Below are 56101 nucleotides of genomic sequence, written 5' to 3' on the forward strand. Positions count from 1 at the left end.
GCATCAGCTTCCGGGTGGAACCGGGACAGACCGTTGCCCTGGTGGGCTCCTCGGGCGCCGGCAAGTCGACCATCGCCCAGCTGCTCTCCCGGCTGTACGACGTCGATTCCGGCGCCGTCCGCTTCGGCGGTGCGGGGTCCGGCGCCGGCGTGGACGTCCGCGACCTCACCTTCGATTCGATGCGCGAAACCCTGGGCATGGTCACCCAGGACGGGCACCTGTTCCACGAGAGCATCGCTTCCAACCTGCGCCTGGCCCGCCCGGGCGCCAGCGAGGAGCTGATGTGGGACGTGCTGCGCCAGGCCCGGCTTGAGGACATGATCCGCTCGCTGCCGGACGGGCTGGACACCGTGGTAGGGGAGCGCGGCTACCGGCTCTCGGGCGGCGAACGGCAGCGGCTCACCATCGCCCGCCTGCTCATCGCCCAGCCGCGGGTGGTGATCCTGGACGAGGCCACGGCCGCGCTGGACTCGACCAACGAGGCCGCGGTACAGGAAGCGCTGGGCGCGGCGCTGGAGGGCCGCACCGCCGTCGTGATCGCGCACCGGCTCTCCACCATCCGTGCCGCCGATGCGATCCTGGTGGTCGAGGACGGCGTGATCGTGGAGCGCGGCACGCACAACGAGCTGCTCGCCGCCGAGGGCCGCTACGCGGAGCTGTACCGGACCCAGTTCGCCGAGGCCACCGCGGTGGCCGCCGAGGCGGTGCCCGAGCTTTAGCCCTGGCTTGGGGTGCGCCTGCCCGCGGTGCGCAGGCCCGCCTGCGCGGCGAGGACGGGCAGCACGTGCTCCGTGAGCAGCGGCGCCAGGTCGTCCGGCAGCGGCCCGGCCAGGTCCAGCCAGCGGATTTCGGCGATCTCGGCCGACGGGTGCGCGGCCCAGCTGCCTGTTGCATTGATCAAAGTGGGCGCGGTGAAAACCGTGGCCTCGATCTGCGTCGCGGCCTCGTTGGCGGCCTCGGCCAGCCAGCTTCCGAAGGGTTCGAGGTCCTCGGGCGCCACGATGATGCCGACTTCCTCCTCGAGTTCACGGGACGCCGCCTGTGCCGCGGTTTCGCCGGCTTCGGGTTTGCCGCCCGGATGCATGAACTTGTCAGTGCCGCGCTTGCGGACGGTGAGGAGGCGTCCGGCGTCGTCAAAGACGCAGACAGCGGAGACCACAATGCGGGGATTCACGCCCGTCCTGGTGAGCACGGAGTCGAGCTCCAGGTCCTTGGCCGGGCCGGTGACATCCCACCGGTAACGGAACTCATCCGGCCCGAGTCGGGTGTAGTCGACCCGGTAGGTGTCCGGATCGCACCAGTGCGTGTCCCGGCTGTCCTGGCCGCCGAAGCCGATGCGGTGAAAGGGGCGGCCGTCGGGGAAGAACATGTCCATCGCCTCCGGTGTTGCCGAGGGCTTCAGGAGGTACTCGCGGCTCGCCGGGCCGGTAAAGGGCGCGGCGCCTGCCGGGGTCCAGTGCACGGTGCCTTCTTCGCGGAAGCGGAGGCCGCCGCCGTCGGTGTCCGTAAAGCGGACGACGCCGGTGAAAGTGCCGCGGCTGCCGGTGGCCCGGTCCAACAGGGTGCGGGCCACGGTCCAGCTGCCCAGCAGGTAGGCGCGCAGTTCGAAGCGCCGTTCATCGCGCATTTCAAAGCGCCGTTCATCGACTTCGCCGGCGGCCGGCGTCTGGGAGTCCAAGTGCCCTCGATTGGAATCGAACCAACGACACCGGCTTTAGGAGAGCCGTGCTCTATCCACTGAGCTACGAGGGCGGGCGTGCAGGCGGGTGGCCGTCGGCCGGCCCGTCCGGACACGGATACCAGCATACAAGGTGAGCGCCCGTACTACGCTCTTGGCATGACAGCCTCAGCCCGGACGGTTTCCCGGGACCTTATTTATTTCCCCGATGTGGCCGCCACAAGGTTCTATTTCGGAGCGCTCGGGAAACTGAGCGTGCTGCAGTATTTCGTCGCCGAGGCGGCGGTGATCGGGGCGTGGGCGGGCCGGGAGCCGTACAGCCGGCGCACCGGCTACATCAGTGACCTCGGCGCCCTGGGCTGCGGCGAATTCTCCGGCCGCGACGTTTGTTCGCCGGCGCACCTGCTGATGAACGCCTCCTTTGTGGTGCAGGGGATCGGCATGATGGTCGGGGCGCTGCTGCTCAGCTCCGCCGTGATCGGCGTCGCGGCACGGGCGGGCGCGCGGCTCGCCGTGGCCCCCGGGCGGCGTTCGCCGTCGGCCGCCGCCTTTGCTGCCCGGTCGCTCAGTGTGGCCGCCGGCGGCGGGACCGTGATGGTGGGGCTGGTGCCCGAGGACGCCGGCTCCGGCTGGCACTTGGCCGGGGCGCTGATGTACTTCGCCGCCGGCGGCCTGGCCCTGTTGCTGGTGGGCTGGCTGTGGCGCCAACAGACGCCGCTGGGCTGGTTCATCCTGGCCTGCGGCGCGGTCTCGCTGGCCGCCCTCATCGCCGGCGGGGTCACCGGCATGCGGGTGCCCGAGCCCGGCACCCTGGAACGGCTGATGGGATACCCCATCACCATCGGTACGGCGGCGCTGGGGCTGGTGGTCGCGCAGCGCGTCCGGCAGGAACTCGTGACGCGCAAGCGGGCGCGGGTGCAGGGAAGTTCTGCCCGCTGACGCGGCGCAGGGGGGCACCGAGTGCGGTCCCTTCCACTTCGGCACTTTCGGCGAATCTGTGTCGCGGGGTGTCTTATGTCTCATCCCGTCGGTGGCTTGCACTATTATGAGGGCATTCGCCGGAACGCTCCGGTGCCTCGTGCAGGAGCTCGGCTCCAGCGCACGCCGAATTGCCGACTTGTAGTCTGTGGGGGCACATGTCTGATCAGCTGGTTGCGCCGCGCCTGGCAGCGACTGCCTTCGGCGACCGCCCCGCCCACTTGGTTCTTCTCCGTCGGGTGGCTGTCCTGTGACCGTCGAGGCCCCCGTTGCGCCGGACGGGCAAGTCCCCGAGGAAACCCCGGCCGTCACCGACGCGCCCGACGTGGATGCGCCGCCGTCGTCCCTCACAGAGCTCAGCCTTGCAGGACTGGGCCTGGCGGAGCCGGGGGTTCCGGAGCCGGAAGCCGCCGCGCAGCCGGAAGCCGCGGAGCCGGAAGCCGCCGCGGAGCCGATCATCGGCGTCCGGCTGCTTGAGGGCGGCATCATCGAAGTCGCGCTGCCGCCGAACCGGGAAATCAAAGGGCCGGAGGCACGCGCGGCCGGTGCCGCAGTGCGGACCCTCGCCGACGGCAAGCGGGTGCCGGTCCTCCTGGTCATTTCCGGCGTCGTCGGCGTCAGCGTGGAAGCGCGCCAGGTCTATGCAGGTTCCATTGCCGCCTCGGCATTCGCGCTGGTGGGGGAGAGCCCCGTGGACCGCGTTATTGCGCACTACCTGCTGCGCTCAAGGACGGAAACCATTCCGGCGGAGTTCTTCATTTCGCGCACAGACGCCCTCAAGTGGTTAAGGCCTTATACGAGTGAAAAGTGATGTACCAGATCCCCGGCTCCATAGCCTCGTGGAGGGAATCGTCAGGATCGCCAGCGGCGATTTAAGCACCCGGATTCCCCACTCCGGCGCGCGCGACGACGTCGCCGCCGTCATTGCGGGCATCAACCTGATGGCTGATGATCTGCAGACCATCTACCAGGAGCTTGAGGAGCGCGTCGAAAGCCGGACCGCGATGCTGCGCCAGGCCCAGGTTGAGCTGGAACGGATGGCGCTGACGGACCCCTTGACCCAGCTGGCCAACCGGACCGCGCTCAACTCGGTGCTCAGCCACGCGCTCGCCGAGACGTCCCGCGGCGAGATGCCGCCGGCCCTGCTGATTCTCGATCTTGACTCCTTCAAGGGCATCAATGACACACTGGGCCACAGTGCGGGCGACGATGTCCTGCGGGTGATCGCCCGGCGGCTGCAGGACGCGGTGCGCTTAACGGATACCGTGGCAAGGCTCGGCGGCGACGAATTCGCCGTCATGCTGCCAAAATCCAACCTCGTGCGCGCCCGGCGGGTGGCCAACAGGATCCTCAAGGCCCTCAGCGAGCCTCTGGAGATCGGCGACCTGCGGATTACCTGTGGCACCAGCATCGGGGTGCGGGTGGCGGAGCCGGGTCAGTCCGCCGATGACCTGGTGATGGAAGCCGACACGGCCATGTATGCGGCGAAGGCGCAGCCGCACAGCGGGATCAAGATCTTTGAACCGGCGCTGCTGTATGCCCGCAGGCTGCAGAGCCTGATGGTCACCGAGATGCGCGAGGCGATCCGCCAGGACCAGCTGACGCTGCACTTCCAGCCGGTGGTGGAGCTCGCTACCGGGCGGATCGAGGGCGTCGAGGCGCTGGTCCGCTGGAACCACCCCGAGCGCGGGCTCCTAATGCCGGACCAGTTCATTCCGCTGGCGGAGGAGACCGGGATGATCGTGGAGCTGGGGCACTGGGTCCTGCGCAACGCGGTCCGCCAGCTCCGGGACTGGCAGGAGCGGCTGCCGCTGGACGGCGAATTCTCCGTCCGGGTCAACATCTCCACCACCGAGCTGCAAAACCTCGAGCTAATCGAACACGTCCAGGACATCCTCCGCGAGACGGGCGTGGATGCCGCGAACCTCATCATCGAGCTGACGGAATCCATGGCCGTCACCGGCGGCGACGTGGACAAGTACTCGCTCAGCGGGCTGCGGCAGCTCGGCGTGCAACTCGAAATCGACGACTTCGGTACGGGATACTCCTCCATCAGCTACCTGCGCCGGCTCCCGGTCAACGTGGTCAAAATCGACAAGAGCCTGATCGACGGACTGGGAACGGACGAGGAGCAGGGCGGCTTTGTCGAGGCCGTGCTGCATTTGATCCACGCCTGCGGGCTCAAGGCCGTGGCGGAGGGCATTGAGACGGCCGAGCAGGCCGAGGAGCTGGTCCGGCTGGGATGCGGCAGCGGCCAGGGCTACTACTTCGGCCGGCCGGCGCCCGCCGAGGCCGTCGAAGCCCTCCTCAGCGAGGGCCGGGCGGTCTCGCAGTAGGGAGCTGTTGGGGGCCGTGTGCATGAGCGCCGCGGTTGCCGTGGGCGCCGTCGTGACGCAGTGGTCAACGACGGCGGCTGGGCTGTTATTGCTGGGCATGACAAAGGGCGGGAGCCGGAGGAAACTCCGATTCCCGCCCTTTGCGCTTGCTGACTCCGTTAGTTCTTCGGGGTGGAGTTCGGCCAGTAGTTGACGGCCACAACGGAGCCCTGACCGGCGCTGCCACCATTGGCGGAAACGGCGGAGGCTGCCGAAAGGCCTGCCGCGGCCAGTGCACCAGCGACGAGGAGTGTTGCAAGGGTTTTCTTCATTTAGTACTCCTGTTACGTGAGGGGCTAATGTGACTCCTGTATTACAAATTCAGTATAGGGGCAACGGACACGCCGCTAGGTAACGATTTGTCCCGAATCCCGGAAACTGTGCTATTAGTGCGCTGCGCTTGCGCTTTGCAGATGCGCAGTCTTGCGCGCCGTGTACAGATTCACCCACGGAGCCCCGATAATAAGTCCATGCACTCTGTTTCGCCGCTGTACGCAGTCGCTGAGCTCCAAGCACACGAGCACCGCAGCAACCATGCCTTCGCCGAGGCTGCGGGTAGTGCAGAGCAGGCAGCCGAAATTGCTCTACGGGACGGGGATTCCGCTTCTTGGTGGAACATGACGTTTCTCCAAGCCGAGAACCTTTTGGATGCGGAACGGTTTGAGGACTGCGCGGCGCTGGCGGCCACTCTAGTTGCCGACGGGACCAGAGCTCCCAACACCCGTGACCATGCCCGTACCTTTATCCTGCTGGCCAAAGCACAGCAGGGCGCCGGCATGCTGGAGCAAGCAGCCGAGTCCGCCCGGGTCGCCGCCGGCCTTACAGCGGACGAGCTGGATGTCGAAATCAATATCAAGGCACGGCAAGCGCTGATCGCCACACTGGCTGACGGCGGAAAACTTGCGGAAGCTTGGCAAGAGAGCCGAGCGCTCGCTGGAGTGATTTCGGACGATGTTGATGATCAGCTCGCCGGGAAGGCGTACTGGGTCGTCGGAAACGTAGCATTCCTCTGCGACAACGTTGAGGACGGTTTGCGGTATCACGAACTCGCGGCTTCGACGTTTTCTCCCACCAAAAATCTCGATGTCTGGGCTAAGTTCAACAAGGCCTCAGCAGCCATGCGCCTTGCGGCCAATGTGGCCGACGCCGACACCCTTCGGTGTATTGAGCGTGCCGAGCTAGCCACCGACGTTATCGGCGGAACTGAGAACGACCTGCTCCTTTTGCGTCGAAATCGCGCTCATTGGAGTTACCTGGCCGGCGATTCAAAGTCCGCTGTGGTGCTTCTTGAGGAAATCCGGGCCACGCCAGGCTACGTGTCCCCGCAGGTCATGGGGGACATCTGCGTGTTGCTGGGGAGGGCATACTTGGCATCTGGAGACAAGACCTCAGCGAGGGAGGCTCTACTTGAGGCCGTAGCCCTTTTCGAGGGCGCCGAGGCTCCGGACCGTGCGCAGCAGTCTCGGGACTTCCTCAAGGCCGAGTTGGGGCGGGAATCGTTCCGGTCCTGGTTGCTTCGTGTCACCGGCTTCGACCGCAGCTAATCCCGCGTCCTCAGCACTTCCACTAAGCCTTGGACCGGTGTTCACCGGCCCCGCGGCGCATGCCCCTCGCGCTCGCTAAACATTGGACATAGTGGGTATGTGCGCGCTGAACCTCACCAAGAATGGGCATGTCCCGTGGTGCCACGCTCCAAATACCGCAACTCTGATGGAGCATGCCCCTCGCGCCCGCTGAGCAGTGGACATAGTGGGTATGTGCGCACTCAACCCCGCCAGGAATGGGCATGTCCCTCGGTGAGCCGGGACGCTGTGGCCACCAAGCCCAGGGCCGACTCCGAACTGGGGCAGTAACCCTAAGCCTGCGCAGGGCCTGCGGCGTCAGCCCGGGCGGTCGAGGCCTTGCGGCCCAGGAAGACCGCGGCTCCGCCGACCACCAGGCTCAGCACGAGCAGGATCCAGCCGGCCACGGTGAGCCCCGACGCCAGGGCGACCTGGCCGCCGTCGAGCGTGTCGGCGGACAGCATGGCGTCGATAGCCGAGTTACCCCACAGTCGAACCCCAGCGAAGAGCAGCGGGACCGCCCACAGGGCCCAGCGGAGCGGCTTCCGGGCCACATTCGTGCCGATCAGCAGCAGCCAGGTGAAGCCGAAGATCAGCGGAAACAGTGTCCCGGCCGTCTTGTGCACGTAATTGAGCTGCCCGCGGGCGTCGCCGTCCATGGCGGAGCGCAGCTGCTCCACGAATCCCCGGTCGAAGCCGCCGACCAGCGAATCGGGCATCGGGATCCCGCCCGTCAGCTGCGTGAGCTGGTTCAGGGTCAGCAGGTGCACGTACCAGAACAGGAACAGGCTCGCCACGACACCCGCGATCAGGATCAGGTTGCTGTTGCTCTGCGCCTTCTGCGGGGTTCGGCTGGTGCTGGGGTTGATCACCGCGGGCAGATGGTGCTGGGGAACGGCAGCGTTCGTGCCGTGCTTCTTGATCCGCTGCGCGGGTGTCTTGGCCATGGCTCCATTATCGCCCCTGCCCCCGGCCGCGCCGGCCGGGCTTCGGCCAGGGCGGCGTTAATTCGGCGTGCCTGTTCAGTTCTTCTGGGCGCCCGATAGGCTGAACGCGTGAGCGAATCAGGCAGCAACGAACTTGGCAGGCACCGGCTCGGCCGGCACAGCACCGCGGAACTCAGCCCCGAACTGGATGACTACCAGCTCGCCGAGGCCCTGGTGCGGGAGGCCGGCACCCTCGCGCTGCTGATGCGGCAGGCAGGACTGGAGGGGCAGCGGAAGACGTCCGTCTCCGACGTGGTGACAGCGGCCGACCACGCTGCCGAGGCCTATGTGCTTGAACAGCTGCAGCGCTGCCGGCCCGACGACGGCATCCTCGGCGAGGAAGGTGCCTCCGAGCAGGGCAGCAGCGGCCGGACCTGGGTGATCGACCCCGTGGACGGCACCTACAACTTCCTGCACGGCTCCAGCTACTGGTGCTCCGCGCTCGCCCTCAAGGACTCCTCCGGGCCGCTGCTCGGTGCCATCTTCCAGCCGGAGGAGGACAAACTCTGGCTCGGCGGCACCACCCGCGCGGCCACGCTGAACGGTGAGGCGCTGACCAGTTTCCGGCCCGGCGCGGCAGGCGGCAGGGGGCGCGCGGAGACGCCGCTGGCCGAGCTCGGTGCTGCCACCTACATCCATCCCACCTGGCTCGCGGACCCGATGTGTGCCATGCCCTGGCACGCCGCGGCGACCTCGGCAGCGGCACTGCGGATGTTCGGCTCCGGCTCGTGCGACCTCGGCCGGGTGGCCGACGGCGGCCTGGACTGCTGGTTCCAGCACAGCTCCCCGGAGTGGGACTGGCTGCCGGGCCAGGCTATTGTGCTCGCGGCCGGCGGCGCCACCGACGTCGTCCGCGTCAACGGCCTGGACTGGTTCGTCGCCGGAGGTACGACGGCGGTCCGGCAGCTCCGCGCCGCGCTGGAATCCGGCTCCGTAGGCTAGCCCGCCCCCTGCCCCGCCATACGACCGCGGAGCATGCCCGTTCTTGACGCAGCCGCCCGGTGGACATGCTCGTTCTTGACGCAGCCGCCAGGGGGACATGCTCATTCTTGGGCTCGAAGCGTGGACATAGTGCCGATATGTGCATCCGCGGGCGCCGGGGGAGGGCATGTCCCGCGGGTGGGAGGGGCCGCGGATCGTGGCGTCAGTGGCACCGCCTAGACTTGTTAACACCATGGATATGTTGTTTGACCCCTATGCCGACGGACCCCTCCAAGCTGCCTCCACCCCGGCCGCGCCTGCCAAAGCGTCCGGATACCCGGGGGCCGGCAGCGGTATGCCGGAGCTGGGATCTGCCCCCGGTTTCGGGTCCCACGGCGGCAGCCACGTCGGAGGGCACCCTGGCGGAGGGCACAACGGCGGAAACCACGCCGGGACCCACGCCGGCCACGAGGACGGGGACCGCCCCAGGCTCCCCAATGCGGATGAGCTCCTGCAGGGCCTGAATCCGCAGCAGGAGGAAGCAGTCAAGCACGCCGGCAGCGCACTGCTGATCGTCGCAGGCGCCGGCTCCGGCAAGACCCGCGTGCTCAGTAACCGCATCGCCTACCTGATTGCCACCCGGCGGGCGCACCACGGCGAGATTCTGGCCATCACCTTCACCAACAAGGCCGCCGCTGAGATGCGGGAGCGGATCGAACTGCTGGTCGGCGGCCGGGCCAAGACCATGTGGATCTCCACCTTCCACTCCTCCTGCGTCCGGATCCTGCGGCGCGAGGCGGCCAACGTCGGCCTGAACTCCAACTTCTCCATCTACGACTCCGCCGACTCGCTCCGGCTGATCACGCTGGTGGCCAAGAACCTGGACCTGGACCCCAAGCGCTTCGCGCCCAAGGCCATCCAGCACAAGATCTCCGCGCTCAAGAACGAGCTGATCGACGCGGACAGCTACGCCTCCAGCGCCAACTACAGCGACCCCTTCGAACAGGCCGTCGCCGAAGTCTTCAAGGGCTACACGCAACGTCTGCGCCAAGCCAACGCGATGGACTTCGATGACCTGATCGCCGAGACCGTCTACATGTTCCGGGCCTTCCCGGCGCTCGCCGACTCCTACCGGCGCCGTTTCCGGCACGTGCTGGTGGACGAGTACCAGGACACCAACCACGCCCAGTACGCGCTGGTGCGCGAGATTGTCGGCGAAGGCCCCGGCGCGGCCGAACTCACGGTCGTCGGCGATTCCGACCAGTCCATCTACGCCTTCCGCGGCGCGGACATCCGCAACATCGTGGAGTTCGAGAAGGACTACCCGGATGCCCGGACCATCAAGCTCGAGCAGAACTACCGCTCCACCCAGACCATCCTCAGCGCCGCCAACTCGGTGATCTCCCGGAACCCCAACCGGCCGGAGAAACGGCTCTGGACCGCCGAGGGCGACGGCGAGAAGATCGTCGGCTACGTCGGCGAGAACGAACACGACGAGGCGCAGTTCATCGCCAAGGAAATCGACCGGCTGCAGGACGAGGGCAACCTCCGCCCCGGCGACGTCGCGATCTTCTACCGCACCAACGCCCAGTCCCGGTCCATCGAAGACGTCCTGGTCCGCGTCGGGCTGCCCTACAAGGTGGTCGGCGGCACCCGCTTCTACGAGCGCAAGGAAATCAAGGACGCGCTCGCGTACCTGCGCGTGCTGGTCAACCCGGACGACGACGTCAACCTGCGCCGCATCCTCAACGAGCCCAAGCGCGGCATCGGCGACCGGGCCGAGGGCGCCATCGCCTCGCTCGCGCAGCGCGACCGGACCTCCTTTATGGCCGCCGCCCGCCGCGCCGAGGAAGCGCCCGGCATGGCCACCCGCTCCGTGAACGCCGTCCTGGGCTTCGTGAAGCTCCTCGACGACCTGGCCGAGGTCGCCTCCGGCTCCGGCGCGGCCGCCGCCCTGGAAGCGGTCCTGGAACAGACCGGCTACCTCGCCACGCTGCGCTCCAGCACCGACCCGCAGGACGAATCCCGGGTGGAAAACCTCGCCGAACTCGTCGCCGTCGTGCGCGAATACGAGCGGGACAACCCCGAAGGCTCCCTCGGCGCCTTCCTGGAACAGGTCTCCCTGGTGGCCGACGCCGACCAGATCCCGGACGCGCCGGGCGCCGATATCGATGCCGCCGTCGCCGAAGCCAAGCGCCTCGGCGTCGTCACGCTGATGACCCTGCACACCGCCAAGGGCCTGGAGTTCCCGGTGGTGTTCCTTACCGGCATGGAGCACGGGCTGTTCCCGCACCAGCGTTCCGCCACCGACCCTAAGGAGTTGGCGGAAGAACGCCGGCTCGCCTACGTGGGCCTGACCCGGGCCCGGAAACGCCTGTACCTGACCCGGTCCGAGGTCCGCAGCATGTGGGGCCAGAGCCAGTACAACCCCGCCAGCCAGTTCATCGAGGAAATCCCGGCCGAGCTGGTCGAGTGGAAACGCGAAGGGTCCACCCGCCAGGCCGGCAGCTGGGGGAGCGGCGGCTCGATCGGGTCCAGCCGCTACGGCGGATCCTTCTGGGGGGCCGGCACCGCCCGCGGCACCGGGGCGGACTCCTCGGCCGGCTTCAACGCCGACGTCCCGGCCGCGATCGCCAAGAACAGGGTCCAGCCGCAGAAGGAGATCGTCGCCGTCAGCGTGGGGGACAAGGTCAACCACACCAGCTTCGGCAACGGCACCGTGCTGGCCGTCGAAGGCGCGGGGGACAAGACCGTCGCGAAGGTGAAGTTCGGCGTCGGCGAAAAGCGGCTGCTGCTGCGGTACGCCCCGCTCACCAAGATCGACGCGTGACCAGACCCCAAACCCGCCCCGCGGGTCCGCCGGCCAGCGCGCGCCGACAGGCATAATGGAGCGCATGCGTCGGACTTCTTGGGGGATCCTGGCCGCCTCTATCGTGGCGGTGTCCACGGCGTGCACCGTTACGCAGAAGGACCCGGACTATGTCCCGCCGGCCCCGCTGCCCGCTTTGGAGCAGCTCAAGCAGGCGCCCCTGACGGACCCGGCGGCGCTGAATGCCGGGCCGGATTCCTTGAGCTTCGTCACCGCGGACCGCAACATCGTCTGCTCCCTGACCTCGGCGCGGGGCGGCCACGTCAACCTGCCTTATGAGCAGAACGGCTTCGCCGGCAGCGGGAACGGCAAGTTCGCGACCGTGCCGGTGGCGCACTGTGAGCTCGCCGCCTACCCGGAGCCGAACGCCAAGGACATCCGTGACGACTGTGCCGGCACCGGCCTCGGCTACCTGGGCGGCACGGCCCTGCTGACCCCGGACCAGGCCGTCTACGGCGAATGCCGCTCCGGCGTCACGCAGCAGGAAACCGAGTACGGCCCCAAAGGCACCCGCAACGGTCCGATCTCGCAGCTTCCCGTCCTCGAAGACGGGCAGAACATCGAGCGCAACGGCCTGCGCTGCTCCGCCTACAACGGCGGTGTCGCCTGCGGAAACGTCTCCGCCGGCGTCGCGTTCTTCGTTGCGCGCGACCGTTACGAGCTGATCTTGCCGGCCGCCAAAAAGCCCACCGCGGCGCCGTCGGAGGCCCCAAAAACCCCGTAATCTAGCGGTTTTTCTACGCTCAATAGAATAGTGTCCTTACTCACATAAGCGGTACTCTGGGTCGGGCTGGTCCAAACGAAGGACTAGAGTTCGAAAGAGGAGCATTGCGCCGTGTGGCTCGTTTCCAAGCTTGTCGCAGGGTGCGTTTATTCCGCAGCCCGGTAACCGCGAGTACGTGGGGTCCGGCTGTACAGAAACTACTTCGACGTAGAAGGACACTAAACCGTGGACCTGTTTGAATATCAGGCGCGCGATATGTTCGAGGCGCACGGTGTACCCGTGCTTGCTGGCATCGTGGCGCACACCCCTGAAGAAGCAAAGGCAGCTGCCGAGAAGATCGGCGGCGTAACTGTCGTCAAGGCACAGGTTAAGGTCGGTGGCCGCGGAAAGGCCGGCGGCGTTAAGGTCGCCAAGACCGCCGACGAGGCGCTGGAGCACTCCACCAACATCCTCGGCATGGACATCAAGGGCCACACCGTCAACAAGGTGATGATTGCCCAGGGTGCCGACATCGCCGAGGAATACTACTTCTCCGTCCTGCTGGACCGCGCTAACCGCAACTACCTGGCCATGTGCTCGGTCGAGGGCGGCATGGAAATCGAGCAGCTCGCCGTCGAACGTCCCGAAGCCCTGGCCAAGATCGCGATCGACCCGGCCGTCGGCATCGACCAGGCCAAGGCCGACGAAATCGTCGCCGCTGCCGGCTTCGCCGAGGAACTGCGCGGCAAGGTCGCCGCCGTGATCCTCAAGCTCTGGGACGTCTTCAAGAAGGAAGACGCCACCCTCGTGGAGGTCAACCCGCTGGTCAAGACCGGCGCCGGCGACATCGTCGCCCTGGACGGCAAGGTCTCCCTCGACGAGAACGCCGACTTCCGCCACCCGAAGCACTCTGCCCTTGAAGACAAGGACGCCGCGGACCCGCTCGAGGCCAAGGCCAAGGCCCAGGACCTCAACTACGTCAAGCTCGACGGCGAAGTCGGCATCATCGGTAACGGTGCCGGCCTGGTCATGTCCACGCTCGACGTCGTCGCCTACGCCGGCGAAAACCACGGCAACGTCAAGCCCGCCAACTTCCTGGACATCGGCGGTGGAGCTTCCGCCGAGGTCATGGCAGCGGGCCTCGACGTCATCCTGGGTGACGAGCAGGTCAAGTCCGTCTTCGTCAACGTCTTCGGCGGCATCACCGCCTGTGACGCTGTCGCCAAGGGCATCGTCGGCGCACTCGCCGAGTTGGGCCACTCCGCGAATAAGCCGCTGGTCGTCCGCCTCGACGGCAACAACGTCGAGGAAGGCCGCCGCATCCTGGCCGAGGCCAACCACCCGCTGGTTACCCTGGCCGCCACCATGGACGAGGGCGCCGACAAGGCTGCCGAGCTCGCCAACGCAGCGAAGTAAAGGGACCCGACTATGTCTATTTATCTGAACAAGGACTCCAAGGTCATCGTCCAGGGCATCACCGGCGGCGAAGGCACCAAGCACACCGCCCTGATGCTCAAGGCCGGCACCAACATCGTGGGCGGCGTCAACGCCCGCAAGGCCGGCACCACGGTCCTGCACGGCGACAACGAAATCACCGTCTTCGGCACCGTCAAGGAAGCCATGGCCGAGACCGGCGCCGACGTCTCCATCGTCTTCGTGCCGCCGGCCTTCACTAGGGACGCCGTCGTCGAAGCCATCGAGGCCGGCATCGGCCTGGTCGTCGTCATCACCGAAGGCGTGCCGGTCCAGGACTCGGCCGAGTTCTGGGCACTGGCCCAGTCCAAGGTCGACGCCGACGGCAAGCAGGTCACCCGCATCATCGGACCGAACTGCCCCGGCATCATCACCCCGGGCGAGGCCCTCGTCGGCATCACCCCGGCCAACATCACGGGCAAGGGCCCCATCGGCCTGGTCTCCAAGTCGGGCACCCTGACCTACCAGATGATGTACGAACTGCGCGACCTGGGCTTCTCCACCGCCATCGGCATCGGCGGCGACCCGGTCATCGGCACCACCCACATCGACGCCCTCGAAGCCTTCGAAGCTGACCCCGAGACCAAGGCGATCGTGATGATCGGCGAAATCGGCGGCGACGCCGAAGAACGTGCGGCCGACTACATCAAGGCCCATGTCACCAAGCCGGTCGTCGGCTATGTGGCCGGCTTCACCGCCCCGGAAGGCAAGACCATGGGCCACGCCGGCGCCATCGTCTCCGGTTCCGCGGGGACCGCCCAGGCCAAGAAGGAAGCCCTCGAGGCTGCCGGCGTCAAGGTCGGCAAGACGCCGTCCGAGACCGCCAAGCTGCTGCGCGAAGTTTACGCGGCGCTCTAAGTTCCACAGCACCACAGCAACGCGGGGTCACCTCCGGCCCATTCCACTCACCGGGATGGGCGCGGAGTGACCCCGCGTTGTTTTTGTTGACGCACGACGGCGGCAGGGACCGCCGCCGGGCGTCGAGTAGTGTTGAGGAAAGGCAAACCGCGCGCTTCCGGACGCGCAGGCAGGGGAACACGATGGCAGAAGCGCGACGGACGCTGGTCGACGTCGTTGTGGACAAGGTCCTCGAGTACATCCTCAGCGGCCAGATCAAGGCCGACGACGCCCTGCCGCCGGAGGCGGACATCGCCAAGGAATCCGGTGTCAGCCGCCTGACCGCCCGCGAAGCCATGAAGGCACTCAAAGCGCAAAACGTCGTCTACGTGAAGCGCGGCCTCGGCACCTTCGTCAATCCGCCCGAGCGCTGGACCGGCCTGGATGCGATCATGCGGGCCGCGTCGAGGGGAGTCGCCTCCGACGAGGTGGCGCTGCGCCTGCTCGAGGTCCGTCGCATGGTCGAGACCGGCGCCGCCGAACTGGCCGCCGCCCGCCACAGCCAGGCCGACCTGGCCGCCATGACCGAAAGCGTCGAGCTGATGGAAGCCGCACACCACTCCGGTGACGTCGACGCGCTGACCCTGGCCGACATCACCTTCCACGACACCGTGCTGCGGGCCTCGGGCAACCCCTTTGTGCCCGCCCTGCTGGGCCAGCTCTCGACCCTGCTGTACGCCATGCGGCGGGAGACCTCGGCCTTCCCGGACGTGCAGCGGCACGCCATCCACCACCACAAACTGGTCCTGGCCGCCATCGCGGCCGGCGAGCCGGCGGCCGCGCGCTCCGCAATGGACGCCCACATCACCCAGACCTTCGAGGATTACGAACGCTACCTCGCGGTCTCCAGCCGCGGCGCCGCCGCCAGCTGAACCGCCCCGGCCAGCTGACCCGCGGGCAGCTGACCCCCGCGGCGGGCTGCCCTCCGCGACGGCCCGGCAAACCACCGCGGCTCTTTCCCGGCCCTGTTGACGCCGCCCTGCCGTGTGATTAGAATCTCATCTAGATATCAGACATCTGACATCTAAGTCAGTTCCAGAATGCCGCCAGCCAAAGGAGTCTTTATGCGCGCGCACGTCCCTTCCCAGGGCACCCTGATCACCGGTGGAGGCCTGCGATGACCTCCCTGACTGCAGCCCCCGCGTTGAGCGAACTGGGCCAGACCACCCTCCGCAAGGTCCGCCGGCGGCTTATGCCGCTGATCGTCCTGCTGTACTTCATCGCCTACCTGGACCGCAACAACGTCGGCTTCGCCAAGCTCGGCATGCAGGGCGACATCGGCCTCACCGAAGCTGCCTACGGCCTCGGCGCCGGCATCTTCTTCCTCGGCTATGCCCTGCTGGAAATTCCCAGCAACGGCGGCATGTACCGCTACGGCGCCCGCAAGTGGATCGCCCGCATCCTCATCACCTGGGGCATCTTCGCCACCGCCATGTTCCTGGTCAACGGCGAGACCACCTTCTACATCATCCGCTTCCTGCTGGGCGCGGCCGAGGCCGGCTTCTTCCCGGCCATCCTCTTCTACCTGACCCTCTGGTTCCCGGCCGCGCAGCGCGTGACCGTGCTGGGCATCTTCATTCTCGCCCAGCCGATCTCCAACGCCCTCGGCGCCCCGGTTTCCGGCATGCTCCTGGGCCTGGAAGGCGTCGCGGGCCTGCACGGCTGGCAGTGGCTGTACATCATTGAAGGCATCCCGGCGATCGTGCTGGGCATTATCACGCCGTTCGTTATGACCGACCGGCCCGAGCACGCCAAGTGGCTCAAGCCGGAGGAGCGCGACTGGCTCGCCACCACCATGAGCAAGGAACTGGCCGACAAGCAGAAGTCCGGCAACCACAACTTCCTCGCCGGCCTGAAGGACCCCCGCACCCTCGCGTACTCGGCCCTGTACTTCGGCCTGGTCTGCGGCATCTACGGCCTGGGCCTCTGGATGCCGACCATCGTCAAGGCGCTGGGCAAGTTCGACTCCGTCCAGGTGGGCTTCATCGTCTTCATCCCGTACGCCATCGCCGCCGTGTTCGTCTACTTCTGGAGCAAGCGTTCGGACCGCACCGGCAACCGGGTCTGGCACGCCAGCGCCAGCATGGTGCTTGCCGCCGTCGGACTGCTCGGCGCCGGCTTCCTGCTCCCGGTCAACGCCGTGCTCGCCATGGTCTTCCTGACCCTGGCTGCAATGGGCATCTACTCCGCGATCGCACCGTTCCTGGCCATGCCGTCCGCGGCGCTGACCGGAGCTGCGGCAGCCGCCGGCCTCGCCATGGTGAACTCGCTCGGCAACCTGGGCGGCTTCGTCGCCCCGTACATCGTCGGCCTGCTTAAGGACTCCACCGGCAACAGCCAGAGCGGCCTCGTCTTCCTGGCCGCCTGCCTTGCCATCACCGCCGTCGCCACCTACCTCTACGCCCGCCACCGCCCGGAAGGTGTCTCCGCACCCGGAGCAACCGTCCCCGCCGCAGACAGCCACTAGGAACCCGTCATGACCGAAAACAGCACCTTCCCCGCCGAACGCACCGTCGTCCTGACCGGAGCGGCGTCGGCCCGCGGCATCGGCAAGGCCACGGCCGACCGCCTGGCCCGCGACGGCTGGTCCATCGCGATCCTGGACATCAACGCCGAGGACGCCCAAGCCGCCGCGGCCGAGATCGGCTCCAACCGGGCCGTCAAGGCGATCGGCGTCGGCGCCGACGTCTCGGACGAGGCCTCGGTGGACCGGGCCATCACCCAGATCGAGGAATCGCTGCCGCCGATCGTCGGCCTGGCCAACCTGGCCGGGATCAGCTCGCCGACGCCGTTTATGGAGACGTCCGTCGCCGAGTGGGACAAGGTCTTCGCGATCAACATGCGCGGCACCTTCATCGTCTCGCAGCGGGTGCTCAAGGGCATGATCGAGCGCCGGCTCGGCCGGATCGTCAGCGTCTCCTCCATCTCCGCCCAGCGCGGCGGCGGAACCTTCTCCAAGGTCGCCTACAGCGCCTCCAAGGCCGGGATCCTGGGCTTCACCCGGGCGCTGGCCCGCGAAGTCGGCGAGTTCGGCATCACCGTCAACGCCGTGGCGCCCGGCCCGATCGACACCGACATCATGGGCGGCACGCTGAGCGACGAACGCAAGGCCGCCATGTCCGAGGGCATCATGATGGGCCGCGTCGGCACCCGCGACGAAGTTGCGGCGCTGATGGCGTTCCTCCTGAGCGAGGACGCCGGCTACATCACGGCCGCCACCTACGACATCAACGGCGGCCTGCAGGTCTCCTGACCCCAGGCGCCTCTGGACGTGCCGTGCGGCCCCGGCCGCACGGCACCCGGAAGGACCACAGCATGACCCACGAAACCCATCCCGCCGGACATGGCACGGCGAACCCCGGCGCGCCGTCCGCCCCTGAACCCGCCCCCGCGCCCGTTCCTGAACCGGTGCGCCTGACCGGCGCCCGGCAGAGGATCCGCGACTACCGCGCCGCCACCGGCCGGCGCATCGCCGTGCTCGACGACGACCCCACCGGCTCGCAGTCCGTGCACGGCGTCTCGGTTGTCACCGTGCTTGAGGCCGCCGAGTACGCAGCGGCCCTCGCCGAGCCGGAATCGACCTGCTTCATCCTGACCAACACCCGCAGCCTGGACGAGGCCGACGCCGTCGCGCTGAACCAGGCAGCCGGGCGGGCGCTGTTCGAACTCGAGCAGCGGCTCGGCGCGCCGCTGGACCTGGTCAGCCGCAGCGACTCGACGCTCCGCGGCCACGTGATGGCCGAAATCCGCACCCTCGACGCCGTCCGGCGCGAGGTCACCGGGCGCGGGTTCGACGGCGTTCTGCTGGCACCGTCGTATTTCGAAGCCGGACGCTTCACCGCCGGGGACGTGCACTGGGCCATGGTGGGCGGGGAACCCGTGCCCGCCGGAGAAACCGAGTTCGCCAGGGACGCAACCTTCGGCTACCGGTCCTCCGACCTCAAAGACTTCGTCGCGGAGAAGAGCGGCGGCACCGTTGCCCGGGAGCAGGTGCTCAGCATCAGCCTCGAGGACATCCGCAGCGGGGGAGAGGACCGGGTCGCGGAGATCCTGCGCTCGGCCAGCGAATTGCAGCTCATCGTCGTCAACGCCACCGAGTTCGCGGACCTGGAGATCGTTGTCCTGGGCCTGCAGCAGGCCCAGCGCGAAGGCAAAGTATTCCTGCACCGCACCGGGCCCTCCTTTGTGCGTGCGCTTGCCGGGCTCGACCCCAAGCCCACCCTGCAGGCGCAGGACATATGGCCCGACGGCCGCCCGGCCGGCCACGGCCTCGCCGTCGTCGGCTCCCATGTGGGCCAGACGGCGCGCCAGGTCGCGGCAGCGCAGGCGCGCGGCGGCGTGACCGAGATCGAACTGTCCGTCGCCGACCTGGTCACCCCGGCCGGCCGCGGCGCGCACATCGCGGCCACCGCGGCCCGGGTGGTCGGCGCCCTCGCCGACTCGGACGTCCTGCTCTATACCTCGCGGTCGCTGCTGAGGGGAGCGGACGCTGCTGCCAGTCTGGAAATTGCCCGCAGCGTGTCGGCTGCCCTGATCGAGGTGGTCCAGGCCGCGCTCGCCGCGAACCCCGCGTGGGTGATCGCCAAGGGCGGCATCACCTCGCACGACGTCGCCGTGCGCGGCCTCGGCATCCGGCGCGCCACCGTGCTGGGGCAGCTGTTCCCCGGCATGGTCTCAGTGCTCCGACCCGATGAGGCCGCACCCGGCGTGCAGGGCATGCCCTACGTCGTCTTCGCCGGCAACGTCGGCGACGAAAACGCACTCGCCGACACCATTGAACTCTTCCGCGGCGGCACCACGTCCGCGGCCCCAGGAAAGGAAGTCACCCCATGAGCAAGGTCGGATGGATCGGGCTGGGCGCGATGGGCGGACCGATGGCGGTCGTCCTCGCCGAAGCCGGGCACGACGTCGCCGCCTTTGACGTCGCCGAGGGCCGGGCGCAGTCGCTCGCTGTTCCCGGCCTAACGCCGGCGGCCACGGCCAAGGAAGCCGTGGCCGGGGCCGACGTCGTCGCCCTGATGGTCGCAACGCCGGCGCAGGCCGATGCCGTGCTGTTCGGTGCGGACCAACTCGCCGCGACGCTGCGCCCGGGCACCGTTGTCCTGCTGATGGCCACCGTGGGCCCGGCCGCCGTGATGTCGCTGGCGGAACGGCTGGCGGCGTTCGACGTCGAACTGGTCGACGCGCCGGTTTCCGGCGGCACCAAGCGTGCCGCCACGGGCGAGCTGCTGATGATGGTCAGCGGCTCCGAGCGGGCCCTGGCCGCGGTGCGGCCGCTGCTGGACGCGATGGCGAGTTCCGCCCCCGTGGTGGGACCGAACGTTGGTGACGGGCAGAAGGTCAAGCTGGTCAACCAGCTGCTGTGCGGCGTTCATATCGCCGTAGCGGGGGAGGCCCTGGCCTTTGCCGAGGCCCTGGGCCTGGACCCGAAGGAGACCTGGGAGGTGCTGCGCTCCGGTGCCGCGGCGTCGTTTATGTTCGATGACCGGGGCTCCCGGATGGTGGACCCGGACAACACCGAGGTCCGCAGCGCGCTGGACATCTTCGTCAAGGACATGGGCCTTGTGGTCGACGCGGCGCGGGACAGCACGTACCCGGCGCCACTCGCGGCCGCGGCCGAACAGCTCTACCTCAGCGGCCGGCGCGCGGGCCTGGGCCGCCGGGACGACTCGTCCGTGATCGAGGTGCTGCGCGGGCTCCAGCACTGAGCCCGGGCCGGCCAAGGGCCGGGGGAGTCTTTCAGCCCCCGGCCTGGCTGATGGTGAAGGCCGCCAGGAAGCCGACGGCTGCAACGAGGCCCGTCAGGACATGATGTTCCTCGAAAGCCTCCGGGATCATGGTGTCGGCAAGCATGGCCAAAATCGCCCCGGCGGCGATTGCGGTGATGAAGGCGACCATTTCTGCCGGAGCGTTCTGCAAGCTGGCGTAGCCGATGAGCGACGCCAGCCCGGAGATGAGGGCAATGCCTCCCCACACGCCAAAGACGTAGCCGGCGCTGCGGCCGGATTTCTTCATTCCCGCGGTGCTGGAGAGCCCCTCGGGAACGTTGGAGATGAACACTGCCGCGAGCACGGCCGTGCTGACCGATCCCCCCGAGACGAGACCGAGCCCCAGGACGACGGATTCGGGAACGCCGTCCAGCAGGGCTCCGACGGCAATGGCGGTGCCGCTGCCCGGCTTGTCTTTTTCCGAAGGTTGCTTTCCGCCCGAGCGTTTCCGGTGTTTGGCACCCTGCCGGGCCAGCAGGGCGTTCGCCCCGACATAGACCAGGGCCCCGGCCAGGAAACCCGCAACGGTCGGCCAGAGGCCACCGCCCCGTTCCGCTTCATCAACGAGGTCAAACGACAGGGCCGAGATGAGGACTCCGGCGCCGAAGGCCATGATGGAGGAGACGATTTTCGGTGCGATGGTCCACTTCCAGGCAACGGCCGCCCCCAGGACCAGGGCTGCGCCCGCCACCGTGCCCCAGAACAGGGCCTGTACCCACATGGGCATCTTGTTCCACCTTCCACGTCGTCGTTCACTTCGCCACCAACGCACGAGGCCCAATGGCCCAACACCCCTGGGCCGCGGCGATGCTACCCGGGGTACGCGGCCGCGCCTCGGTTATGACACTATAAGCATGCTTTCTAAGTTGGGCCGTCGCCGGTCCGGCGCAGGGAATACCTGGGACCTGGTGTAGGTTGCAGTTGCGTCAGCCAACAACGCCAGAAAAGAGAATGCCTCAGTGGCAACCGATTACGACGAAGTACGTTCCGACGTCAAAGAATCACAGGAGCGCTCCCTGGAAGCGCTGCAGTCCGCGAACGCGCCGGACGCTAAGAGCGTCATCCGCGACCTCGACGAGGCCGATGCGCTCGACGACGCGATGACCCCCGGCGGCGAATTCGTCGCTGAGGAACTGATCGTGCAGGTGATCCCGCAGGCCGACGACGAGTTCACCTGCTACTCCTGTTTCCTGGTCCGGCACCGATCCCAGCTCGCCTCCGAAAAGAATGGACACGCGTACTGCCTCGAGTGCAAAGGCTAGCGGCCGGCTCCCCGCGGGCGGTACCGACGGCTCCCGAGGGGGCGTCACGGCAGCGTCACGGCGGCGCCCGCGGGGGTTGCCCGGCTATAGGATTTGGGTATGGCAATCAAGGATCCGGCCGCCCGCGGCGTCAGCAGGCAGGTCCTCGCCGACCATGTTTACGAAGCCCTTCTGATCGCGTTGATGGACGGCCGGCTTGAGGCCGGCACGCCGGTCAGCATTGACGGCATGGCCCGCGAACTGGACGTCTCGCCGACGCCCGTGCGGGAGGCGCTCGCCCGGCTGGAAGCCACCGGCATGGTCCGCCGGACCGCCCTGCGCGGCTACCGGGTGGCGCCGCTGTTCACCAAGGACGAGCTGGCGGACCTGATGGACGCGCGCCTGGTGATCGAACCGGCCAACGCCTTGATGGCCTGCCGCCACGCCGGCGCCGGCCTTACCGCCCAGCTGGCGCAGGCCATCGAGGACCTCAAAGCCGCGCCCCGGGGGCCGTCCTTTTCCGAGTTCCGCGCCTACTGGGAAGCCGACGAACGCTTCCACCGGCTCATCGCGGAGCACGCGGACAACCAGTTCCTGCTCTCCGCGTACAACGCACTGGGCGGCCAGGTGCAGCGCTTCCGCTTCTTCGGCGGCCTCGGCGTCACCGACGCGGACTTCGCGATCGCGGAGCACACCGAGATCCTCCGCGCCTTTGAGGCCGGCGACGCCGAGCTGGCGCGCCATCAGATGATCGCGCACATCGAGGGCGTCAAGCAACGCTCGCAGCACGACAGCGAAGTGCGCAGCTAGGGACCCCGCAGCTAGGCGCCGCACGGCTAGGCCCTGCGCCGCTAGCCATTGCGCAGCTAGGCGCCGCGCCGTCCGGCGGCATCCCGCGTCGCCCTTTTTGCCCCGACCGGCGGGTCACTTCCCAAGAAACCCTTGACAACGCTCTCCTCTACGATGAATCCTATAGGAAATGTGATTCAAGATCTGGAGTGACAATGTCGTACACCGCCGAAAACTGGCCCATCACCGCGGCCCTCCTGCAGTTCCCGGGCACGCGCCCCGACGGAACCCCGGTCCAGGACGCCCCCGCCACGGAATGGCAGCGGGTGTTCGAGGAAGTCGCTGACGCGGGCTTCGCCAACGCCGACCTGACCGACAGCTGGGTTCGTCCGGGGGACCTCGGCCCGGCCCGGCTGGACGAACTCAGCGCCGCCGCCCGCCATGCCGGGATCGGACTGCCCGCCATCTCGGCGATCCGCCGCAGCGTGATCGAGGAGGCCAACTGGGAAGACAACCTGGCCTACACCCACCGCACCCTCGACGCCGCCGCGCAGCTCGGCTGCGAAGTTGTCTCGATCGGCCTGCACCAGGCCCTGACCCCGGCCCAGCGCGAACAGCTCTGGTTCTGGACGGTCGAGGGCCACCGCGACCCGGCGGGGGACAAGGACACCTGGAACAAGGCCGTCACCCGCATCCGCGAGGTGGGCCGGCACGCGGCCGAGCTGGGGCTCCTGGTCTCGCTCGAGATGTACGAGGACACCTACCTTGGCACCGCGGACTCCTCCGTCCAGCTGGTCCAGGACATCGACCTGCCCAACGTGGGCCTCAACCCGGACATCGGCAACCTGATCCGCCTGCACCGGCCCATCGAGGACTGGCGGGAGATGGTCCACAAGACCCTGCCCTACGCCAACTACTGGCACGTTAAGAACTACAGCCGCGACGAAAACCGGGCCAAGGACCAGTACGTCGCCTTGCCCGCACCCATGGAATCCGGCCTGATCAGCTACCGCGAGGCCTTCCAGTTCGCCATCTCCGTCGGTTTCCAGGGCATCATCTGCACCGAGCACTACGGCGGGGACGGCCTCAGCGTCACCGCCGCCAACCAGGACTACCTGCGCCGCCACGTCCTGCCCAAGCGCGACGGGTACGCCCTCGGTACGTCCCTGGTGGCCCAGGGCCGGCAGGCCCCGGCAGCCGTCCCCGCGCTCTAGGAGCCCGCGCTCTAAACCGGCGGCGCCCCGGCGCCAGCCGTGTGCTCCAACCGCCCCAACCGGTTCAACGAGGAATCATGACAAAGATATTTGACGATCCCGCAAGCTTCGCGGACGACGCCCTCGACGGCTTCGCCGCCGCCCACCGCCAGTACGTGGCACGGGTGGACGGCGGGGTGGTCCGTTCCACCGAGACGCCCGAGGGCCAGGTCGCCCTGGTGATCGGCGGCGGCTCGGGCCACTACCCCGCCTTCGCCGGCCTGGTCGGCGCCGGACTCGCCGCCGGCAGCGCCTGCGGGAACATGTTCGCCTCGCCCTCCGCGGGCCAGGTCTACCGCGTGGCCAAGGCGGCGGACACCGGGGGCGGGGTGCTGCTCAGCTACGGCAACTACGCCGGGGACGTGCTCCACTTCGGCCAGGCACAGGACAAGCTCAACGCCGAGGGCATCCCGACCCGCACGGTGTTGGTCACCGACGATATTGCCAGCGCCCCGCTGGCGGAGATCGACAAACGCCGCGGCATCGCCGGGGACCTGACGGTCTTCAAGGTTGCCGGGGCGGCCGCCGACGCCGGGCTGGACCTCGACGAGGTGGAACGGCTGGCGGTCAAGGCCAACCACCACACCCGCTCGCTGGGCGTCGCCTTCGCCGGCTGCACCCTGCCGGGCGCCGCGGAGCCGCTGTTCACGGTGCCCGAGGGCATGATGTCCGTAGGCCTGGGCATCCACGGCGAACCCGGCATCTCCGAACAACCGCTGCCCACCGCCAGCGAACTGGCCGCGCTGCTGGTGGACGGCCTGCTCAAGGACAAGCCGGAGACCGCCGGACGCCGGGTGGTGCCAATCCTCAACGGCCTCGGCACCGTCAAGTACGACGAGCTGTTCCTGCTCTTCGGCAAGGTCGAGGCCCTCCTGGCCGCCGCCGGACTCGAGATCGTCGAACCAGAATGCGGCGAGCTCGTCACCAGCCTGGACATGTCCGGGCTGTCCCTGACCCTGTTCTGGCTCGACGCGGAACTCGAGAAGTTCTGGTCCGCGCCGGCCGACACTCCCGCCTTCCGGAAGGGCAACCTGGCGCCCCGCCGGGCCAAAACCCGCGCCGCGCAGGCCGACGTCGAAGCAGCGCCCGCGCTGGCCGCCACGACGGCGTCGACCTCCCTGGCCGCCACGGCGGTGGGCGTGCTGAAGGTGGCCCAGTCGGTCGTCGTCGAACACGAGGAAGCGCTCGGCAAACTGGACGCCATCGCCGGCGACGGCGACCACGGAATCGGCATGCGCCGCGGCGTGGACGCCGCAGTCGCGGCGGCGGAACAGTCCCACGCGGCCGGCGCCGGGCTCGAGGAAGTCCTCGCCGCGGCCGGCGAGCAGTGGGCCGAACGCGCCGGCGGCACCTCCGGCGCGCTCTGGGGCGCGGCGGTCACCGCCGTCGGCCGCGCCCTGGGCAGCAAGGACGCCTACACCCGGGCGGACGCGGCCGCCGCCGTCGACGCCCTCCGCGATGCCATCATCACCCTGGGCAAGGCCGAAGCCGGAGACAAGACGATGGTGGACGCCCTGCTTCCGTTCGCCGACGTTTTCAACCGGGGAATCGACGACGGCGACGGCCTGGCCCGCAGCCTGCGGACCGCCGCCGACGCGGCCGCCCAGGCCGCCGAAGCCACCGCGGCGCTGAGCCCCAAGAAAGGCCGGGCCCGGCCGCTGGCCGAGAAAAGCCTGGGCCACCCGGACCCCGGCGCCGTGTCCTTCGGCCTGATCGCCGGCCGGGTGGCCGACTACGCGGCCTCCATCGAACGCAGCTAGAGGAGAATTCCCTTGTCACACGAGACACAAAGCCACGACACCAACCCCCAGCCCGGCTGGCGGATCGTCGTCGGCAACGACGAAGCCGGCGTCGAATACAAAAACGCCCTGCGCGAGCTCCTCGAGGCGGACCCCCGCGTCGCCTCGGTGGAAGACGTCGGCGTCGGCCCCGACGACACGACCGCCTACCCGCACCTGGCCGTCGCCGCGGCCCGCAAGGTCGCCGCCGGCGAGGCCGACCGTGCCCTGCTGATCTGCGGCACCGGACTGGGCGTGGCCATCTCGGCCAACAAGGTTCCCGGCATCCGCGCCGTCACCGCGCACGACAGCTACTCCGTGGAGCGCTCCGTGCTTTCCAACAACGCCCAGGTGCTGACCATGGGCCAGCGGGTGATAGGCCTGGAACTGGCCAAGAAGCTGGTCGGCGAATGGCTGGGCCACCGCTTCGATGACACCTCCGCATCCGCGGCCAAGGTGGACGCAATCCACTCCTATGAAGGAGTTTCGGAAGGACAGGCAAGCAAATGACCACACGTAACATCGCCGTCGTCGGATCCGGCTACATGGGCGGCGGAATCGCGCAGGTCCTGGCCCTCGCGGGCGCCCGCGTCGCCCTCGCCGACGTCTCCGCCGAGATCGCCCAGAGCAACTACGAACGGCTGCTGAAGGAATCCGAGGACTTCGTCGCCGCCGGGCTGTTCCCGGCCGGCGCCACCGAAACGCTCAAGGAAAACCTCTGGGCCGCCAAGGACATCGAAGAAGCCGTCGCCGACGCCGAATACATCGAAGAAGCCGTGCCGGAGGTCCTCGAGATCAAGCACGGCACGCTGGGCCGGATCAGCGCCGCCGCCCGCCCGGACGCCATCATCGGCTCCAACACCTCGACCATCTCCATCGCGAAGCTCGCCGAAGTCGTGGTGAACCCGGAGCGCTTCCTGGGCGTCCACTTCTCCAACCCGGCGCCGTTCATCCCGGGCGTCGAAGTCATCCCGCACGAGGGCACCTCCGAGGCCACCATCGAGGCCGCGCGCACCATTGTGGGGGAGACCGGCAAGGAAACCGCGACCGTCAAGGACGTCACCGGATTCGTGCTCAACCGGCTGCAGTACGCCCTGTTCCATGAGGCCGCGCAGGTCGTGGAGGAAGGCATCGCCACGGCCGAGGACGTGGACACCATGGTCCGCACCACGTTCGGTTTCCGGCTGCCGTTCTTCGGGCCGTTCGCGATCGCGGACATGGCCGGGCTGGACGTGTACGCGTTCTGCTACAAGTCGCTGCAGACCGGCTTCCCGGAGCGGTTCGCCACGCCGCAGATCCTGCAGGAAAAGGTCGACGCCGGCCAGCTCGGCACCAAGACCGGCTCCGGCTTCCTCAACGTCCCCGCCGACCGGACCGCCGCCCTGGTGGCGTACCGGAACAAGGCCTACGTCGCGATGCAGAAGCTGATCGAGGAACTCGGCCCCGCGCCCCTGGGCTGACCACCGCCGCACGCCACCTTTCCCTAGGAGACTCCCATGACCTCATTCCCCGCAGACCGCACGGTGATCGTGACCGGCGCCGTCTCCGAGCGCGGCATCGGCCGGGCCACCGCGGAGTACCTCGCCGAGCGCGGCTGGAACATCGGCGTGATCGACCTCGACGACGCCGCCAGCAAGGCCCTGGCCAAGGACCTGGCCGAAAAGCACGGCGTCAAGGCCCACGGCTCCGGCGCCAATATCGGCGACGAGGCCTCGGTCCGCGCCGCGATCGATGAGATCGAGGCCGAGCTGCCGCAGCTCGTCGCCCTGGCGAACATCGCCGGGGTGAGTTCCCCGGTGCCCTACCTCGAACTCGACGCCGCCGAGTGGGACCGGGTGCTGAACATCAACATGAACGGGGTGCACTACGCCACCCGCCGGGCCGCCGAATCGATGGTCAAGCACCGGCTGGGCAGGATCGTCAACATCTCCTCGGTCTCCGCCCAGCGCGGCGGCGGCACCTTCAGCAAGACCCCGTACTCCGTGGCGAAGGCCGGCGTCATCGGTCTGACCCGCGCCACGGCCCGCGAACTGGGCGGGTACGACATCACCGTCAACGCCATCTCACCGGGCCCGATCGACACCGACATCATGGGCGGGACCCTCAGCGAGGAACGCAAGGATGAACTCGTCAAGGACCTGGTGGTCAACCGCGTGGGCAGCACCCGCGACATCGCGGCCGCGATCCACTTCCTGATCGGCGAGGACGCAGGCTACATCTCCGGCCAGACGCTCAACGTCGACGGCGGCCTGTACATGCACTGACGGCTCCCGAACGAGGGAGCCAGCAGAAACCGCGGGCCGCCGGCCCGCGGGGGAACCACCCCACCTCATCACTCGAAGGAGAGTGCTGTGTCCGTAACCACCGCTACATCCAAGGAGCTTCTGGCCCGTCCGGTCCTGAAGTCCGCGATCTCCAAGGCGGCCCGCCGGCTGATGCCGATGCTGGTCATTCTGTACGTCGTTTCGTTCCTGGACCGGACCAATGTCGGCTTCGCCGAGGCCGCCCTGGGCGCGGACAAGGGCGTGTCCGCCGCGGCCTTCGCCCTGGGTGCCGGCATCTTCTTCATCGGCTACGCGATCTTTGAGATTCCCAGCAACCTGCTGCTCAAAAAGGTCGGCGCCAAGATCTGGTTGGCCCGGATCGCGATCACCTGGGGCATTGTCTCGGCCTGCTTCGCGTTCGTGCAGGGCGAGACTTCGTTTGTGATCCTGCGCTTCCTCCTCGGCGTCACCGAGGCCGGGCTCTTCCCGGGCGTGATTATGTACCTCGCGGAATGGTTCCCCAACAAGGTGCGCGTGCAGATGTTCGCCATCTTCTACCTGGCGCAGCCGTTCTCGCAGATGATCGGCAACCCGCTCTCCGGCTGGCTGATCAACATCGGCGACCAGGTCCCCGGCCTGCGCGGCTGGCAGGTGATGTTCTTTGTCGAGGGCCTGCTCGCCGTGGTGGCCGGCATCGCGGCCTTCTTCTTCCTGATCAACGGTCCTGAAAAAGCCAAGTTCCTCAGCGGCGAGGAGAAATTCGCGCTCAAGGAAGTCATGGCGCTCGAGGACAACATCAAGGACGAGACCGGCCCCCGCGGCATCCTCGCCGCGATGCGCAACGGCCGGGTCTGGTACTTCACCGCCATCTACTTCTGCCTGCAGATCGCGGTCTACGGCGTGACGTTCTTCCTGCCCCAGCAGGTCTCCTCGCTGACCGGCCAGAAAGTGGGCCTCGCCGTCGGCCTGCTGATCGCCGTGCCCTGGTTCTTCGGCATCTTCTCCTGCTACTTCATCGGCAAGGCGGCCAACACGGTGGCCAAGCGGCGGAAGTTCGGCACCATCCTGTTCATCTCCACCGGCCTGTGCATCTTCGGCTCGGCTTGGGCAGGAACCAACCACCAGCCGGTGCTCGGCATGATCTTCATTACCCTGGCGGTCTGCAGCTTCCTCGCCGTCGGACCCGTGGTCTGGTCCTACCCGACGGCGTTCCTCGCCGGTTCCGCCGCCGCGGCGGGCATCGGGCTGATCAACTCACTCGGCAACCTCGGCGGCTTCGTCGCCCCGATCCTGCGGACGGCCGTCAACGAGGCCACCCATTCGCCCACCGGGTCCATGGGTGTCTACGCCCTCGGTGTGCTGCCCTTCGTGGCGGCGGCGATGATGTTTGCCACCAAGCGGTTCCGCAACAAGGCCGACGAGCTGCTGGACTAAGCCCGTCCCCGCTTCAACCCCACCCTGAAGGAGATCCATGAGCCGCACCTCCGGCACCAGCGCCCCCGCCGGCCCCCTGTACATCGGTGTCAGCACCAAGATGTACCTGGGGTACCAGGCGAGCCTGCGCTGGCTGTCGGAGGTGCGCGCCGTGGTCGACGCCCGGCCCGCCCTGGCCGCGGGCCAGGACATCCGGGTGTTCGTCATCCCGTCCTTCCCGGTCCTGGCGCAGGCGAAGGCGGTCCTGGCCGGCTCGCCCGTGCTCCTCGGCGCCCAGAACTGCGCCTGGGGGGACGGGGCGCTGACCGGGGAAGTCAGCCCGGCCATGCTGGCCGAACTCGGCGTCTCGCTGGTGGAAATCGGCCACGCGGAGCGCCGCGCCCTGTTCGGCGAGGACGACGCCGTGGTGGCCCGCAAGGTGCGGGCCGCCGTCGACGCCGGGCTGGCGCCGCTGCTGTGCATCGGCGAGCCGGACAGGCTCAGCCCGGAGGACGCCGCCGGTTTCTGCCTGGCGCAGGTCCGGTCCGCGACCGGCGGTGACGGGCCGCTGGCGCAGCGGCTGGTCCTGGCTTACGAACCGGTCTGGGCGATCGGGGCGGATCGGCCCGCCGCGCCGGCGTACGTGAACGCAGTGGTGGAACTGATCCGCCAAGGGCTCGGCGCGGCCTGTCCCATCATTTACGGCGGCAGCGCCGGGCCCGGGCTGTTGCCGGAACTGGCAGCGGCGGACGGACTGTTCCTGGGACGCTTTGCCCACGACGCCGCCAACCTCGGCCGCGTCCTGGACGAGGCCCTTCAGGCCTTCGCGCCGGCCAGCAGTTCCTCGAGCCGCTCGTAGCCTTCGGTCAGGCCGCCCTCCATCCCGGACTGCGCCATGCCGTCACGGGCCTCCATGCTGGGATACACGGCGTGGCCGGCCAGCCGGGTGCGTCCGCCGCCCAGGTCCTGGAAGGTGAGGAACTCGACGCTCACCACGTCCGGGTAGCCGCCGTATTCGAAGGTCTGGACCGCGAAGTCGTTGTCCCGGACGGTGTGGAAGACGCCGTTGAACCGGTGCGCGACGCCGTCGGGCCCCGTGTGCGTGTAGCGGTAGCTGCCGCCGGTGCGGAAGTCGTAGTGGTCCACGTCCATGCTGACCCGGCGCGGGCCGAGCCACTGGGCGACGAGTTCGGGTTCCTTGTGGGCCCGGAAGACGTCGGCCACGGGAAAGTCGAACTCCCGCTCGAAGTCGATGAAGGGCAGTCCTTCCGGGACCGTGAGTTTCAGGGCGTTGCTCATGATGAGTCCTTTGCCTGGGTGCCGCGCGCGGCGGCCTGGGATTGGAGCACGGCGTCGAGGCTGCGGAACTGCTCCTCGCGGACCAGCCGGTACTGGTCGATCCAGGCGGTGAGCGCCTCCAGCCGTGCGGGGTTCAGGTGGACGGGCCGGCGCTGGGCGTCCCGCGTGCGCGTGACGAGCCCCGCTAGCTCGAGGACCTGGATGTGCTTCGAGACCGCCTGCTTGGTGATCGCGAAGGGTTCCGCCAATTCATTGACCGTGGCCGGGCCCCGGCTGAGCCGGGCGATGATGCGGCGGCGGACGGGATCGGCCAGCGCCAGGAAAGCGGAGTCGAGGTGTTCGTCGTCGTCAGCCATGGTGTTCAGCACTCTGTTCAGTAAGCCTTTAGTCAACGAAACGGTTGATCAATGTTTGGGTTGTTTAAGCGTACGCCCGGGCCGGACCGGCGGCAAGGGGACTGGCGCGGCCGGCGGCAAGGGGACTGGCGCGGCCGGCGGCGGCCGCAGGACTGCGCCACGGTGAACTCTGGGCGAACGTCCGGCCAATGGGGCTGTAAAACCGGCATTTGACCCGGCCCGGGTGCAGATACTGGAGAGCATGACTACCTTTACTCGACGTCAAGTTCTGCGCTCTGCAGGGGTTGCCGCGGTGGCTGGAGCCCTGGCCACCAGCACCTCCGCGGGGGCATTTTCAGCCACGCCAAGCGGTCCGTTCGGCCACGGGATCGCCTCGGGGGATCCCCTGCCGGGCAGCGTGCTGCTGTGGACCCGCGTCACCCCCAGCCCCGAGGCGGCGCCCGGCAGCGGCACCGGCCCGGACGTGTCCGTGGGCTGGGAGGTCTCGGCCGACGCGGGTTTCAAGAAGATCGTGGCCCGGGGTACCGCCGCCACCGGCGCGGCCCGGGACCACACGGTCAAGGTCGTAGCCGACCGGCTCGCCCCCGGCGCCAGCTACTGGTACCGCTTCACGCTGGGCTCGGTGGTGTCCCCGGCGGGACGCACCCGCACGGCGCCGGCCACCGGCGCGCCGGTGGACCGCCTGAAGTTCGGTGTGGTGTCCTGCGCCAACTGGCAGGCGGGCTACTTCTCCTCGTACCGCCACCTGGCCGCGCGGGGCGACCTCGACGCCGTCCTGCACCTGGGCGATTACCTCTACGAATACGCGCCCGGCGACTACCAGGCCCGCGACGTCGTGGTCCGTCCGCACGACCCGGCCGTCGAGATGACGCAGCTGGAGCACTACCGCCGCCGCCACGCCCAGTACAAGACCGATCCCGACCTCCAGGCCCTGCACGCGGCCGCGCCCTTCATCGTGACCTGGGACGACCACGAATCGGCCAACGACGCCTGGCAGGGCGGCGCCGAGAACCACACCCCCGGCGTCGAAGGCGCCTGGAGCGAGCGCTTCGCCGCCGCGCACCAGGCCTATGCCGAGTGGATGCCGGTGCGCTACGAGCCGGGCGGCCAGCTCTACCGCCGCCTGGACTTCGGTTCCCTGGCCAGCCTGTCCATGCTGGACCTGCGCAGCTACCGCGACCAGCAGGCGGCCACCGGCGTGGATCCCTCGATCAGCAGCCCGGCCCGGACCATCACGGGCGCCGCCCAGATGGACTGGCTGCTGGGCAACCTCAAGTCCACGGGTCCGCAGTGGAAGCTCGTGGGCAACCCCGTGATGATCGCGCCGGTGCGGATTCCCTCAACCCTGAGCGCCGCAGAGCTGGGCGGGGTGCAAAAACTGATGGGCGGCACGAGCATCGGGGGCGTGCCGTACAACGTCGACCAATGGGACGGCTACGAGGCCGACCGCAACCGCGTGGTCCGGCACCTGCGGGACAACGCCGTCAAGGACACCGTCTTCCTCACCGGCGACATCCATTCCGGCTGGGCCTGCGACATTCCCGCGGACCCGGCCAGCTACCCGGCCACCGGCGACTCCGTGGCTGCGGAGCTGGTCTGCACCTCGGTCACGAGCGACAACCTCGATGACATCCTCAACGTTCCGCCCCGGACCGGTTCCGTCGGCGTCGAGAACGCCATCAAGGCGGCCAACCCGCACGTGAAGTACCTGGACTTCGACTCGCACGGCTACTCCGTGCTCGACGTGACGCCCGCCGGCGTCCGCATGGACTGGTACGTCCTCGCCGAGCGCACCGCCGCCGGGTCCGGATCGACATTGACCACGTCCTTCAACGTTCAAACCAACACGGGCAAGGTCACGCCCGCACAGGGAGGCCTCGCATGAGCCATTCATCCACTACCCAGCCGACGCCGGGCCGCCGGCAGTTCCTGCAGCTCGCCGCCGCGGGAGGCGCCGCCGTCCTGCTGTCCGCGGCCCCGGGCGCCGCCTGGGCCGCCCCGGCAACGGGACGCACCCGGAGCTACGTGCTCGTGGTGGACGGCTGCCGTCCGGACGAGATCACTCCTGCCCTGACGCCGCGGTTGGCCGGCCTGCGCGCCGCCGGCACCACCTTCCCGGCCGCGCGCTCCCTGCCGGTCATGGAAACCATCCCCAACCACGTGATGATGATGACCGGGGTCCGGCCGGACCGCTCCGGCGTTCCGGCCAATGCGATTTTCGACCGCACCGAAGGCGTGGTCCGGGACCTCGACCGTCCCACCGACCTGCGCTTTCCCACCCTCTTGGAGCGGCTGCAGGAACGCGGGCTCACCACCGGCTCGGTGCTGAGCAAGAAGTACCTTTACGGCATCTTCGGCACCCGCGCCAGCTACCGCTGGGAACCCCAGCCGCTGCTGCCGGTCACCGGGCACGCGCCCGACGCCGCCACCATGGACGCGCTGCTCGCGATGGTGGGCGGACCGGACCCGGACTTCGTCTTCACCAACCTGGGCGACATCGACCGCGTGGGGCATTCGGACCTCACCGGGACCACCCTGCGTGCAGCGCGTGAAGCTGCCCTCGCGGACACCGACGTGCAGGTGGGCCGCTTTATCGACCACCTCAAAAGCACCGGAAAGTGGGACTCCAGCGTGGTGATGGTGCTGGCCGACCACTCGATGGATTGGTCGCTGCCGAGCAACGTCATTTCCATCGACCTGATCCTGCAGTCCCGTCCGGAGCTGCAGTCCAACGTCAGGATCGCTCAGAACGGCGGGGCGGACCTGCTCTATTGGACCGGGACCGACGCCGACCGTGCGGCCGGGCTGGCCGCCGTCGAGCAGCTGGTCGCCGCCCACGAAGGCGTCCTGTCGGTCAGCAGGCCCGCGGACCTGCGCCTCGGGGCCGAGGCCGGCGACCTGGTGGCGTACTGCCGCGCGGGCTGGCGCTTCTCCGACCCCTACGTGGCCTCCAACCCCATCCCCGGCAACCACGGCCACCCGGCCACGGAGCCAATTCCCTTCTTCGTCTCCGGCGGCAGCCCGGCGGTGGTCAAGCAATCGGTCTCCTCCGAACCTGCCCGGACAGCGGACGTGGCCCCCACCATCGGCCAGCTCTACGGACTCAAGGCACCGGCCGGGGGATACGACGGCACGGCCCGGAGCTCTGCCTTCACCGCCTAGACCGCGGCAAGCCACGGAGGCGCCGGGGGCAGCTGTCAGGCTGTCCCGGCGCCTCTGCTGCGTTCGGAGGCGGCTGCGCCTAGACGCCCGCGTGCAGCCGGGGGAGTGCGTCCACCAGGGGAGCGAGCTCGGGGAGCTCCTGCGCCCGGGCCAGCGCGCGTTCCAGGGTGTGGTCGTGGACGGGCCGCGCCTGTTCCAGCAGCCCGATCCCGCTGGGCGTGAGTTCGGTGTAGATGCCGCGGCGGTCGTCCGCGCACAGGATCCGGGTCAGCAGGCCGCGCTCCTCAAGCCGGTTGACCAGCCGGGTGGTGGCGCTGGGGCTCAGGGCCGTGGCCCGGGCAAGCTGCTGCATCCGCATGTGCCAGCCGTCCTGCCGGCTCAGCGCATCCAGCACGGTGTACTCCACCACGGAGAGCTGCGCCTCGGCCTGCAGCGAGCGTTCGAGCTCGGTTTCGATCAGCCCGTGCAGGGCCGCCAGGGTCCGCCAGCCTTGCGCCCGGACCTCGACGGCGTCGTCCTTGATGCCCATACCTTGTGCTCCTTCCGGCTCGGGCTACCGCGCTCCGGACAGCGGAACGCGGACAGCCCCCAAAATAGTTGCTTGCGCGCTATAGTTGCGTGTGCAACAATAAATAACGCGTCTGCAACTAATAGCTTACGCTTCGGAAATCCCCCCGTACAGTTTTGAAGGAGCTCATCCATGCCTATCGGCCTGATAGCACTCGCCCTCGGCGGGTTCGGAATCGGACTCACCGAGTTCGTCATTATGGGTCTGCTGCCGCAGGTGGCCGCCGACTTCCGCGTCAGCGAGGCCACCGCGGGCTGGCTGATCTCCGGCTACGCGCTCGCCGTCGTCGTCGGGGCGCTGCTCCTGACCGCCGCGGTGACGCGCTTCGAGCGCAAACCGGTGCTCGCCGTGCTGATGGTGCTGTTCATCGCCGGCAACCTCGTCTCCGCGGTCGCCCCCGACTACGCGCTGATGATGCTGGGCCGGATTATTGCCGCCCTGGCGCACGGCGCGTTCTTCGGGATCGGCGCGGTGGTGGCCGCCAGCATGGTCGCCCCCACCAAAAAGGCCGGCGCCATCGCCATCATGTTCACCGGGCTGACCGCGGCGAACGTCCTGGGTGTGCCGTTCGGCACCATGCTCGGCCAGGCCGCCGGCTGGCGCTCCACCTTCTGGGCCATCACCGGCATCGGCGTGCTGGCCCTGGCCGGCATCCTGGCCCTGGTGCCGAAGACCGGCGCGGGGGAGGCTGCCGCGGGCGGCCTGCGCGGCGAACTCCGAGCCTTCCGCTCCGGCCAGGTCTGGCTGTCCATTTTCGTTACCATCCTCGGCTACGGCGGGATGTTCGGCGCCTTCACCTACATCGCGTTCACCCTGACCGAGGTCACCGGCTTCTCCGCCGCCACCGTGCCGTGGCTGCTGATCATCTTCGGCGTCGGCCTTTTCATCGGCAACACCGTCGGCGGCAAGGCGGCGGACCGGAACGTGGACCGCACCCTGCTCGTGGTGCTAGCCGCCCTCGTGGTGGTGCTGGTGGCCTTCGCCCTCACCTCGGCCAACCAGCCGATGACCATCGCCTCCATGGTGCTGCTGGGCGGCTTTGGCTTCGCCACGGTGCCTGGCCTGCAGATGCGCGTCATGAAGTACGCCGACGGCGCGCCCACCCTCGCCTCCGGCGCCAACATCGGCGCGTTCAACGTCGGCAACGCCCTCGGCGCCTGGATGGGCGGCGTGACCATCACCGCCGGCCTCGGCTACACCTCGCCGATCTGGGCCGGCGCGGGCATCACCGTGCTGGGCCTGGTGGTGATGGCCTTCGCCGCCACCGCCGCTAAAAAGAGCGCCGGGAAGGCTGCCGCCACCGGCGCCGGGCGCGACGCCGGAGGGCCGTCGCCCGCCGTTGCGCCGGCCGCCGCCACCGCCGCTCCCGCAGGCATCGCCACGGAGGGTGCCGCGGACGACGCCGAGCTGCAGCGGCTCTAGCGGGCCGCAGCGCGGTCCCGGCAGACCGCCACGAAGGCCCGGAACGGAGCCAGCCGCTCCTCGGCGGGAAGCTCCAGGGCCTCCGGATGCCACTGCACCGAGGCCACCCAGCGTTCCGGGTTTTCCAGCGCCTCCACGGTCCCGTCATCGGCCACCCCGGTCACCACGAGCCCGTCGGCCACGCGGGCCACGGCCTGGTGGTGGCCGGAGGCAATCTTGACCGTCACCGCGGCCGCGGCGCCGGGTCCCGTGCCGGGTCCCGTGTCCGGTCCGGTGCCGGAACCCGCTGCGGACCCCGCGCCCGGCCCCACGCATGAACCCATGGTCCCGTACAGGCCGGCCACCTTGGAACCTGCGGCAATCCCGACCTCGTGGCAGGCCCAGGGGCCGGCGCCGTGGGCGGGAGCGGGTTCCCGGTGCGCCACCACGCCGGGGTCCATGTCCTGGACCAGCGTTCCGCCGTAGAGCACGTTCAGGAGTTGGTGCCCGCGGCAGATGCCCAGCACCGGCAGGCCCGCGGCGATGGCCTGCCGGGCCACCGCAAGATCCAGGGCGTCCTGCTCCGCGTTGACGTCGTAGCAGGTTCCGCTGTCCTCCTCGCCGTAGAGCCGGGGGTCCAGATCGCCGCCGCCGGGGAGCACGACGCCGTCGAGCACCCCGGGTGACGCGGCGGCGGTGAGCAACACGGGATCACCACCGCCGTCGCGCACCAAATCAACGATGTAGCCGAAGAGCGCGTTGGCCTCGCCCACCCGCGGATCGGGGTCCGAGGAACTGCTGAGCCGGACCGGAATGCCGATGCGGGGGCGGCCGCCGACGGGCCGTGCTGGATTCTGCATGACTCATTCTGCATCACGGGTTCCGCGTCAGCCCGCAGGACTAGGATTGCCGGATGACCAACAGATACCTCGTGTCCCGCAGCCGCTTCATCGCGGCCGCCCCGGAAGCCATCTTTGAAGTGCTCGTCACACCCGCCCTGCACAGCGTGATCGACGGTTCGGGGACCGTGAAGGGCGCCCAGCCGCGCGGTCCCGAACGACTCGCCCTGGGCGCGAAGTTCGGCATGGAAATGAACATCAAGATGGATTACAAGATCCTCAACACGGTCTGCGAGTTCGAGGAGGGCCGGCGGATCGCGTGGCGGCATTTCGGCGGCCACGTCTGGCGCTACCTGCTGAACCCCGTCAACGACGCCGACGGGACCCCTGGCACCCTCGTCACCGAACAATGGGACGCGCGGGACGTTCGCGCCAGGATCCTGCTCCGCTTGGCCGGCTACCTCCGCCGCCACCCGGCCAGCATCGAGCAGACCCTCGCCAAGCTGGACGCCTACATGACCTCGGAAGCCGCAGCAGGGTCCGGCGCCGCCCCGGACCACCTTCGCTAGGCGCGCCGGATGAGCGCTGCCCGCAGCCTGCACCCGAGCCCGCGCACCCTGGAAGTCGAAAGCCTGACCAGTTTCGACCGGCTGGTGGCGGGCGGCGCGCGGTCCATGCACGGCTGGCACGTCCAGTCCCTGGACCTGCGCGGACGCCGGGAGCCGCTGGAGGCACTGGACGCGCAGGGTGCGATTTTCCTGGGCTGCAGCTTCGACGACGGGGTGGAGGAGTCGCTGCGCGGCCGTGGCGCCCTGATCTTTCCCAAGCTGGAAAAGGTGCCGTTCAACCCTTACCGCGGCCGGCTCTACACGCCGCAGGAGCTGTACGCCGGCGTCGAGGAGGCCCGGTACGAGGACACCCTGGACGCCCGGGTGTACCAGTGGAGCATCCGGCCAGGCCAGCGGCACCGGCTGGACGCGACGCTGGCGGCGGCCCTGCACGACCACTCGATCGGTGATGCGTTGGAGGAGCTGACCCGCTCGGAGCTGTGCCGTGGCCGCACCATGGTGGGTGTGATGGGCGGCCACGCCGCGAGCCGCGGCTCGGCGGGCTTCACCGAGGCGGCGCTGCTGGGCCGCCTGCTGGCGCGGAACGGGCGGGTGGTCGCCACCGGCGGCGGCCCGGGGACCATGGAGGCGGCCAACCTGGGCGCCTACCTCAGCGCGGCGGACGAAACGGATTTCCGCCGGGCCCTGGCGGAGCTCGCCGCGGTGCCCGGCTTCCGGCCTTCGGTGTCCGCATGGGCGCGGGCCGCGGCCGCCGTCGTCGAACGCCATCCGGACGGTACGCCGTCGCTGGGCATCCCCACCTGGTTTTACGGCCACGAGCCGCCCAACTTCTTCGCCACCCACATCGCCAAATACTTCGCCAACGCCATCCGTGAGGCGGTCCTGCTGGAGCTGTGCAACGGCGGAATCATCTTCCTTCCCGGCTCCGGCGGCACCGTCCAGGAGATCTTCCAGGACGCATGCGAAAACTACTACGGCGCCCCGGAGACCATTACACCCATGGTGCTGGTGGGCGAGGAGCACTGGCTGCGCAGGTTCCCGGCCTGGCCCCTGCTGCAGAGCCTCGCCGCGGGCCGGCAGATGGAAAGCCGGATCTTCCTGGTGGACAGCGTCGAGGAAGCCCTGGCGGTGCTGGAGCGCTAAGACCGGCCGTTTAGGGGCTGCCTAGAGGTCCTTGCGGCATGCGGCGCGGCCCAGTTCGTGCAGGCCGTTCAGGTCGCCGGCTGCCAGCCCGTCCGGCGCGCCGATCTCCGGGTACATCAGCTGCGTCGGGTCATCGACGTGTTCCAGGCCCATCACGTGGCCGAGTTCGTGCAGGATGACGGCCGTCGCGTAGGCCGATCCGTCTCCACGGCCCAGGTCGTTGCCGATTTGCGGCGCGTCCAGTTCCAGGCTGCCGGTGACGAAGCTTTTGGGGCCGTCGCCGAAGCTGAAGTGGGTGCTGCCGCCGGTGCCGATCACGGCGCCCTTGAGCTGCGGCGCCTGCTCCGGGGTGGTCCAGGCAATCAGCAGGGGAGCCCAGCGCTCGCCGTACCGCTCCTTTTGGTACGGCGCCCGTGACGGCGACGGCGCCTCGGTGGTGGGGCCGTCGTTGACGAACTTGATCCCGGTGGCCTCGGAGATCGTCCGGATCGCGTTGTCCACCAGTTCGCCGGCGCCCGCGGGAGCCAGCTGTGAATTGACCACGTAGTGCAGGGGCCGGCAGGGGGAGTAGCCCACCGGGGTGCCGTCGGCGTTGGTGGCCAGGAACTTATAGGACGAGTTGGCCGACGCCGGCGTCAGCGGCTGCCCCAACGGCTGGTCCTGCTCTTCGATCCCCGGCGGCGGAACAGCCATGTGCGACCCGTCGTCGGGAACGCCGGCCTGCCGGTCCGCCGGGCTGGCCGTGGGGTGGCTGGCCGGCGCGCCGGGTGCTGTGGCGTCCGAGCCGCCGTTGAATTCGACCAACCCGACAAAGCGGGGGTCGCCGTAAACCAGCCCGGCGGTCAGGAAGGCGGCCCCCGCGATCAGCACCACGGCCGCCAGGTTCCGGCTCACCCGGGCGGCGCTGCGGCCCCGGCTGTGCCGCGGGGAGCGGTCCCGGAGCCCGGGATCGTCCACTAGGCGACCACCGCGCCAAACGCCATGCCCAGCAGGTAGGTGACAGCGGCGGCGCCTATGCCGATGGCCAGCTGGCGGAAGGCGCGGCTGGCGGGCGAGGTGCCGGAAAGCAGGCCGACGACGCCGCCGGTCAGCAGCAGGGCGATCCCCACCAGGGCGGCGGACACCACCAGCGCGGCAATGCCGGTCATGCCCAGCAGGAACGGGATGATCGGCACGATCGCGCCGGAGGCGAAGAAGCAGAAGCTCGACGCCGCTGCGCTCCACGCCGTCCCGACGGCCTCATGCTGATCCTCCGTTTCCGGAAGCTCGGGCCGCAGGGACAGGCTGGGATCGCAGTCGCAGTCCAACAGCCCCATCCGCTCGGCGACGCGGTGCTCGGCGGCCTCGCGGGACATGCCGCGGGCCAGGTAGACGAGCAGGAGTTCGTTGTGTTCAATGTCCAGCGACGGCGCTGCCGCGAGGGTGATCTGGGTGGGGCGGGTCGCGGCCAGCAGTTCTCGCTGGGACCGCACGGAGATGAACTCGCCGGCGCCCATCGACAGCGCCCCGGCCAGCAGCCCGGCCACGCCGCTGAGCAGGACCACGGAGCTGCCGACGCCGGAGGCGGCCATGCCCATCACGAGGGACAGGTTGCTGACCAGCCCGTCGTTGGCGCCGAACACCGCGGCGCGGAAGCTCCCGGCAAGCCGGTTGCGGCCGCGTGTGGCCAGACCGCGGACAACTTCTTCGTGGATCTGCTCGTCGGCGACCATGGCCGGGGTGGCGTTGGGGTCGTTGGCGTACGGCGAGCGGCTTTCGGCGCGCTGCGCCAGGGCCAGCACAAACACGGAACCGAAGTGCCGGGCGAGGAAGCCCAGGAACTGGCTGCGGAGCGAGGCGGGGCGCGGCCGGCCGGCCTGGTCGCCGAGGAGCTGCAGCCAGTGCGCCTCGTGGCGCCCCTCCGCTTCGGCCAGGGCGAGCAGGATGTCGCGTTCCTCCCCGCTGCGGTTTTCCGCGAGATCGCGGTAGACGGAGGCCTCGGCGCGTTCGTCGGCGAGGTACTGCCGCCAGCGCTTGATGTCCGCCGACGTGGCGGCGGGGCTGGCCGCGGGGGCGGCGGCAGCTGCGGCGGGGGAGCCTGCTGCGGCGGCGGGGGCCGCGGGGGAGCCTGCGGCGGGGCTGGGGTCAGACTGGAAAGGATCAGATGGGGCGTGCTGAGACACGGAAACTCCTGGGCTGGATCGGGCATGGTTCGGCCCCATTGCGAATCCAGCGTACCCCGTTATCCCGCGGATTTTCGGCTGGCAATCCTCAGTGGAAAGTTTCGGTAAGCCGTAAAGTAAGTACCCTTATGGCCCGTCGGCGGACAGTCGGCGGCCGGGCGGCGGTCGGGCCCGACGACCCTTGACCCCCACTGCGGGCGGTGTTCGAATAAAGACCAGGGCGGGTTCTCCGGCAGGCCCGCCCGGCCGTTTTCCGGGCGTCGGCCTGAGGACCCGGACGGCTCGCAAACCACTGCCGCAGCCCGAGCGCACGGAGGTTGCACCATGGACAGCACCGGATCACCGGCCCACCAGCCGGCCAGGGACTCCGTTGAATCGGATCCGGCCTACGATTTTGCCGAGGACGCCCCGGTCGGCGACACGGAGACCGTGGACGAGGAGCTGCTGGAAGAAGCGGACCGGAACGTCCCGCTCGACGCTGAGGATTTCCTTGGGGACGAGCAACCGATCGTGCCCCTCGACGCGGACGAGTTCCGCGAACCCGAGGAAGAAGAATAGCGGACGCCCTTCCGGCTGGAGCCGGGCAGCACGACGGCGGCACTTCCCCCGCGGGGGAAGCGCCGCCGTCGTGCGTGCTGGATCTGCGCGTATCAGTCGATGGAGCGGTGTGGGTCCGGTAACAGTCAAGGTAGGACCGCGGCGTGTCCTTCCCGGCGCTCCGGGGGCGGTCTGCGGCTAGGATTGGCTCCAATGATGGGGCCGCGCGGCCGGCCGTGAAAGGTTCCCTTATGAAGGCTCTACCCGTTGAACCGAGCAACGTTCCAGTTGCCATCGGTTCCAGGATCCGTGCCGCCCGGCAGTCCCAGCGGCTCACCATCGAACAGGTCGCGGATGCCACCGGCCTGACCAAAGGCTTCCTCAGCAGGGTGGAACGGGATCTCACCTCGCCCTCGGTGAGCTCGCTGGTCACGCTGTGCCAGGTGCTCTCGATTTCGATCGGCGAGCTGTTCGCCGCGCCGGAAACCCACCTCACCAAGAAGGGGGAGGGCCCCCGGATCTCGCTCGGCGGCGAGGGGATCGTCGAACGCCTGCTGACCGCGCGCTCCGAGCGCCGGGTCCAGATCATCCAGGCAGTGATTGAGCCCCGTGGGCGCGGCGAATCCGAGCTCTACGCCGTCGACTGCGACGTGGATGTACTGCACGTGGTCAGGGGCAACATCCGGCTCGTCCTCACCAACGAGGAATTCGAGCTGGAAACCGGCGACACCGTCACGTTCCCCGGCCGGGAGCCGCACACCTGGATCAACCCCACCAACGAGCCGGTCGAGGTGCTCTGGGTGCTGGTACCCGCCGCCAGCCGGTAAGTTCGGGCGGCCTGGCAGCGCTGGGCCTGACCCCGGGCCGTCCCTCCCAGTTACCACCCGCGTCGCAGCGGCGGCCGATCCAGCGACCCCGGATTTTCCGCGGAAGTCCTGACGCGGCCGGCCAAGTAACTGGGCGGGAGCGTCTGGCAGCCCCCTGGCCGAGGCCTGCCCGACGCTCCTCGGCCGGTCGGCGCCGGTTTGAGTTCATCGGGTTGGATTGGGCTGCGGGTGGTTTCAGCGGGTTGGTCTTGTGGGATCTGCCTGACCTTGGCCCTAACGGATGTGCCGCGGTCCCTCGGCCAGGACCGCCCGGACCTCGGCCAGGACGTGCTCCGGCCTGAACCAGATGTCCTCGGGCATGTAGTGGAGCGACGCGAAACCTCTGAGAGTCGCGGCATTGTTTCGCTGGAGATCCCGGCGAAGCGCCTTGCGGCTCGAATGGAACGCGAAGCCGTCCACCTCGACGATCAGAAACCCTTCGAGCAGGAAGTCGACCCTTCCGATGCCGGGCAGATAGACCTGGGCGTCGTAGCCGATGCCGCCGGTCCTGAAGAGATGCTGCGCGTCCACTTCGACGATGGACTCAGCCCGAAGGTCCAGCTGCCGCAGTGCCCGCCGGGCTGTCCCGGACCGGTCGGCGGTGAGTTCGGCTTTCAGCAGTTCCAGCGGGACGCCAAGCAGCCGCATCGCCGACGTCGCGATGGCGGTGGACGCCGGGGGAGCCAGACAGCCCAGGGCATGGAGCACCACGTCTTCGACAGCGGCCACGGGGAGCTCTGCGGGCCCCTCGAACCGCACCGTCCGGTGCCGGACGAAGCCGCTGCCGTGGCCGTGGTTGCAGGCCAGATGGTGGCGGGCGGGCGGATCCCGCAGCCACAGGCCGTAGTGGCCGGCGGCGCTGGCACAGCTGACCCGGGCGTTGTGCTGCAGTGCGGCCAGGAACTCGGGCCTGCAGTCCGGCAGGGCAAAGACGCCGCGCCGTGGCTGGCGGGCGACCCGGGCCAGCCGGGCAACATCCCGTCGGCTGTAGCCGGCGGACAAAAACTGGCCGGTCCGGGCGATGCCGCCCAGCTGGGCCAGGTAGGCCTGGGGATCCATAGGTCCAGTGCAGGCTGCCGCCTCCCCCGTTGGAACCGGGTAACCCTGCTATCTGGACAACTTCGAGGGCTCCGCGCCGCCGGCTGTGTGCTTTCCCGCCCAGTTACTTACCCGGCGCCGGTGCCGGACAAGCGCGGAATCCCCGGATCCGCGCGGTTCCGGGCGGGGCGGCGGGGCCGGCGGAAGCGAGTAACTGGGGAGGAGCGCGCGGCCGGCGCGGAAAGCCGGGTCGCGGGGGTCGCCCGGTTGCGCCCGAGGCGCGGGGCAGGCCGCATCCGGTAAACAACTGATGCGCAGCGGGCAACTTTCGAGTGTATGATGGCAGTCACACCTGTCGAACAACCCTCGAAGGAGACGCCTCTCTTGGAAGAGCTGCGCATCGAAGCCAATGGCAACCTTGGCCCCATCGATTCCTCCCGCATCCCGCGCTACGCCGGCGCCGCGACCTATGCCCGCCTGCCGCGGCTGGACCAGGTGGCCAAGGCGGACGTCACCGTGGTCGGTGTGCCCTTCGACTCCGGCGTGTCCTACCGTCCCGGCGCGCGCTTCGGCGCCAACCACGTGCGCGAGGCCAGCCGGCTGCTGCGGCCCTACAACCCGGCCTGGGACGTCAGCCCCTTCGAGAACATCCAGGTCGCCGACGCCGGGGACATGGCCGTCAACCCGTTCAACATCAACGAGGCCATCGAAACCATCCAGCAGAACGCGCTGGACCTCACCGCCGCCGGCAGCAAACTGCTGACCCTGGGCGGGGACCACACCATCGCGCTGCCCCTGCTGCGTGCCGCGGCTGAACGCGCCGGGCAGCCCGTCGCCATGCTCCACTTCGACGCGCACCTGGACACCTGGGACACCTACTTCGGCGCCGAATATACCCACGGCACCCCCTTCCGCCGCGCCGTCGAGGAGGGCATCCTGGACACCGAGGCGATCAGCCACATCGGCACCCGCGGACCGCTTTACGGCAAGAAGGACCTCGACGACGACCACCGCTTCGGCTTCGGCATCGTCACCTCGGCGGACGTCTACTACCAGGGCGTGCTGGAAACCGTCGCCAAGGTCCGTGACCGGATCGGCAACCGCCCGCTGTACATTTCCGTCGACATCGACGTCCTCGACCCGGCCCACGCTCCCGGCACCGGAACCCCGGAGGCCGGCGGCATCACCAGCCGCGAACTGCTGGAAATCATCCGCGGCTTCCGCGGCATGAACCTGGTGGGGGCCGACGTCGTCGAGGTCGCCCCCGCGTACGACCACGCCGACATCACCGGCGTGGCGGCAAGCCACGTCGCCTACGAGCTCGTCACCCTGATGGCGGACAACCCCGTCGACGGCGACCGGACCGGGGCGCCCACCGGTTACGCGGCGCAGGCCCTCGGCCGCGAATCCCGCCGTCCCGCAGGCTTCGCCGCGACAGCGGCCCAGCCGGTCCAGAGCGGAGCCGCGCAGTGACCGGGGTGCGCAACGGCGGGGACCTCGTCGTCGAAACCCTTGAGGCGCTCGGCGCCAAGACCGTCTTCGGCATCCCCGGCCAGCACGCCCTGGGCCTCTTCGACGCGATGGGCCGCGGAAACCTGCACTTCGTCTCCTCCCGGGTCGAGAACAACTCCGCCTTCGCCGCCGACGGCTATTCCCGCGCCACCGGAGAAGTCGGCGTCCTCTTCCTCTCCACCGGCCCCGGCGCACTGACCTCGCTGGCCGGCCTGCAGGAGGCCTACGCCACCGGCGTTCCCATGGTGGTCATCGCGAGCCAGATCCCGCTCGAGGGACTCGGCGCCCGGCGCAAGGGCATGCTGCACCAGCTGGATGACCAGAAGGCCTCGGCCGCCAACGTCACCAAGAGCCAGCGGCTGATCCAGCATGCCTCCGGCATTCCCTCGGCCATCCAGGACGCCTGGACCGAGGCCATCTCCTCGCCACAGGGCCCGGTGTGGATCGAGGTTCCGCAAAACGTCCTGCTGGACCCGATCATGGTCCCGCCGGTGGAGGACGCGCTCGCCGAATCCGCGGACAACCCGCCCCGCGTGGAGCTGGTCCGCGAAGCCGCGAAGTGGCTCTCCGAGGCGAAGCGGCCGGCCATCATCGCCGGCGGCGGCACGCGGCGCGGCCGGGCGGAGAAGTCGCTGCTGTCGCTGGCGGAAAAGCTGCGGGCGCCGGTGATCTGCACCCCCGGCGGCAACGGCGCGTTCCCCTGGAACCATGAACTGTCGCTCCAGTCCTGGATCGAGGACCAGTACATGACGGAGCTGCTCGAGGACGCCGACGTGCTGATCGTCATCGGCTCCTCGCTCGGCGAAGTGACCTCGAACTACTTCACCTTCGAGCCGCGCGGCCGGATCATCCAGATCGACGCCGAACCCCGCGTGCTGGAATCCAACCGCCCCGGCCTCGGCATCCGGGCCGACGCCGGACAGGCGCTTGCCGCCCTCGACGAGGCACTGGCCGCGGCACCGGCCGACGCCCGCCCCGACTGGCACGGCAGCTCACCCGAGGCGCTGGTCAAGGACACCCTGGCCAAGGTCAAGGCCCGGCTGGAATCCCAGGACCTCGCCAAGGAACTGAGGTTCATGGCCGATATCCGCGAGGCCGTTCCCGCGCAGATGCAGACGTTCTGGGACATGACGATTTCCGCCTACTGGGCCTGGAGCTGCTGGGACGCCCGCGAGGGGCAGTTCCACTCCGCCCAGGGCGCCGGCGGCCTGGGCTTCGGTTTCCCGGCGGCCATCGGCGGCGCCGTGGGCCTGGAAACCACCGGAAAGCCCGGCGGCTCGGCCCGGGTGCTCGCGGTGTCCGGCGACGGCTCGGCAATGTACTCAATCTCCGAGCTCGCCACCGCCAAGCAACACAACGTTCCGGTCACCTGGCTGATTGTCGACGACGGCGGCTACGGCATCCTGCGCGAGTACATGGTGGGCGCGTTCGGCAAGGCCACGGCCACCGAACTGTCCCGTCCCGACTTCGTGAAGCTGGCCGAGGCCTTCGGCGTCCCGGCCGTCCGGGTGGCCCCGGAGGATGTGGGGGACGCGCTCAAGGCGGGCTTTGCCGCGGACGGCCCGAACGTCGTCGTCGTGGAAACCCTGCTCAAGATGTTCGCCCCCACGCACCTGGACGTCTAACCCGCTAACAGCGCGAACGTACACAACGAGGCCCCGAATCCGCCCGGATTCGGGGCCTCAAATGTACGTTCGCACTTTTTACGCCGGCTTCTTAGTTTCCCAAAGCAATCAATTTAGGGTATTGTTGCTTCGGGCAAGTAAGTAAGGGGCTTTTACACATGTCAGTTGCATCGACCACTGCAGCCAAGCTGGTCCACCAAATCTTCGATCTCCAGCGCGCCGTCCGGTGCGTCGCCGCGGCGAACCTCCGCGGCGACGATACCGGCGTCGCGCTTCAAGGCGTGCTGCGTTTTGTGGGGGAGGGGGAAACCCGTGCCACCCAACTCGCGGAGCGGCTGGGCGTCAGCGCTCCCGTGCTCAGCCGGCACCTCGCCGAACTGCTCGAGCAGGGCTACGTGGTCCGCCGGCCGGATCCCGAGGACGGCCGGGCGCAGCTCATTGCGCTCTCGCCGGCCGGGGTCGAGAAACTGCGCTCCATCGAGGCGCAGCGCGCCGCGACCCTGCAGGGCTTCCTGCAGGACTGGAGTGAGGACGACGTCGAAGCGACCTCGCGCACCCTGAAGAAACTAGCTGAATCCCTCAGGACTTCAGCCCGGGCAAAGACGGCCGGAACCACCGACACGACCAACTTTGTTGAGGAGTAAATCTATGGCTAGCCACGCTGCTGCCGCCGGGCCGTCCCCGGCCCCCACCGCGCAAGCGGCCCCCGCACCACAACCGCACCACGAACCGCAGGCGGCCATGAGCCACCGGCAGATCATGGAAGCGCTGACCGGCCTGCTGGCGGCGTTCTTCACCGCCATCCTGAGCAGCACCATCGTGGCTAACGCGCTGCCCACCATCATGTCCGAGCTCAAGGGCACCCAGACGGACTTCGCCTGGGTGATCACCGCGGCACTGCTGGCCAACGCGGCCACCACCCCGATCTGGGGCAAGCTGGCTGACCTCTTCAACAAGAAGGTCCTGGTCCAGCTCAGCATCGTGATCTTCGTGGCCGGCTCCGTCATGGCGGGCCTGTCCGAGACCATCCCGCTGCTGCTGACCGCCCGCGTCATCCAGGGCATCGCGATGGGCGGCCTCACCGCCCTGGCCCAGGCCATCATCGGTTCCATGATCCCGCCGCGCGACCGCGGCAAGTACTCCGGCTACATGGGCGGCGTCATGGCCGTCGGCACCGCCGGCGGCCCGCTGCTGGGCGGCTTCATCGTCGACAGCCCGCTCGGCTGGCGCTGGACCTTCTTCGTCTGCGTCCCGCTCGCCGTCGTCGCCCTGATCCTGCTGCAGGTCACCTTGAAGATCCAGCACGTCAAACGCCCGGCCAAGATCGACTGGCTCGGCTCCATCCTGCTGACCTCCGGCGTCAGCCTGCTGCTGATCTGGGTGTCCTTCGCCGGCAACCCGGACTACTACGACTGGTGGTCCTGGCAGACGGTCGCCATGGTGGGCGGCGGCATTGTGCTCCTTGGCCTGCTGGTGCTGGTGGAATCCAAGGTGGCCCAGCCCATCATCCCGCTCAAGATCATCTCCGAGCGCACCACCGCCCTGGCCATCCTCGCCTCCGTGGCCGTCGGCGTGGGCATGTTCGGCTCCTCGACGTTCCTGGGCCAGTACTTCCAGGTGGCCCGCGGTGCCACCCCCACCGAAGCAGGCCTGCTCACGCTGCCCATGATCGCGGGCAACCTGATTGGCTCCGTGCTCTCCGGACAGCTGATCAGCCGGACCGGCAAATGGAAGCGCTACCTGATCGCGGGCGCCGTCGCGCTGATCGGCGGCCTCGGCCTCGCCGGCAGCATGGACCACACCACGGACCTCTGGCTGACCGGGATCTACACCGCCATCCTCGGCGTCGGCCTGGGCCTGCTGATGCAAAACCTCGTCCTCGCCGTCCAGAACACGGTCCAGGCCAAAGACATCGGCACGGCCAGCGCCTCGGTAGCCTTCTTCCGGTCCGTCGGCGGCGCCATCGGCGTCTCGGTCCTCGGCGCCGTGCTGGGCAACCGGGTCAAGGACCTCGCCGTCGAAGGCCTCGCTGAAGCCGGAATCAAGGTCCCCGCAGGATCCACGGGGGCCAGCATGGACCTCAAGGACATGCCGGCACCCATCCGCGACATCATGCGGGCCGCCTACGGTGACGCGATCGCCGAGGTCTTCCTGATCTCCGCCGTCGTCGGTCTTGTAGCTCTGGTGGCCATCCTGTTCATCAAGGAAAAGCCGTTGCGCCGCACCGTGGACATCCGGCCGGAAGCTTCCGCCTCCGCCGCCGTCACCGGTTCGGGAACCGCCGCAGGCGTCGAAGCAGCCGCCGGGGCAGCCGCCCACGCCGCCGTCGCTTCCGGTCCCGCAGCGGGGTCCGCCGCCGGGCACGACGCCGTCGCTTCCGCAGCGGCCGGGCACGACGGTCCCGCCACCGGCATCGTCGACCTTGACCGTGAGTTCATCGAGGTCCTGAGCCGGCAGCGCACCAATGGGTCCCGGTTCCCGGACGCGGCCAGGCAGGACCTGGACAGCCGCCAGAACGGCGACGGCGCGGCCAGGGCCGAGCGCGAAGGTGCCAGGCTCCGGGCCCGGACGATGGTGGCCGAGGCCCGCGCCGACGACGCCGACATCGTGCCGCTGCTGCTGCAGACCCAGCGGCTGCTCGCCGAGCAGCAGGTGCAGCTGGCGGAGGCTCTGCGGGCCATCCACCAGCAGGCCGCGGAGCAGCGCGCAATCGCGGCGGAGCAGGCCCGGGTTGCCGAGCAGCTCACCACGCTGCGGCGCCAGCTCGCCAAGGAACGCAAGCTGCAGCGCGCCGCCGCCGACTACATCGCCACCCACGGCCGGCATCGCGGCGAGTAGCAAAAGAACGGATGCGGCCGTGCGGCCACCCGATGAGGGTGGCTGCGGGGCCGTTTTTCCCGGCGGCAACACGAGCACCTTCGACGCCGGAGGTTTCACCCCGGCAGGGGATTTCGTAGAGTGGGACAGCTGAGGCTGTCGGCCCCATCTGCTATTCCTTTCCTTGCCGGACTTCTGCTTTTTCCTCTTCTGCGATTCATGAACCATCCCTAAGGATCCGTGGGCATGCTTGTCACCCTCATACGGCGCTACTCCAAGCCGTATCTGCCGTATATAGCGGCCGTCGTCGTCTTCCAGCTGGCCTCCACCATTGCGGCCCTGTACCTGCCCAGCCTGAACGCCCAAATCATCGATGAGGGAGTCTCCCGCGGCGACACGGACTACATCTGGCGCACCGGCGGGCTGATGCTCGGAGTCGCGCTGGTCCAGGTGGTCACCGCGATCGCCGGCGTCTACTTCGGTTCCAAGGCCGCTATGGCGTTCGGCCGGGACCTGCGCCGCGGCGTCTTCCGGAAGGTCAGCAGCTTCTCCGCCCGCGATGTCAACGTCTTCGGCGCCCCGACGCTGATCACCCGCGGCACCAACGACGTCCAGCAGGTCCAGATGCTCATGCTGATGGGGCTGAACTTCATGGTGGCCACACCCATCATGTGCATCGGCGGCATCGTGATGGCCCTCCGCGAAGACCTCAACCTGTCCTGGCTGGTCTGGGTCTCCGTCCCGCTCCTGGTGGTCGTCGTCGGTTATCTGGTGGTCCGCCTGATGCCGCTTTTCCGCTCCATGCAGGCCAAGATTGACCGGCTCAACGGCATCCTGCGCGAGCAGATCATCGGCATCCGCGTGGTCCGCGCCTTCGTCCGCGAGCCACACGAAGCGCAGCGTTTCGGCGCCGCAAACAAGGAACTCACCGACGTCTCGCTGAAGATCGGCGCCTTGTTCGTGCTGATGTTCCCGGCGATCGGCATGATCCTGCACGTCTCCACCGCAGCCGTGCTCTGGTTCGGCGGCCAGCGCGTGGACGCCGGGGAGATGCAGGTGGGCTCGCTGACGGCGTTCCTGCAGTACCTGCTGCAGATCCTGATGGCCGTCATGATGGGCACCTTCATGGCCATGATGATCCCGCGCGCCTCGGTCTGCGCGGACCGCATTGGCGAGGTGCTCGACGTCGAACCCTCCATCCACGAGCCGCTCACCCCCGTCGCCCCGGCCGCCAAGGCGGGCCGGGTGGAATTCCGCAACGTCTCCTTCGCCTACCCAGGCGCCGAGGCGCCGGTGCTCAGCGACATCAGCTTCACCGCCGAACCCGGCCAGACCGTGGCGATCATCGGGTCCACCGGCGCCGGCAAGACCACCCTGCTGGCGCTGCTGCCGCGGCTCTTCGACGCCGCCTCGGGCGAGGTGCTGCTCGACGGCGTCCCGGTCACCCAGCTGGACCGCGCCGAGATCACCGGGCGCGTCGCGATGGTGCCGCAGCGGCCGTACCTGTTCTCCGGGACCATCGAGCACAACCTGCGCTTCGGCAAATCCGACGCCACCGACGCGGAACTCTGGGACGCCCTCACCGTGGCCCAGGCCGCCGACTTCGTCCGGGAGAAGAAGAACGGCCTCGGCGCCCGGATCTCCCAGGGCGGCACCAACGTCTCCGGCGGCCAGCGCCAGCGGCTCTGCATCGCCCGCGCGCTCGTCACCGAACCCAAAGTCTTCCTGTTCGACGACTCCTTCTCCGCACTGGATGTCGCCACCGACGCCCGGCTGCGGAAGGCGCTCAAGGCCAAGACCGCGGACGCCACCGTCATCATCGTGGGCCAGCGCGTCTCCACCATCGCGGACGCGGACCAGATCCTGGTGCTGGACAACGGCCGGATCGTGGACCGCGGAACCCATGAGGAGCTCCTCGCCAGCTCCAGCACCTACCAGGAAATCGTCGAATCCCAGCTGACCGCGGAGGCCATCGCATGAGCACCAACAAAAAGCTCAGCCCCGACTCCGCCGGCAAGGCTCCCCACGAAGCGCCTGCCGAGACGCCCGGCGGGGTGCCCGAGGAGGACTTCTACGAGGAGGAATTCACCCCCGGCGAGGCCGACGGCGGCATGTTCGGCGCCGTGCCCGCGAAGAAGGCCCAGCATTTCTGGCCCTCGGCGAAACGGCTGATGGGCCTGCTGAAACCCGAGCGGTCCGGCATCGCCGCCGTCCTCGCGATGGTGACAGTCGCCGTCGTGCTCAACGTCATCGCGCCCCGCATCCTGGGCCAGGCGATGGACGTGATCTTCGGCGGCGTGGTTGGCAAGCAACTGCCGGCCGGGGCCACCAAGGACCAGTTCATCGCCGGACTGCGCTCCCAGGGCCAGGACAACTTCGCGGACATGCTGGCCAGGATGGACGTCATTCCGGGCGTGGGCATTGACTTCCAGAAGCTCGCCTTCCTGATCAGCGTGGTCCTGGTGATGTACTTCGTCGCGAACATCTTCCTGTGGCTGCAGGGCTACGTCCTCAACGTGCTTGTGATGCGCGTGGTCCGCCGGCTCCGCGACGACACCGAGAAGAAACTCAACAAGCTTCCGCTGAACTACTTCGATACCCGCCAGCGCGGCGACACCCTTTCCCGCGTCACCAACGACGTGGACAACATCCAGCAGGCCCTGCAGCAGGCGTTCGCGCAGCTGGTGAACTCCGCGCTGACCGTGATCGGCATCGTGATCATGATGTTCATCGTGTCCTGGCAGCTGGCCCTGATTGCGCTGATCGCCCTCCCGCTCTCCGGCGTGGCTGCCGGCATCATCGGCGCGCGCAGCCAGAAGCTGTTCGCCGCGCAGTGGAAGAACACCGGCGAGCTCAACGGCCAGATCGAGGAATCCTTCTCCGGCCACGACCTGGTCCGGGTCTTCGGCCGCGACGCCGACATGCTGGCCCGCTTTGACGAACGCAACGAGGAGCTGTACAAGGCCAGCTTCGGCGCCCAGTTCGTTTCCGGCATGATCATGCCCGTTATGCAGTTCGTCTCCTACCTCAGCTACGTGGGGATCGCCGTCGTCGGCGGGCTGCGGGTCGCCTCGGGCGGGATGAGCCTGGGCGACGCCACAGCGTTCATCCAGTACTCGCGCGAGTTCACCCAGCCGCTGGGGCAGATGGCCGGCATGGCCAACATGCTGCAGTCCGGCGTGGCTTCCGCCGAGCGGGTCTTTGAATTCCTTGACGCCGACGAACAGGACGCCGAGACCGCCGCCGAGCACCTCCCGGCCAAAACCGACGGGCACGTCGAGTTCAAGCACGTCACCTTCAGCTACACCCCGGACAAGCCGCTGATCGAGGACCTGTCCTTCACCGCCGAGCCCGGGCACACGGTGGCCATCGTCGGCCCGACCGGCGCGGGCAAGACCACCCTGGTGAACCTGGTGATGCGCTTCTACGAGCTCAACGCCGGGGCCATCACCCTGGACGGGGTGGACATCACCCGGCTCAGCCGCGCCGAACTGCGCTCCAAGGTGGGCATGGTCCTGCAGGACGCCTGGCTGTTCGGCGGCACGATTTACGAGAACATCCGCTACGGCAAGCTGGACGCCACCGAGGAGCAGATCATAGCGGCCGCGAAGGCCACCTTCGTGGACCGCTTCGTGCGGGCGCTGCCGGAGGGCTACAACACCGTCATCGACGAGGAAGGCAACAACGTCAGCGCCGGCGAGAAGCAGCTCATCACCATCGCCCGGGCGTTTGTGGCCAACCCGTCGCTGCTGATCCTGGACGAAGCCACCAGCTCGGTGGACACCCGCACCGAGGTGCTGGTCCAAAAGGCCATGGCCGCGCTGCGCACCGAGCGCACCAGCTTCGTGATCGCCCACCGCCTCTCCACCATCCGGGACGCCGACACCATCCTGGTGATGGAAGCCGGACGGATCGTCGAACAGGGCCGGCACGCGGAGCTGCTGGAACTGCGGGGCGCCTACTACCGCCTGTACATGTCCCAGTTCGCCGGGGAGGACGCCGACGCGTCCGTCCTGGAAGAGCCGACGGCGGTGCACAGTTGAGCGCCGGAGCTGCCCCCGGGGCCGAGCACGCGGCCGTGCCAGGGGAGCCCGCTGCCCACGGAGCCGAGCGGGCCGTTGAACCGCGGCGCCTCGAGGTGCAGGTGCCGATGCGCTGGGGCGACATGGACGCGTACGGGCACATCAACAACGTGCAGCTCGTCCGGATCCTGGAGGAGGCCCGGATCGCGGCGTTCGGGCCGCCGCGCGGTGCGGGCTTGCCCGGCGTCGAGCCCGAGGTCTCGCTCTTCAACGACATCCCGGAGGGCACCCTGGCGCTGGTCGTGGAGCACAAGATCCGCTACGTCCGGACCCTCGAATACCGCAACGTTCCCGCCGTGGTGCAGTTGTGGGTCGGCGCGGTCAAGGGCGCCAGCTTCGACATCCACTACCTCGTCCAGGACCCCGTCACGGGCGAGGACTGCGTCAAGGCAAGCAGCCACCTGGCATTCGTGGATGAGGCCACCGGGCGGGTCCTGCGCCTGACCCCGGAGCAGAAGGCCACGCTCGCCCCCTTCATGGCGGCCCGCCAGACCCACTAGCCCCTACCTCGCTGCCGGGATCGGTCCTAGACTGAACAGGCCCGCGGGATGCCTGCACGATGAGAACCTTAGGAGCACGGATCATGGCCAAGCGAAGCAAAATGAAGGCGCGGAAGAAGACCTGGAAAGAGCTCTCGCCGATGGCGAAGTTCGGCACCATCACGGCGGCCGTCGTCCAGCTGTCCCTCCTGATTGCTGCCCAGCGCGACATTTCACGCCGCCCGGCGGAGGAGATCCGCGGCAGCAAGGCGCTCTGGCGGGCCGCCACCCTGATCAACTTCGTCGGCCCGGGAACCTATTTCACTTTCGGCGTCAAGCGCCGCCCGGCCGTCAAATAGAGCCCCGGCCGTCCCTCGGCGGTCTCCGTCGGAACCGCGGCCGAAAGCTACTCACGGGTAATTCCGCTCCCGCGGCGTGATGCGGGTGTTCAGCTTAAGCCTGTAAATTGAAGGCATGACCCCCAACAAAAAGCCCGCCATGCACCGCGCCCTCGGCATCTCCAAGGAGATCGAAGACGCGGCGTGGTTTGTGCTTGGCCCGGGGCTGCTCGGCAAGGCGTCGCCGCTGGACGGCCGGACCAGGACGTGGTCCGTGCCGGCGGCCTCGGAGTTGCTGGAGCGCCTGGAGCGGGGCGTCCCGGACCCCAAGGCACCCATGATGACCAACCTTCGCGAAAACCTGGAGGGCGCCACCCGCGGGGCGAAGCAGCTGGCCGTGGAGCTGTTGTTCCTGCAGTCGCTGCCGCTGGCGCACGAAGTCAAGTCGCTCAAGGTCAAACGGGCCCGCGTGGCCGAGGCGGCATCCTGGCTGGAGCCGCCGCTGGAGCTCCCCGACGAACTGTACGCGGGCATGACGGACCACGGCGTCATCCGGGACCGCACCGCCGAATTCAACTGGACCATCTGGGACCACCTGAAGTGGCTCTGCCGCTTCGTGCGGCACATCGCCCAGCGGCCGGCCGGCGTCGTGCAGGCCGCGATCAAGGACCCGCTCGCCTTCCACGAACTCACCATGGGCACCCCCGAAGACCAGCCCGCCATCCGGCGCAGCATCGAATTCCTGGTCTGGCCCGGCTACTTCGAACCCGTCGTGGCCGACGTCGAACGCCAGGAGATCCGGGACGCGTTCGCCTCCCTGGTTGGCGGCGCCAAGGGCGACTCCGACGAGGAAGTTTCCGCTGACATCCACCGGATCCGGTTGCACCTCGACGAGCAGGCCGGGCAGCGGATTGACTGGTACTCCCGGCAGCTGGTCAGTCAGTGGCGGAAGGTGGGCGATCCCGGCCGCCGCGCCTGGCTGCTGCGCAGCCACCACGACAACGCGGACGTCCTCGCCGCCTGGCAGGACGAGGAAGCGGTGACACTCGACGTCGAACACCTCCGCCTGCTCGATCCCGGCGTGACCGCAGGCGTGGTCCAGCACGCCGTGGACGAGGACTACAAACACCTCAGCTATGTGGAGCGCGAGGACACCAAATCCGCGGTCTTCGCCTTCCTGACCGTGATGAAACCGGGCGACCTCACCCTCTACCAGACCTCCGGGAGCGTCCGGGTGGGCGTGGTGCTGGGCGAACCCGAACACCACGAGGACAACCGCCGGCTGCGCCGCAAGGTCCGCTGGTTCGACGAGGTCCATTCGATGACAGAACTGCCCCGGCACGTGCAGCGGCAGCTGGCCAGCTCCGGGATCATCGTGGACGTCACCCGGGTGATCCAGGCGCTGGAGACCCTGCTTCCCGCCGAAGCCGAGGCCGATGCCGACGAGGGCGCCGAGCCGGACGCCGTCGTCGAGCCCTGCGAGGGGTTCCGGCCGCTGACGGCGGAATTCGCCGCGTCCCTGCACATGGACCTGGAGCCGCTGCAGGAAATCGCCGAGCTGCTGGAGGAAAACCGCCAGCTGGTGCTCTACGGCCCGCCCGGCACCGGCAAGACCTACCTGGCCAAGCACCTCGCCGCCGAACTGGCCGGGGACACCGGCGACGAACGGGTCAAGCTGGTCCAGTTCCACCCCTCCTACGCCTACGAGGACTTCTTCGAGGGTTACCGGCCGGACAAGACCGACGAGGGCCAGGTCTCCTTTAAACTCGTCGCCGGACCGTTGCGCCGGCTGGCCGAGGAGGCCGCCAAGCCCGGCAACGAGAGCAAGCCGTACTTCCTGATCATCGATGAGATGAACCGGGCCAACCTGGCGAAGGTCTTCGGTGAGCTGTACTTCCTGCTGGAATACCGTGACGACCGGATCTACCTGCAGTACAGCCCCACCGAGCCGTTCTCGCTGCCGGACAACCTGTACATCATCGGCACCATGAACACCGCGGACCGGTCCATCGCGATGATGGACGCGGCCATCCGCCGCCGGTTCTCCTTCATCGAGCTGCACCCCAAGACCGAGCCGGTGAAGGGCTCGCTGCTGCGCTTCCTGCAGGCCCGCGACCTGGACACGACGCCGGCGCTGCTGCTCGACGAGCTGAACAACGCCATTGACGAGTGGGACCGGGACCTGATGATCGGGCCGTCCTACTTCATGAAGAAGGCCGCCCAAACTCCCACCGGGCTGCGCCGGATCTGGAAGTACGAGCTGATGCCGCTGCTCGAAGAGCACTACCACGGCCAGCTCAACCGGGCCCAGCTGGAGGAGCGGTTCGGCCTCGAACAACTGATGGCGCGCCTTGCGCGCG

Annotated in this window: 52 protein-coding genes, 1 tRNA gene and 1 pseudogene (3 of these 54 only partly in view); 41 read left to right on the forward strand and 13 right to left on the reverse strand. The window is 68.7% G+C overall.

All coding sequences use genetic code 11. From position 1 onward, the window contains the following. Positions 1 to 719, forward strand: the end of a protein-coding gene (locus AC1MBE_RS13115) for an ABC transporter ATP-binding protein (protein ID WP_479778878.1). The gene continues 1195 nt to the left of window position 1, outside the view; only the last 719 of its 1914 coding nucleotides appear in the window; its start codon lies beyond the left edge, outside the window; it ends in the stop codon at positions 717 to 719. On the opposite strand, the gene AC1MBE_RS13120 is transcribed toward AC1MBE_RS13115, so the two are convergent. From AC1MBE_RS13120 to AC1MBE_RS13130, 3 genes and pseudogenes are all read right to left on the reverse strand, one after another. Next, complete coding sequence (locus AC1MBE_RS13120; RefSeq protein ID WP_479782601.1) at positions 716 to 1174, reverse strand: NUDIX hydrolase; 459 nt, start codon at positions 1172 to 1174, stop codon at positions 716 to 718. The two genes, AC1MBE_RS13115 and AC1MBE_RS13120, sit on opposite strands and share 4 nt — an antisense overlap. A 6-nt stretch (positions 1175 to 1180) precedes the next feature. Further along, a pseudogene (locus tag AC1MBE_RS13125) lies at positions 1181 to 1627 on the reverse strand (DUF6314 family protein); the annotation flags it as partial. Between the two features lie 52 nt (positions 1628 to 1679). Beyond that, positions 1680 to 1752 (reverse strand) — tRNA-Arg (locus AC1MBE_RS13130). A gap of 85 nt (positions 1753 to 1837) precedes the next feature. Here AC1MBE_RS13130 and AC1MBE_RS13135 point away from each other — a divergent pair. The 3 genes from AC1MBE_RS13135 to AC1MBE_RS13145 all read left to right on the forward strand — a co-directional run bounded on the left by AC1MBE_RS13135 (position 1838) and on the right by AC1MBE_RS13145 (position 4992). Beyond that, positions 1838 to 2617 (forward strand): DUF998 domain-containing protein, encoded by a 780-nt coding sequence (locus tag AC1MBE_RS13135; RefSeq protein WP_479778880.1) that lies wholly within the window; start codon positions 1838 to 1840, stop codon positions 2615 to 2617. A 289-nt stretch (positions 2618 to 2906) separates the two neighbouring features. Continuing rightward, positions 2907 to 3467 (forward strand): DUF7793 family protein, encoded by a 561-nt coding sequence (locus AC1MBE_RS13140; protein WP_479778882.1) that lies wholly within the window; start codon positions 2907 to 2909, stop codon positions 3465 to 3467. Further along, positions 3457 to 4992 (forward strand): putative bifunctional diguanylate cyclase/phosphodiesterase, encoded by a 1536-nt coding sequence (locus AC1MBE_RS13145; RefSeq protein WP_479778884.1) that lies wholly within the window; start codon positions 3457 to 3459, stop codon positions 4990 to 4992. The genes AC1MBE_RS13140 and AC1MBE_RS13145 overlap by 11 nt, the downstream gene beginning before the upstream one ends. 158 nt (positions 4993 to 5150) lie before the next feature. Here the strand turns inward: AC1MBE_RS13145 and AC1MBE_RS13150 are convergent, their stop codons facing one another. Beyond that, positions 5151 to 5303, reverse strand: coding sequence for a hypothetical protein (locus AC1MBE_RS13150; protein ID WP_479778885.1), 153 nt, complete (start codon positions 5301 to 5303; stop codon positions 5151 to 5153). Positions 5304 to 5501: 198 nt separating this feature from the next. Here AC1MBE_RS13150 and AC1MBE_RS13155 point away from each other — a divergent pair, with 198 nt between their 5' ends. Then, a complete protein-coding gene (locus AC1MBE_RS13155) occupies positions 5502 to 6575 on the forward strand; it encodes a hypothetical protein (RefSeq protein ID WP_479778887.1) in 1074 nt (357 codons plus the stop codon). Between the two features lie 311 nt (positions 6576 to 6886). Here the strand turns inward: AC1MBE_RS13155 and AC1MBE_RS13160 are convergent, their stop codons facing one another. After that, positions 6887 to 7540, reverse strand: coding sequence for a hypothetical protein (locus AC1MBE_RS13160; protein WP_479778889.1), 654 nt, complete (start codon positions 7538 to 7540; stop codon positions 6887 to 6889). Positions 7541 to 7648: 108 nt separating this feature from the next. Between AC1MBE_RS13160 and AC1MBE_RS13165 the strand changes: the two genes are divergently transcribed. The 10 genes from AC1MBE_RS13165 (at position 7649) to AC1MBE_RS13210 (ending at position 20150) form a co-directional block, all read left to right on the forward strand. Then, positions 7649 to 8521 carry an inositol monophosphatase family protein gene (locus tag AC1MBE_RS13165; protein WP_479778891.1) on the forward strand — a complete coding sequence of 291 codons (873 nt, stop codon included), beginning with the start codon at positions 7649 to 7651 and terminating at the stop codon, positions 8519 to 8521. Between the two features lie 238 nt (positions 8522 to 8759). Next, positions 8760 to 11330: a DNA helicase PcrA gene (pcrA, locus tag AC1MBE_RS13170; protein WP_479782603.1), complete on the forward strand. Its 2571-nt coding sequence runs from the start codon at positions 8760 to 8762 to the stop codon at positions 11328 to 11330. Between the two features lie 55 nt (positions 11331 to 11385). Further along, positions 11386 to 12093 (forward strand): hypothetical protein, encoded by a 708-nt coding sequence (locus AC1MBE_RS13175; protein ID WP_479778893.1) that lies wholly within the window; start codon positions 11386 to 11388, stop codon positions 12091 to 12093. 225 nt (positions 12094 to 12318) lie between these two features. Further along, positions 12319 to 13488 carry an ADP-forming succinate--CoA ligase subunit beta gene (sucC, locus tag AC1MBE_RS13180; RefSeq protein WP_479778894.1) on the forward strand — a complete coding sequence of 390 codons (1170 nt, stop codon included), beginning with the start codon at positions 12319 to 12321 and terminating at the stop codon, positions 13486 to 13488. A gap of 12 nt (positions 13489 to 13500) precedes the next feature. Next, positions 13501 to 14403: a succinate--CoA ligase subunit alpha gene (gene sucD / locus AC1MBE_RS13185; RefSeq protein ID WP_479778896.1), complete on the forward strand. Its 903-nt coding sequence runs from the start codon at positions 13501 to 13503 to the stop codon at positions 14401 to 14403. A 182-nt stretch (positions 14404 to 14585) separates the two neighbouring features. Then, on the forward strand, positions 14586 to 15314 hold the full coding sequence (locus AC1MBE_RS13190) for a FadR/GntR family transcriptional regulator (protein WP_479778898.1): 729 nt from the start codon (positions 14586 to 14588) through the stop codon (positions 15312 to 15314). 245 nt (positions 15315 to 15559) lie between these two features. Further along, positions 15560 to 16909, forward strand: a complete 1350-nt coding sequence (locus AC1MBE_RS13195; protein ID WP_479778900.1) for an MFS transporter — start codon at positions 15560 to 15562, stop codon at positions 16907 to 16909. 9 nt (positions 16910 to 16918) lie between these two features. After that, positions 16919 to 17695 carry an SDR family NAD(P)-dependent oxidoreductase gene (locus tag AC1MBE_RS13200; protein ID WP_479778902.1) on the forward strand — a complete coding sequence of 259 codons (777 nt, stop codon included), beginning with the start codon at positions 16919 to 16921 and terminating at the stop codon, positions 17693 to 17695. 62 nt (positions 17696 to 17757) lie between these two features. After that, the gene (locus AC1MBE_RS13205; protein ID WP_479778904.1) at positions 17758 to 19275 is read left to right on the forward strand and encodes a four-carbon acid sugar kinase family protein; all 1518 of its coding nucleotides are present in this window, start codon (positions 17758 to 17760) and stop codon (positions 19273 to 19275) included. After that, entirely contained in the window at positions 19272 to 20150 is an 879-nt protein-coding gene (locus tag AC1MBE_RS13210) for an NAD(P)-dependent oxidoreductase (protein WP_479778906.1), read from the forward strand. The genes AC1MBE_RS13205 and AC1MBE_RS13210 overlap by 4 nt, the downstream gene beginning before the upstream one ends. Positions 20151 to 20181: 31 nt before the next feature. Here the strand turns inward: AC1MBE_RS13210 and AC1MBE_RS13215 are convergent, their stop codons facing one another. Then, entirely contained in the window at positions 20182 to 20937 is a 756-nt protein-coding gene (locus tag AC1MBE_RS13215; protein ID WP_479778908.1) for a ZIP family metal transporter, read from the reverse strand. A 232-nt stretch (positions 20938 to 21169) separates the two neighbouring features. On the opposite strand from AC1MBE_RS13215, the gene AC1MBE_RS13220 reads away from it, so the two are divergent. The 9 genes from AC1MBE_RS13220 (at position 21170) to AC1MBE_RS13260 (ending at position 29807) form a co-directional block, all read left to right on the forward strand. Next, positions 21170 to 21472, forward strand: a complete 303-nt coding sequence (locus AC1MBE_RS13220; RefSeq protein WP_479778910.1) for a DUF4193 domain-containing protein — start codon at positions 21170 to 21172, stop codon at positions 21470 to 21472. A 99-nt stretch (positions 21473 to 21571) separates the two neighbouring features. Beyond that, a complete protein-coding gene (locus tag AC1MBE_RS13225; RefSeq protein WP_479778912.1) occupies positions 21572 to 22261 on the forward strand; it encodes a GntR family transcriptional regulator in 690 nt (229 codons plus the stop codon). A gap of 194 nt (positions 22262 to 22455) precedes the next feature. Then, positions 22456 to 23454: a sugar phosphate isomerase/epimerase family protein gene (locus AC1MBE_RS13230; protein ID WP_479778914.1), complete on the forward strand. Its 999-nt coding sequence runs from the start codon at positions 22456 to 22458 to the stop codon at positions 23452 to 23454. 77 nt (positions 23455 to 23531) lie between these two features. Next, the gene (locus tag AC1MBE_RS13235) at positions 23532 to 25253 is read left to right on the forward strand and encodes a dihydroxyacetone kinase family protein (RefSeq protein ID WP_479778916.1); all 1722 of its coding nucleotides are present in this window, start codon (positions 23532 to 23534) and stop codon (positions 25251 to 25253) included. A 12-nt stretch (positions 25254 to 25265) separates the two neighbouring features. Beyond that, the gene (locus AC1MBE_RS13240; protein ID WP_479778918.1) at positions 25266 to 25781 is read left to right on the forward strand and encodes a ribose-5-phosphate isomerase; all 516 of its coding nucleotides are present in this window, start codon (positions 25266 to 25268) and stop codon (positions 25779 to 25781) included. Beyond that, positions 25778 to 26731 carry a 3-hydroxyacyl-CoA dehydrogenase family protein gene (locus tag AC1MBE_RS13245; protein ID WP_479778920.1) on the forward strand — a complete coding sequence of 318 codons (954 nt, stop codon included), beginning with the start codon at positions 25778 to 25780 and terminating at the stop codon, positions 26729 to 26731. The genes AC1MBE_RS13240 and AC1MBE_RS13245 overlap by 4 nt, the downstream gene beginning before the upstream one ends. 36 nt (positions 26732 to 26767) lie before the next feature. After that, positions 26768 to 27535 (forward strand): SDR family NAD(P)-dependent oxidoreductase, encoded by a 768-nt coding sequence (locus AC1MBE_RS13250; RefSeq protein WP_479778922.1) that lies wholly within the window; start codon positions 26768 to 26770, stop codon positions 27533 to 27535. Positions 27536 to 27622: 87 nt separating this feature from the next. Next, positions 27623 to 28969 (forward strand): MFS transporter, encoded by a 1347-nt coding sequence (locus AC1MBE_RS13255; RefSeq protein ID WP_346959941.1) that lies wholly within the window; start codon positions 27623 to 27625, stop codon positions 28967 to 28969. A 37-nt stretch (positions 28970 to 29006) separates the two neighbouring features. Further along, on the forward strand, positions 29007 to 29807 hold the full coding sequence (locus AC1MBE_RS13260) for a triose-phosphate isomerase family protein (RefSeq protein WP_479778924.1): 801 nt from the start codon (positions 29007 to 29009) through the stop codon (positions 29805 to 29807). Here the strand turns inward: AC1MBE_RS13260 and AC1MBE_RS13265 are convergent. Next, positions 29765 to 30247 (reverse strand): SRPBCC family protein, encoded by a 483-nt coding sequence (locus AC1MBE_RS13265; protein ID WP_479778926.1) that lies wholly within the window; start codon positions 30245 to 30247, stop codon positions 29765 to 29767. The genes AC1MBE_RS13260 and AC1MBE_RS13265 overlap by 43 nt on opposite strands. Then, positions 30244 to 30603 carry an ArsR/SmtB family transcription factor gene (locus AC1MBE_RS13270; RefSeq protein WP_479778928.1) on the reverse strand — a complete coding sequence of 120 codons (360 nt, stop codon included), beginning with the start codon at positions 30601 to 30603 and terminating at the stop codon, positions 30244 to 30246. The genes AC1MBE_RS13265 and AC1MBE_RS13270 overlap by 4 nt, the downstream gene beginning before the upstream one ends. Positions 30604 to 30844: 241 nt before the next feature. Here AC1MBE_RS13270 and AC1MBE_RS13275 point away from each other — a divergent pair, with 241 nt between their 5' ends. Then, entirely contained in the window at positions 30845 to 32488 is a 1644-nt protein-coding gene (locus AC1MBE_RS13275; RefSeq protein WP_479778930.1) for an alkaline phosphatase D family protein, read from the forward strand. After that, a complete protein-coding gene (locus tag AC1MBE_RS13280; RefSeq protein ID WP_479778932.1) occupies positions 32485 to 33765 on the forward strand; it encodes an alkaline phosphatase family protein in 1281 nt (426 codons plus the stop codon). Before AC1MBE_RS13275 ends, AC1MBE_RS13280 begins: the two co-directional genes overlap by 4 nt. A gap of 79 nt (positions 33766 to 33844) precedes the next feature. Here AC1MBE_RS13280 and AC1MBE_RS13285 read toward each other — a convergent pair whose 3' ends face one another. After that, positions 33845 to 34294: a MarR family winged helix-turn-helix transcriptional regulator gene (locus AC1MBE_RS13285; protein WP_479778934.1), complete on the reverse strand. Its 450-nt coding sequence runs from the start codon at positions 34292 to 34294 to the stop codon at positions 33845 to 33847. 171 nt (positions 34295 to 34465) lie between these two features. Between AC1MBE_RS13285 and AC1MBE_RS13290 the strand changes: the two genes are divergently transcribed. Continuing rightward, a complete protein-coding gene (locus AC1MBE_RS13290; RefSeq protein ID WP_479778936.1) occupies positions 34466 to 35755 on the forward strand; it encodes an MFS transporter in 1290 nt (429 codons plus the stop codon). Here AC1MBE_RS13290 and AC1MBE_RS13295 read toward each other — a convergent pair. Beyond that, positions 35752 to 36594 (reverse strand): gamma-glutamyl-gamma-aminobutyrate hydrolase family protein, encoded by an 843-nt coding sequence (locus tag AC1MBE_RS13295; RefSeq protein ID WP_479778938.1) that lies wholly within the window; start codon positions 36592 to 36594, stop codon positions 35752 to 35754. The two genes, AC1MBE_RS13290 and AC1MBE_RS13295, sit on opposite strands and share 4 nt — an antisense overlap. A gap of 53 nt (positions 36595 to 36647) precedes the next feature. Here AC1MBE_RS13295 and AC1MBE_RS13300 point away from each other — a divergent pair, with 53 nt between their 5' ends. Beyond that, on the forward strand, positions 36648 to 37142 hold the full coding sequence (locus AC1MBE_RS13300) for an SRPBCC family protein (RefSeq protein WP_479778940.1): 495 nt from the start codon (positions 36648 to 36650) through the stop codon (positions 37140 to 37142). Between the two features lie 9 nt (positions 37143 to 37151). Continuing rightward, entirely contained in the window at positions 37152 to 38285 is a 1134-nt protein-coding gene (locus AC1MBE_RS13305) for an LOG family protein (protein WP_479778942.1), read from the forward strand. A 21-nt stretch (positions 38286 to 38306) separates the two neighbouring features. Here the strand turns inward: AC1MBE_RS13305 and AC1MBE_RS13310 are convergent, their stop codons facing one another. Beyond that, positions 38307 to 39179 carry a matrixin family metalloprotease gene (locus AC1MBE_RS13310; protein WP_479778944.1) on the reverse strand — a complete coding sequence of 291 codons (873 nt, stop codon included), beginning with the start codon at positions 39177 to 39179 and terminating at the stop codon, positions 38307 to 38309. Positions 39180 to 39241: 62 nt separating this feature from the next. Next, positions 39242 to 40447, reverse strand: coding sequence for a VIT1/CCC1 transporter family protein (locus tag AC1MBE_RS13315; RefSeq protein WP_479778946.1), 1206 nt, complete (start codon positions 40445 to 40447; stop codon positions 39242 to 39244). A gap of 324 nt (positions 40448 to 40771) precedes the next feature. Here AC1MBE_RS13315 and AC1MBE_RS13320 point away from each other — a divergent pair, with 324 nt between their 5' ends. Then, on the forward strand, positions 40772 to 41005 hold the full coding sequence (locus tag AC1MBE_RS13320) for a hypothetical protein (RefSeq protein WP_346959928.1): 234 nt from the start codon (positions 40772 to 40774) through the stop codon (positions 41003 to 41005). A 230-nt stretch (positions 41006 to 41235) separates the two neighbouring features. After that, positions 41236 to 41811, forward strand: a complete 576-nt coding sequence (locus tag AC1MBE_RS13325; protein WP_479778948.1) for a helix-turn-helix domain-containing protein — start codon at positions 41236 to 41238, stop codon at positions 41809 to 41811. Positions 41812 to 42084: 273 nt separating this feature from the next. Here AC1MBE_RS13325 and AC1MBE_RS13330 read toward each other — a convergent pair whose 3' ends face one another. Then, entirely contained in the window at positions 42085 to 42909 is an 825-nt protein-coding gene (locus AC1MBE_RS13330) for a hypothetical protein (RefSeq protein ID WP_479778950.1), read from the reverse strand. Positions 42910 to 43272: 363 nt separating this feature from the next. Here AC1MBE_RS13330 and speB point away from each other — a divergent pair, with 363 nt between their 5' ends. Then, the gene (gene speB / locus AC1MBE_RS13335) at positions 43273 to 44361 is read left to right on the forward strand and encodes an agmatinase (protein WP_479778952.1); all 1089 of its coding nucleotides are present in this window, start codon (positions 43273 to 43275) and stop codon (positions 44359 to 44361) included. Further along, positions 44358 to 46025, forward strand: coding sequence for a thiamine pyrophosphate-binding protein (locus AC1MBE_RS13340; protein WP_479778954.1), 1668 nt, complete (start codon positions 44358 to 44360; stop codon positions 46023 to 46025). Before speB ends, AC1MBE_RS13340 begins: the two co-directional genes overlap by 4 nt. A 158-nt stretch (positions 46026 to 46183) precedes the next feature. Further along, positions 46184 to 46669, forward strand: coding sequence for a MarR family winged helix-turn-helix transcriptional regulator (locus AC1MBE_RS13345; protein WP_479778956.1), 486 nt, complete (start codon positions 46184 to 46186; stop codon positions 46667 to 46669). 4 nt (positions 46670 to 46673) lie between these two features. Then, the gene (locus tag AC1MBE_RS13350) at positions 46674 to 48863 is read left to right on the forward strand and encodes an MDR family MFS transporter (RefSeq protein ID WP_479778958.1); all 2190 of its coding nucleotides are present in this window, start codon (positions 46674 to 46676) and stop codon (positions 48861 to 48863) included. A 225-nt stretch (positions 48864 to 49088) separates the two neighbouring features. Continuing rightward, the gene (locus AC1MBE_RS13355; RefSeq protein ID WP_479778960.1) at positions 49089 to 50822 is read left to right on the forward strand and encodes an ABC transporter ATP-binding protein; all 1734 of its coding nucleotides are present in this window, start codon (positions 49089 to 49091) and stop codon (positions 50820 to 50822) included. Next, positions 50819 to 52885 carry an ABC transporter ATP-binding protein gene (locus tag AC1MBE_RS13360; RefSeq protein WP_479778962.1) on the forward strand — a complete coding sequence of 689 codons (2067 nt, stop codon included), beginning with the start codon at positions 50819 to 50821 and terminating at the stop codon, positions 52883 to 52885. The genes AC1MBE_RS13355 and AC1MBE_RS13360 overlap by 4 nt, the downstream gene beginning before the upstream one ends. Positions 52886 to 52992: 107 nt before the next feature. After that, on the forward strand, positions 52993 to 53424 hold the full coding sequence (locus AC1MBE_RS13365) for an acyl-CoA thioesterase (protein ID WP_479782605.1): 432 nt from the start codon (positions 52993 to 52995) through the stop codon (positions 53422 to 53424). Positions 53425 to 53507: 83 nt separating this feature from the next. Then, entirely contained in the window at positions 53508 to 53762 is a 255-nt protein-coding gene (locus tag AC1MBE_RS13370) for a hypothetical protein (RefSeq protein WP_479778964.1), read from the forward strand. A gap of 115 nt (positions 53763 to 53877) precedes the next feature. Further along, positions 53878 to 56101, forward strand: partial view of an McrB family protein gene (locus AC1MBE_RS13375; RefSeq protein ID WP_479778966.1) — the 5' portion only. It continues 5 nt past the right edge of the window; only the first 2224 of its 2229 coding nucleotides appear in the window; its start codon is at positions 53878 to 53880; its stop codon lies beyond the right edge, outside the window. Then, positions 56093 to 56101, forward strand: partial view of a 5-methylcytosine restriction system specificity protein McrC gene (locus AC1MBE_RS13380; protein WP_479778968.1) — the start only. Its footprint extends 1236 nt past the window's final position; the window shows 9 of its 1245 coding nt (coding positions 1-9); it begins with the start codon at positions 56093 to 56095; its stop codon lies beyond the right edge, outside the window. Before AC1MBE_RS13375 ends, AC1MBE_RS13380 begins: the two co-directional genes overlap by 14 nt.

The organism is Arthrobacter sp. BG5 (genome assembly GCF_056680155.1).

Coding starts and splice junctions, on each gene's coding strand:
- AC1MBE_RS13190 (WP_479778898.1), top strand. CDS start 14,586: ATGGCAGAAGCGCGACGGACGCTGGTCGACGTCGTTGTGGACAAGGTC.
- AC1MBE_RS13260 (WP_479778924.1), top strand. CDS start 29,007: ATGAGCCGCACCTCCGGCACCAGCGCCCCCGCCGGCCCCCTGTACATC.
- AC1MBE_RS13345 (WP_479778956.1), top strand. CDS start 46,184: ATGTCAGTTGCATCGACCACTGCAGCCAAGCTGGTCCACCAAATCTTC.
- AC1MBE_RS13250 (WP_479778922.1), top strand. CDS start 26,768: ATGACCTCATTCCCCGCAGACCGCACGGTGATCGTGACCGGCGCCGTC.
- AC1MBE_RS13195 (WP_479778900.1), top strand. CDS start 15,560: ATGACCTCCCTGACTGCAGCCCCCGCGTTGAGCGAACTGGGCCAGACC.
- AC1MBE_RS13230 (WP_479778914.1), top strand. CDS start 22,456: ATGTCGTACACCGCCGAAAACTGGCCCATCACCGCGGCCCTCCTGCAG.
- AC1MBE_RS13205 (WP_479778904.1), top strand. CDS start 17,758: ATGACCCACGAAACCCATCCCGCCGGACATGGCACGGCGAACCCCGGC.
- AC1MBE_RS13270 (WP_479778928.1), bottom strand. CDS start 30,603: ATGGCTGACGACGACGAACACCTCGACTCCGCTTTCCTGGCGCTGGCC.
- AC1MBE_RS13300 (WP_479778940.1), top strand. CDS start 36,648: ATGACCAACAGATACCTCGTGTCCCGCAGCCGCTTCATCGCGGCCGCC.
- AC1MBE_RS13280 (WP_479778932.1), top strand. CDS start 32,485: ATGAGCCATTCATCCACTACCCAGCCGACGCCGGGCCGCCGGCAGTTC.
- AC1MBE_RS13360 (WP_479778962.1), top strand. CDS start 50,819: ATGAGCACCAACAAAAAGCTCAGCCCCGACTCCGCCGGCAAGGCTCCC.
- AC1MBE_RS13135 (WP_479778880.1), top strand. CDS start 1,838: ATGACAGCCTCAGCCCGGACGGTTTCCCGGGACCTTATTTATTTCCCC.
- AC1MBE_RS13330 (WP_479778950.1), bottom strand. CDS start 42,909: ATGGATCCCCAGGCCTACCTGGCCCAGCTGGGCGGCATCGCCCGGACC.
- AC1MBE_RS13305 (WP_479778942.1), top strand. CDS start 37,152: ATGAGCGCTGCCCGCAGCCTGCACCCGAGCCCGCGCACCCTGGAAGTC.
- AC1MBE_RS13245 (WP_479778920.1), top strand. CDS start 25,778: ATGACCACACGTAACATCGCCGTCGTCGGATCCGGCTACATGGGCGGC.
- sucD (WP_479778896.1), top strand. CDS start 13,501: ATGTCTATTTATCTGAACAAGGACTCCAAGGTCATCGTCCAGGGCATC.
- AC1MBE_RS13200 (WP_479778902.1), top strand. CDS start 16,919: ATGACCGAAAACAGCACCTTCCCCGCCGAACGCACCGTCGTCCTGACC.
- AC1MBE_RS13175 (WP_479778893.1), top strand. CDS start 11,386: ATGGAGCGCATGCGTCGGACTTCTTGGGGGATCCTGGCCGCCTCTATC.
- AC1MBE_RS13150 (WP_479778885.1), bottom strand. CDS start 5,303: ATGAAGAAAACCCTTGCAACACTCCTCGTCGCTGGTGCACTGGCCGCG.
- AC1MBE_RS13210 (WP_479778906.1), top strand. CDS start 19,272: ATGAGCAAGGTCGGATGGATCGGGCTGGGCGCGATGGGCGGACCGATG.
- AC1MBE_RS13355 (WP_479778960.1), top strand. CDS start 49,089: ATGCTTGTCACCCTCATACGGCGCTACTCCAAGCCGTATCTGCCGTAT.
- AC1MBE_RS13225 (WP_479778912.1), top strand. CDS start 21,572: ATGGCAATCAAGGATCCGGCCGCCCGCGGCGTCAGCAGGCAGGTCCTC.
- AC1MBE_RS13325 (WP_479778948.1), top strand. CDS start 41,236: ATGAAGGCTCTACCCGTTGAACCGAGCAACGTTCCAGTTGCCATCGGT.
- AC1MBE_RS13215 (WP_479778908.1), bottom strand. CDS start 20,937: ATGCCCATGTGGGTACAGGCCCTGTTCTGGGGCACGGTGGCGGGCGCA.
- AC1MBE_RS13370 (WP_479778964.1), top strand. CDS start 53,508: ATGGCCAAGCGAAGCAAAATGAAGGCGCGGAAGAAGACCTGGAAAGAG.
- AC1MBE_RS13235 (WP_479778916.1), top strand. CDS start 23,532: ATGACAAAGATATTTGACGATCCCGCAAGCTTCGCGGACGACGCCCTC.
- AC1MBE_RS13350 (WP_479778958.1), top strand. CDS start 46,674: ATGGCTAGCCACGCTGCTGCCGCCGGGCCGTCCCCGGCCCCCACCGCG.
- AC1MBE_RS13290 (WP_479778936.1), top strand. CDS start 34,466: ATGCCTATCGGCCTGATAGCACTCGCCCTCGGCGGGTTCGGAATCGGA.
- AC1MBE_RS13285 (WP_479778934.1), bottom strand. CDS start 34,294: ATGGGCATCAAGGACGACGCCGTCGAGGTCCGGGCGCAAGGCTGGCGG.
- AC1MBE_RS13160 (WP_479778889.1), bottom strand. CDS start 7,540: ATGGCCAAGACACCCGCGCAGCGGATCAAGAAGCACGGCACGAACGCT.
- pcrA (WP_479782603.1), top strand. CDS start 8,760: ATGTTGTTTGACCCCTATGCCGACGGACCCCTCCAAGCTGCCTCCACC.
- AC1MBE_RS13295 (WP_479778938.1), bottom strand. CDS start 36,594: ATGCAGAATCCAGCACGGCCCGTCGGCGGCCGCCCCCGCATCGGCATT.
- AC1MBE_RS13320 (WP_346959928.1), top strand. CDS start 40,772: ATGGACAGCACCGGATCACCGGCCCACCAGCCGGCCAGGGACTCCGTT.
- AC1MBE_RS13275 (WP_479778930.1), top strand. CDS start 30,845: ATGACTACCTTTACTCGACGTCAAGTTCTGCGCTCTGCAGGGGTTGCC.
- AC1MBE_RS13265 (WP_479778926.1), bottom strand. CDS start 30,247: ATGAGCAACGCCCTGAAACTCACGGTCCCGGAAGGACTGCCCTTCATC.
- AC1MBE_RS13155 (WP_479778887.1), top strand. CDS start 5,502: ATGCACTCTGTTTCGCCGCTGTACGCAGTCGCTGAGCTCCAAGCACAC.
- AC1MBE_RS13365 (WP_479782605.1), top strand. CDS start 52,993: ATGCGCTGGGGCGACATGGACGCGTACGGGCACATCAACAACGTGCAG.